This is a genomic window from Novosphingobium sp. PhB57 (assembly GCF_004342985.1).
In the GTDB taxonomy this organism is placed as follows: domain Bacteria; phylum Pseudomonadota; class Alphaproteobacteria; order Sphingomonadales; family Sphingomonadaceae; genus Novosphingobium.
Map to the genome: position 1 here is coordinate 519042 of NZ_SMBO01000004.1, position 54000 is coordinate 573041.

At 65.4% G+C, this 54000-nt stretch carries 39 protein-coding genes and 1 tRNA gene (1 of these 40 cut by a window edge); 26 read left to right on the forward strand and 14 right to left on the reverse strand.

The features are described 5' to 3' along the window. On the reverse strand, nt 1-422 hold the start of the coding sequence (locus EDF58_RS15335) for a hypothetical protein (protein ID WP_243654278.1). It extends 1849 nt beyond the left edge of the window; 422 of the gene's 2271 nt are visible here — the first part of the coding sequence; it begins with the start codon at nt 420-422; its stop codon lies off the left edge, out of view. A 246-nt stretch (nt 423-668) separates the two neighbouring features. Further along, complete coding sequence (locus EDF58_RS15340) at nt 669-1769, reverse strand: LacI family DNA-binding transcriptional regulator (RefSeq protein WP_132267109.1); 1101 nt, start codon at nt 1767-1769, stop codon at nt 669-671. Between the two features lie 359 nt (nt 1770-2128). Here EDF58_RS15340 and EDF58_RS15345 point away from each other — a divergent pair, with 359 nt between their 5' ends. From EDF58_RS15345 to EDF58_RS15360, 4 genes are all read left to right on the forward strand, one after another. Then, the gene (locus tag EDF58_RS15345; RefSeq protein WP_132267111.1) at nt 2129-5026 is read left to right on the forward strand and encodes a TonB-dependent receptor; all 2898 of its coding nucleotides are present in this window, start codon (nt 2129-2131) and stop codon (nt 5024-5026) included. A 59-nt stretch (nt 5027-5085) separates the two neighbouring features. Beyond that, nucleotides 5086-6666 carry a tryptophan halogenase family protein gene (locus tag EDF58_RS15350; protein WP_132267113.1) on the forward strand — a complete coding sequence of 527 codons (1581 nt, stop codon included), beginning with the start codon at nt 5086-5088 and terminating at the stop codon, nt 6664-6666. A gap of 111 nt (nt 6667-6777) precedes the next feature. Beyond that, the gene (locus EDF58_RS15355) at nt 6778-8340 is read left to right on the forward strand and encodes a beta-xylosidase (protein ID WP_132267115.1); all 1563 of its coding nucleotides are present in this window, start codon (nt 6778-6780) and stop codon (nt 8338-8340) included. A gap of 50 nt (nt 8341-8390) precedes the next feature. Next, a complete protein-coding gene (locus EDF58_RS15360; RefSeq protein ID WP_132267117.1) occupies nt 8391-10013 on the forward strand; it encodes a family 43 glycosylhydrolase in 1623 nt (540 codons plus the stop codon). Between the two features lie 120 nt (nt 10014-10133). Here the strand turns inward: EDF58_RS15360 and EDF58_RS15365 are convergent, their stop codons facing one another. Further along, entirely contained in the window at nt 10134-10970 is an 837-nt protein-coding gene (locus EDF58_RS15365) for a LytTR family DNA-binding domain-containing protein (RefSeq protein ID WP_243654279.1), read from the reverse strand. Between the two features lie 274 nt (nt 10971-11244). Between EDF58_RS15365 and EDF58_RS15370 the strand changes: the two genes are divergently transcribed. The 10 genes from EDF58_RS15370 (at nt 11245) to EDF58_RS15415 (ending at nt 19724) form a co-directional block, all read left to right on the forward strand. Then, nucleotides 11245-12042, forward strand: coding sequence for a sterol desaturase family protein (locus EDF58_RS15370; protein ID WP_132267119.1), 798 nt, complete (start codon nt 11245-11247; stop codon nt 12040-12042). 70 nt (nt 12043-12112) lie between these two features. Next, nucleotides 12113-12571: a cytochrome c gene (locus EDF58_RS15375; protein WP_132267121.1), complete on the forward strand. Its 459-nt coding sequence runs from the start codon at nt 12113-12115 to the stop codon at nt 12569-12571. A gap of 19 nt (nt 12572-12590) precedes the next feature. After that, nucleotides 12591-13421, forward strand: a complete 831-nt coding sequence (locus tag EDF58_RS15380; RefSeq protein ID WP_165921436.1) for a hypothetical protein — start codon at nt 12591-12593, stop codon at nt 13419-13421. A 27-nt stretch (nt 13422-13448) separates the two neighbouring features. Next, nucleotides 13449-14675 (forward strand): hypothetical protein, encoded by a 1227-nt coding sequence (locus tag EDF58_RS15385; protein ID WP_243654280.1) that lies wholly within the window; start codon nt 13449-13451, stop codon nt 14673-14675. Continuing rightward, nucleotides 14672-16363, forward strand: coding sequence for a DUF1592 domain-containing protein (locus EDF58_RS15390; protein ID WP_132267125.1), 1692 nt, complete (start codon nt 14672-14674; stop codon nt 16361-16363). Before EDF58_RS15385 ends, EDF58_RS15390 begins: the two co-directional genes overlap by 4 nt. Before the next feature lie 14 nt (nt 16364-16377). Continuing rightward, the gene (locus EDF58_RS15395; protein ID WP_132267127.1) at nt 16378-17718 is read left to right on the forward strand and encodes a DUF1552 domain-containing protein; all 1341 of its coding nucleotides are present in this window, start codon (nt 16378-16380) and stop codon (nt 17716-17718) included. Then, entirely contained in the window at nt 17715-18212 is a 498-nt protein-coding gene (locus tag EDF58_RS15400; protein WP_165921437.1) for a VOC family protein, read from the forward strand. Before EDF58_RS15395 ends, EDF58_RS15400 begins: the two co-directional genes overlap by 4 nt. Beyond that, nucleotides 18209-18541 (forward strand): high-potential iron-sulfur protein, encoded by a 333-nt coding sequence (locus EDF58_RS15405; protein ID WP_132267131.1) that lies wholly within the window; start codon nt 18209-18211, stop codon nt 18539-18541. The genes EDF58_RS15400 and EDF58_RS15405 overlap by 4 nt, the downstream gene beginning before the upstream one ends. Then, on the forward strand, nt 18538-19197 hold the full coding sequence (locus EDF58_RS15410; RefSeq protein ID WP_132267133.1) for a cytochrome b/b6 domain-containing protein: 660 nt from the start codon (nt 18538-18540) through the stop codon (nt 19195-19197). Before EDF58_RS15405 ends, EDF58_RS15410 begins: the two co-directional genes overlap by 4 nt. Nucleotides 19198-19343: 146 nt before the next feature. Beyond that, nucleotides 19344-19724, forward strand: coding sequence for a response regulator (locus EDF58_RS15415; protein WP_132267135.1), 381 nt, complete (start codon nt 19344-19346; stop codon nt 19722-19724). On the opposite strand, the gene EDF58_RS15420 is transcribed toward EDF58_RS15415, so the two are convergent. Then, the gene (locus EDF58_RS15420; RefSeq protein WP_132267137.1) at nt 19721-21604 is read right to left on the reverse strand and encodes an ATP-binding protein; all 1884 of its coding nucleotides are present in this window, start codon (nt 21602-21604) and stop codon (nt 19721-19723) included. The two genes, EDF58_RS15415 and EDF58_RS15420, sit on opposite strands and share 4 nt — an antisense overlap. Before the next feature lie 643 nt (nt 21605-22247). Between EDF58_RS15420 and EDF58_RS26645 the strand changes: the two genes are divergently transcribed. The 4 genes from EDF58_RS26645 (at nt 22248) to EDF58_RS15440 (ending at nt 28549) form a co-directional block, all read left to right on the forward strand. After that, nucleotides 22248-22937, forward strand: a complete 690-nt coding sequence (locus EDF58_RS26645; protein ID WP_132267139.1) for a cold-shock protein — start codon at nt 22248-22250, stop codon at nt 22935-22937. Between the two features lie 288 nt (nt 22938-23225). Further along, nucleotides 23226-25256: an RNA polymerase sigma factor RpoD gene (gene rpoD / locus EDF58_RS15430; RefSeq protein ID WP_132267141.1), complete on the forward strand. Its 2031-nt coding sequence runs from the start codon at nt 23226-23228 to the stop codon at nt 25254-25256. Between the two features lie 390 nt (nt 25257-25646). Further along, nucleotides 25647-27797 carry a TonB-dependent siderophore receptor gene (locus EDF58_RS15435; protein WP_132267143.1) on the forward strand — a complete coding sequence of 717 codons (2151 nt, stop codon included), beginning with the start codon at nt 25647-25649 and terminating at the stop codon, nt 27795-27797. Between the two features lie 2 nt (nt 27798-27799). Next, nucleotides 27800-28549 (forward strand): hypothetical protein, encoded by a 750-nt coding sequence (locus EDF58_RS15440; protein WP_132267145.1) that lies wholly within the window; start codon nt 27800-27802, stop codon nt 28547-28549. Nucleotides 28550-28699: 150 nt separating this feature from the next. Here the strand turns inward: EDF58_RS15440 and EDF58_RS15445 are convergent, their stop codons facing one another. The 3 genes from EDF58_RS15445 to EDF58_RS15455 all read right to left on the reverse strand — a co-directional run bounded on the left by EDF58_RS15445 (nt 28700) and on the right by EDF58_RS15455 (nt 32993). Continuing rightward, entirely contained in the window at nt 28700-29326 is a 627-nt protein-coding gene (locus EDF58_RS15445; RefSeq protein WP_132267147.1) for a carbonic anhydrase, read from the reverse strand. A 436-nt stretch (nt 29327-29762) separates the two neighbouring features. Continuing rightward, nucleotides 29763-32672: a PAS domain-containing protein gene (locus EDF58_RS15450; protein WP_132267149.1), complete on the reverse strand. Its 2910-nt coding sequence runs from the start codon at nt 32670-32672 to the stop codon at nt 29763-29765. Between the two features lie 135 nt (nt 32673-32807). After that, complete coding sequence (locus EDF58_RS15455; protein WP_132267151.1) at nt 32808-32993, reverse strand: DUF1289 domain-containing protein; 186 nt, start codon at nt 32991-32993, stop codon at nt 32808-32810. 425 nt (nt 32994-33418) lie between these two features. Here EDF58_RS15455 and EDF58_RS15460 point away from each other — a divergent pair, with 425 nt between their 5' ends. From EDF58_RS15460 to EDF58_RS15470, 3 genes are all read left to right on the forward strand, one after another. Beyond that, a complete protein-coding gene (locus EDF58_RS15460; protein WP_207913007.1) occupies nt 33419-35995 on the forward strand; it encodes a TonB-dependent receptor in 2577 nt (858 codons plus the stop codon). Between the two features lie 218 nt (nt 35996-36213). Further along, nucleotides 36214-36528: a hypothetical protein gene (locus EDF58_RS15465; protein ID WP_132267153.1), complete on the forward strand. Its 315-nt coding sequence runs from the start codon at nt 36214-36216 to the stop codon at nt 36526-36528. A gap of 113 nt (nt 36529-36641) precedes the next feature. After that, entirely contained in the window at nt 36642-36899 is a 258-nt protein-coding gene (locus EDF58_RS15470) for a hypothetical protein (protein WP_132267155.1), read from the forward strand. A gap of 74 nt (nt 36900-36973) precedes the next feature. Here the strand turns inward: EDF58_RS15470 and EDF58_RS15475 are convergent, their stop codons facing one another. Then, a complete protein-coding gene (locus tag EDF58_RS15475; protein WP_165921438.1) occupies nt 36974-37885 on the reverse strand; it encodes a S1/P1 nuclease in 912 nt (303 codons plus the stop codon). Between the two features lie 185 nt (nt 37886-38070). On the opposite strand from EDF58_RS15475, the gene EDF58_RS15480 reads away from it, so the two are divergent. The 5 genes from EDF58_RS15480 to EDF58_RS15500 all read left to right on the forward strand — a co-directional run bounded on the left by EDF58_RS15480 (nt 38071) and on the right by EDF58_RS15500 (nt 45987). Next, nucleotides 38071-38676 (forward strand): sigma-70 family RNA polymerase sigma factor, encoded by a 606-nt coding sequence (locus tag EDF58_RS15480; protein WP_132267159.1) that lies wholly within the window; start codon nt 38071-38073, stop codon nt 38674-38676. Then, the gene (locus EDF58_RS15485) at nt 38645-39646 is read left to right on the forward strand and encodes a FecR domain-containing protein (protein WP_165921439.1); all 1002 of its coding nucleotides are present in this window, start codon (nt 38645-38647) and stop codon (nt 39644-39646) included. The genes EDF58_RS15480 and EDF58_RS15485 overlap by 32 nt, the downstream gene beginning before the upstream one ends. Before the next feature lie 85 nt (nt 39647-39731). After that, a complete protein-coding gene (locus tag EDF58_RS15490) occupies nt 39732-42647 on the forward strand; it encodes a TonB-dependent receptor (protein ID WP_165921440.1) in 2916 nt (971 codons plus the stop codon). 11 nt (nt 42648-42658) lie between these two features. Next, nucleotides 42659-43888, forward strand: a complete 1230-nt coding sequence (locus EDF58_RS15495) for an SGNH/GDSL hydrolase family protein (RefSeq protein WP_132267165.1) — start codon at nt 42659-42661, stop codon at nt 43886-43888. Nucleotides 43889-43890: 2 nt separating this feature from the next. Further along, nucleotides 43891-45987, forward strand: coding sequence for a glycoside hydrolase domain-containing protein (locus EDF58_RS15500; protein ID WP_243654290.1), 2097 nt, complete (start codon nt 43891-43893; stop codon nt 45985-45987). A gap of 36 nt (nt 45988-46023) precedes the next feature. Here the strand turns inward: EDF58_RS15500 and EDF58_RS15505 are convergent, their stop codons facing one another. From EDF58_RS15505 to EDF58_RS15530, 6 genes are all read right to left on the reverse strand, one after another. Next, nucleotides 46024-47355, reverse strand: coding sequence for a hypothetical protein (locus tag EDF58_RS15505; RefSeq protein ID WP_243654281.1), 1332 nt, complete (start codon nt 47353-47355; stop codon nt 46024-46026). 344 nt (nt 47356-47699) lie between these two features. Continuing rightward, the gene (locus tag EDF58_RS15510; protein WP_132267167.1) at nt 47700-50930 is read right to left on the reverse strand and encodes a CusA/CzcA family heavy metal efflux RND transporter; all 3231 of its coding nucleotides are present in this window, start codon (nt 50928-50930) and stop codon (nt 47700-47702) included. Nucleotides 50931-50934: 4 nt separating this feature from the next. Next, nucleotides 50935-52092, reverse strand: a complete 1158-nt coding sequence (locus EDF58_RS15515) for an efflux RND transporter periplasmic adaptor subunit (RefSeq protein ID WP_207913009.1) — start codon at nt 52090-52092, stop codon at nt 50935-50937. Continuing rightward, a complete protein-coding gene (locus EDF58_RS15520) occupies nt 52089-53375 on the reverse strand; it encodes a TolC family protein (protein ID WP_132267169.1) in 1287 nt (428 codons plus the stop codon). The genes EDF58_RS15515 and EDF58_RS15520 overlap by 4 nt, the downstream gene beginning before the upstream one ends. A 70-nt stretch (nt 53376-53445) precedes the next feature. Then, nucleotides 53446-53775 carry a hypothetical protein gene (locus tag EDF58_RS15525; protein ID WP_132267170.1) on the reverse strand — a complete coding sequence of 110 codons (330 nt, stop codon included), beginning with the start codon at nt 53773-53775 and terminating at the stop codon, nt 53446-53448. Between the two features lie 135 nt (nt 53776-53910). Then, nucleotides 53911-53987 (reverse strand) — tRNA-Met (locus EDF58_RS15530). Between the last annotated feature and the right edge of the window lie 13 nt (nt 53988-54000).

Below are 54000 nucleotides of genomic sequence, written 5' to 3' on the forward strand. Positions count from 1 at the left end.
TCGCGCCAGGTCTTGCCATAGTCGGCCGAGCGGAAGATCGCAGCCGGCGCGGACCAGTTCATGCCCGCGGCAAGATAGACCGTTCCGGCATCGACAGGATCGGCGGCGATACTCTCGATTCCCATGAAGCTGCCTTCGGCAACGCCGTCCTGAAGCGGAATCCACGTCCCGGCGCGCGCATCCCACCGATAGGCGCCGCCCATGTCGCTGCGCAGCCATGCAAGGCCCCGCTCCACCGGGCTGAACACCAGGCCGGGGGTAAAACCGCCGCCGCCCACGCGCACGCTGCGCCAGTCGTAAGGAACAGCGTCGGAGGACGCCGACGAGAGATGGGTGCCGGCGTCCCTTGCAACGACCGGTCCGCACGCTGCCGCTACTGCGCCAACCGCTGCGATTGCGAACGAAATCGATCGCGCGCTCATTGCCCTACGGATGCCCACGCCCCCATTCATCCTCTCGCTTGAAGAAGCCGACGCGCTCGTTGACGCGCCTTAACATCCATCAGCTCATATCGATAACGCTAACATAACAGAAGAAAAATGACGGTCACGCAAATAGTTCGGCGGCTATTACGGGGGCAGGCCACGACAAGATAAGGAATTTAGATGGCTGGCAGGCCATGCTGAACCAAGTTAAAACCCGTAGCTGAACCGACGCTTTCGCTGCGTTCAGCCCCAGCTAGGCACTGGCGGGCGCATCGCCGGCCGGCGCCTTGGCGCGGCATCGGACTGGCGACGTACCAGCTTGTAATCCACCTCGATCCGCAAGTCGCCGATCTGGTCCTTGCGGTCGTTGCGCAGCAATGTCACCAGCAGTTCCACCGCGCGGCGGCTCATCTCCATGATCGGCTGCTGGATCGTGGTAAGCTCTGGCCAAATCGTCGTCGCCAGTGCCACGTCGTCGAAACCGCAGACGGTAAGATCGCCCGGCACGTCCAGACCGCGCCGATGCGCGATTGCCACCGTTGCCGCCGCCATGTCATCGTTGCTGGCAAAGATCGCCGAAGGCTGATCCTCAAGCGAAAGCAGCTCCTCGGCTGCATCCAGCCCGGATCGGTACGTAAAATAACCCTGGGCCACCAGAGCCTCGTCAAAAGGTATCGACGCTTCGGCCAGCGCCTCGCGATAGCCTTCCAGCCGCGCGCCGCTGGCGGAAAGTTCGGGATGGCCGACGATGAAGCCGATCCTGCGGTGACCCAGTTCGATCAGGTGCGCGGTCATCTCGCGCGCCGCGCTGCGATCGTCGATCATGATCGTGGCGATGCCTTCATGCGGCACCGCCGTCGTCACCGCCACGGTGGGCGTGTCCGTCTGGCGCAGGACCCGGAGCACCTCGTTCGCCTCGTTCAGCGGCGGCGGCAGTATCACGCCGTGAATGCCGCCGGCCACCATGCGCTTCGCGGCGAGACCCAGGTCCTCCCCGTCCTCCACTTTCTGGACGATGATCTGCACATCCGAGCGCCCCGCCTCCTCCAGACTGCCCACGACAAAGGCGCTCAAGAAGGCCTCCGATGGGTTCGAATAGAGCAGGCCCAGCCGCAGTTGCGACGCACCGGCCAGGCTGCGCGCGGCCCGGTTCGGCGCATAGTTGAGCTTCGCGATCGCGGCATTCACGGCATCGCGCGTGGACTGCCGCACCTTCTGCTCGGAGTTGATCACCCGCGAGACGGTCATCATCGACACCCCGGCAAGCGCGGCAACGTCGACGATCGTCGGCGCCTTGGCCTGACGGGGCTTAGAGCTGCGGCGTTTGCGCTCACTTTCGGACATGGTCACCGTCTAGCACGTCTGCTGCCGGTGGAAAGCGGATGCTTGATCGGGGCCGAAAAATCGCATTCACCGCTTAATGGTAGCGCAATCATCGTCAACGGCTCCGGAGCCGATTTCCAGTTTCCTGTACGGCGACGCCAGCGCGCTGCTCTCCCGATTCTGCGGATACAGCTTCGGGAACGATCCCGAAAGCGGACCAGAGACAACGTGCAAACCATTGCTATAGCGTAAATGGTAACGCTCCCAATTTTGTTGCCCGCGTTTCAAATCTATTCTATCGAATCACATCGAAGATCGCTTGGGGCGACGAGTCTGCAGGAGGGGGCACATTCTCCACTGCAGAGTTCAGGAGGGGAATTATGCGTAAATTGAGCTTTCGCACGCACGCCAGCGTCATCTGCCTTGGCCTTTCGACCGCCGGCATCGTGCCTTGCGCCATGGCGCAGGATGGCACCGCCCAGGAAACGCCGGTCGCCGATACGGACGCCATCGTCGTCACCGGTCGCCGCGCAGCGCTTCAGTCCGCGGATGACCGCAAGAAGAACGCCATATCGATCGTCGACTCGGTGGTTGCTGACGATGCGGGCAAATTGCCCGACAACTCCATTACCGAAGTCCTTCAGCGCGTTCCGGGCGTCACCATCGTCCGCTTCCAGTCGCTGAACGATCCCGATCACTATTCCGCCGAGGGTTCGGGCATCCAGATCCGCGGCCTCTCCGGCGTCGCCTCGCGACTCAACGGCCGCGACATCTTCAGCGCCAATGGCGGGCGTTCGCTGCAGTTCAGCGACGTCACGCCCGAACTGATGCAGGCTGTCGACGTCTACAAGTCGTCCACGGCCGACCAGATCGAAGGCGGCACCGGCGGTTCGGTCGATCTGCGCACCAAACTGCCCTTCGACTACGGCTACGGCCTGCACTTTGCCGGCACGGCCGACGTCAGCATGGGCGATCTGTCGCAGAAGACGGACTACTCCGCTTCGGGCCTGGTTGCCGGCAAGTTCGACACCGGCATCGGCGATCTCGGCTTCGTATTCGACTACGCGCACAGCCAGTTGTCCACGAAATCGCAGTTCGTCCGCATGGAAGAGTTCTATCGGACGAACATCCAAGGCAATGACTACTTCATCCCCGGCGGCTACACTTACGGCGAGGAAAACTACCAGCGCAAGCGTGACGGCATCTACGGCGCGGTCCAGTGGGCGCCGACACCCGAACTGACGCTGACCGGCATCTACTTCCAGTCCAAGTACAGCAACACGGACTCCGAATACGGCTCGTTCGTCACCTCGCAGAACCTTGCCGTCGATCCTTCGCAGAGCGTGTTCGACGACAACGGCGGGCTGATTTCGTCACCCGCGGTATTCCAGCGTGACGCCGCAACGGGCCTGCCTACCGGCGCCGCGATTTCAAGCGGCGGCACTTCCGCTTACTGGGAGGGCAAGAACAAGACCGAGGACATCTCGGGATCGCTGACCTGGGCCCCCACGAGCCTGCCGATCGTCGTGCAGGCTTCCTACCAGCACACCAAGTCCACCGCGACGGTCGATCGCATTTCGGTGTTCCGCACCGTCGACTTCCCCACCAGTTACGGGCTGGACCTGAGCGGCAGCCTGCCGCAGATTTCCGTGCCGGCGGGCACTCAGGCCGCGTTGCTCGACCCTGCCAACTATGCCTGGCAGGCGGTCATGCCGCATAACAATGACAACTCGGGCAAGATGGATACCGCCCAGGGCGACCTGACATGGGACGTCGGCGAAGGCTTCTTCAAGTCGGTGAAAGTCGGTGGTCGGTGGTCGAAGCGCACCGAGCGCGACCTGGACAACGGCTACGCCTGGTCCGCGCTGGGCCAAGGCTGGAACGGGTCTCCCGTGGTTTCCTTTGCCGATGGCCGCGCGGGCGACTACGAAACCCACGTTTTCAAGAATTTCTTCCGTGGAGACGTTCAGCTACCCGGAACCCAGTATTTCCCCGCCCAGGATTTCATCCGCAACACCAGCGTCCAGGGCTTCTTCGACCTGTACGGCGGCGCGCCGGGACGCACGCCGGGCTTCATTCTGCCCAACGATCAGACCGACTTCAGCACCAAGACGTTGGCTGGCTACGCGATGGTCAATTTCGGCACCAATTGGGGAGAATCCGAGCTGTCGGGTAACGCCGGTGTGCGTGTCGTAAACGTCAAGAATGACAGCACGGGCTATTTCCAGCAGACTTCCACGCAATTTTCGCGCAACGGGGCGATCTTTACGCTCGCCAATGCCGCCGAAATTCGCGACGACGGGGCGGAATATACCCGCGTCCTGCCCGCGGTTAACCTGACTTATGCCCCGGCCGACGCCATCAAGATCCGTGCAGCGTACAACATCACGATGGACAACGCCTCGTTCTACGACTTGCGCGCATCGGGAACCTTGGGCGTGAACACCCTGTCCGGCTCCGGCAACGGAGCGCCCGACACTTTCGCGAACTACACGACGACCAGTGGCGATCCGACCCTCAAGCCCACCATGTCGAACAATTTCGACCTCTCGCTGGAGTGGTATCCCAAGCCCGGCACGACGCTGCACGTCGCCGGCTTCTACAAGCGAATCAAGGACCTTGTCGTATTCGGCGCCGCCCAGCGCCAGGTCACGGTGCAATTCGCCGACGGCACTTCGGAACAGGCCCTCGCCACGACGAACGACGCGCACACCTCCGATGAGACGGCCACGGTCAAGGGCATCGAACTTGGCGGCCGAACGTTCCTCGATCAGCTTCCGGGCTGGCTCGCCGGGATCGGCGTGGAGGCGAACTACACCTTCATCGACAGCAAGAATCCGGGCGACCTCTACTTCGATATCGACGGCGTCCAGCGTAACAACGTTCCGTTGAAGGGGCTTTCGAAGCACAATCTCAACGCCGCCTTCCTCTACGAAAAGGATCCGTTCTCGCTGCGCATCGCCTATAGCTGGCGTTCGAAATATCTGCAGTCGACCACGGCAAGCGGCACGAACAATACTTATACTTATGTGGACGCATCCGGCACATCCAAGAGCGTGGCGACCAACCTTCCGGTTTATGGCGCCAGCTACGGGACGTTGGACGCGGGCCTGACGTTGCGCGTCAACGAGCACTTCAACGTCCAGCTCCAGGCGCAGAACATCCTGAATGCAACCCAGAAGACGCTCATGGGCGGAAACCCCGGAGGCGAACTTTACGGGCGCAGCTGGTTCCAGAGCGATCGTCGCTACCGAATGGGTATCAACGTCACGTTCTGATAAGTACAAGTCGGGCGGACCAGGCGGTCCGCCCGATCTGCGTTGGGGAGATTGGCGCGATGCGTGCCGAGGCGAAGCAGGTTCTCATAGTCGGAGGCGGCACGGCCGGTTGGCTGACCGCCGGCTACCTTGCCAGGACACTGGGTGCAGACCTGCCCGGCGGCGCCCGCATCACACTCGTCGAATCTCCGGAAATCGGCATCATCGGCGTGGGGGAAGGCACCTTCCCCACCATCCGGCGTACCCTGGCGCGGATCGGCGTCCCCGAAAAGGAACTGCTCCGCCGCTGCGAAGCGACATTCAAGCAAGGCGTGAAATTCGTTGACTGGCTGCACCCGGCGGGACAAGGCACTCAGGCCAATTACCTCCACGGATTTCAGGAAGCGGACGACCGCAAGGGCGGGCCGGAGTATCTCCCCTACTGGCTGCTGGGCGAGGCCGGCGACACGCCTTGGGACGAGGCCAGCACCCCCCAGAAGCGCACGGTGGACGCCCTGCGCGGGCCTAAACTGGCGTCTCATCCCGAATATGCCGGCGTGATGAACTACGCATTCCATTTCGATGCCGGCGCTCTGGCAGAGCTACTGCGCGATCAAAGTGTCGCCAATGGCGTGCGGCACATATCCGACACCGTGGTGGACGTTTTCTGCACCGAGGAAGGCGCCATCTCCGGCGTCCTCACGCAGAACCACGGCGTGCAGGAGGCTGACCTCTACATCGATTGCACCGGCTTTCGCGCGGAACTGATCGGCAAGGCGCTGGGCCAGAAGTGGAAAAGCTGCACGGACGTGCTGTTCTGCGACAGCGCGATCGCCGCACAAGTCCCTTATGGCGCGCCGGACACGCCGATCCAGTCCGCGACGCTGTCCACCGCCCGCGATGCGGGCTGGATCTGGGATATCGGTCTCCAGACGCGCCGTGGCACCGGCTACGTTTATTCCTCCGCCCACTGCGAGCCCGAGGAAGCGGAGCGCACCTTGCGCAGCTATCTCGGTGCACAAGGCGAGGCGGTCACGACACGCCGCTTGCGGTTCGACGCCGGCTACCGCGAAGTGAACTGGCACAAGAACTGCGTGGCCGTGGGTCTTTCCAGCGGCTTCTTCGAACCGCTGGAAGCTACCGGGATCGTCTTCTCGGAAATTGCCGCCGGCGCCATTGCCAATCTCTTCCCCTGGGCCGGCGACTATGAGACCTCCGCCCGTCAGTTCAACGCCATCATGCTGCAGCGGTACGAGCGCGCGCGGGACTTTCTGAAACTGCACTACAGCCTGACGAGGCGCGTCGACTCCGATTTCTGGATCGACAACGTGCGCCAGGAAACCATTCCGGACAGCCTTCTCGAACTGCTGGACAGGTGGCGCCATCGTCCTCCCAACGAGAAGGACTTCAATCCCAACATAGACGTGTTTCCGGCCACCAGCTGGCAATGCGTGTTGTACGGCATGGGCTGGAAAACGGACTTGTCGGCCCAGGCCGGGGTCATGCGTCTTCGCGCCGAGGCGCGGGAGGCGTTCGAGCAGGTGCGACGGCAGAGTGGCTTCGCCGTAGAGAACCTGCCGGATAACCGTGCGCTTCTGCGCCAGATGCTCGCGGAGCCGGCGGGATCGACGGTGCAGGCCTTTGCCGGCGCGGCGGGATAGGTCTGCATCCCCACATTGACCGGCGAAGGCCCACGCGGCGCCGCTGTGCCTGAAATTGTTTGCGCTACCATTCCGTTCGATAGCGGATCGGGATCTGCTGGAAGAGGATTTATGAAAGCCACTGCCCTGTCACTCTCCGCTCTCGTTTGTGTTCTGGCAGGTCCGGCGCTTGCCGAGGGGAACGGCCCCCAGCGCTCGGTTCGTATCGATGCCGCCGCAGACGCGGGGCCGGTCGACCGCTTTTTCGATCTCTCGGTCGGTTCCGACTACCCCGGCACGCTGAAGCGTCCCGACAGCCAGGCACAGCTGCAAGTGGTGTCGAAGGAACTCGGCTTTCGTTACATCCGCTTCCACGACATCTTCCATGATGTGCTGGGCACCGTGCGCAAGGTGGACGGGCGGATCGTCTATGACTGGACCGAGATCGACGCGCTTTACGATGCGCTGCTGGCGAAGAACATCCGGCCATTCGTCGAACTGGGATGGACCCCGGCAGCGATGCGCACCTCGGACCTTCAGCTGTTCTACTGGAAGGGCAATACCTCGCACCCCGACCCGGCGATGTGGCGCGATCTGATCCGGACGTTCGTGACTCACATGCGCGAACGATACGGCGCTGACGAAGTGCGCAGCTGGTACTTCGAGCTGTGGAACGAGCCGAACCTGGACGGTTTCTGGGAAGGCGCCGACCAGCGCGCCTATCTTGACCTCTATCGCGATACCGCCAGAACCATCAAGGCGATCGACCCCCGGCTTCGGGTGGGCGGCCCTGCCACCGCAGGGGCGGCCTGGGTGCCCGAATTCCTCGACTACGCCCGGCAGAACCAGCTTCCGGTCGATTTCGTGACGACCCACAGCTACGGCGTCGAAGGCGGGTTTCTGGACGAGCAGGGCAAGCAGGATACCAAACTTTCGCCCTCACCCGATGCCGTCATCGGCGATGTACGCCGTGTGCGTGCGCAGATCGAAGCCTCCGCCTTCCCCGGCATTCCGCTCTATTTCACCGAGTGGAGCACCAGCTACACCCCGCGCGACTTCGTGCATGACAGTTACGTCAGCGCGCCCTACATTCTCACCAAGCTCAAGAAATCGGCCGGCCTGGCCCAGGGCATGAGCTACTGGACCTACACCGACCTTTTCGAGGAACCCGGCCCGCCGCCCACCCCGTTCCACGGCGGCTTCGGGCTGATGAACCGAGAAGGCATCCGCAAGCCGGCCTGGTTCGCCTACAAGTACCTCCATGCCCTGCGCGGCCGATCGATTCCGGTGGCCGACGAATATGCACTGGCATCGCGCAGCGGCAGGGCCATTGCCGCCGTGGTGTGGGATTGGCATCAGCCGGTCCAGGCACTCAGCAACAAGCCATTCTACACCCGCCTGCAACCATCGCAGCCCAGCGAACCGGTGGAATTCCGCGTCGACCATCTCGCGCCCGGCAGATACCGGATCGTCACCCGCCGCACCGGCTACCGTCACAACGATCCGCTCTCGCGCTACATCGACATGGGCATGCCCGGCTCCATCGACGCCGCCCAGATCGCGCTGTTCCAGAAGGACACGGCCGATCTTCCGGAAACGGAAAAAACCATCTCGGTCGGCCGTGACGGCACAGCGCGGATTGCCCTGCCCATGCAGACCAACGACGTCGTGCTGGTCACGATCGACCCCGCCTGAACCGCCATGTTCCGCGGCAGACCTCATTTCGCAACGACCAGGGAATTCTCGTGAGCTTCACGCGACGCACCATCTTCAAGGGCGCCCTCGCCGGCGCCGCGCTTCCCGCATTGCCGCACGCGCTTGCCGCCGGGGAAACCGCCCATGCCGCCCAGACTCCTCCGACATGGGGATCGGGAGCCGAAGGCCAGCGCAAGGCCGACCTCGGCAATGGAACCTATCGCAATCCGATCCTTTCGGGCGACCATCCCGATCCCACGATCCTGAAGGATGGGGACGTCTATTACATGACGTTCTCTTCCTTCGACTACTACCCCGGCCTGGTAATCTGGGAATCGCGCGACCTGGTGAACTGGTCGCCGATCGGCCCGGCGCTTCGCAACAACCTGGGCAGTGTCTGGGCGGTCGATCTGATCAGGCACAAGGGCCGTTACTTCATCTACCTGCCCGCCGCTCCGGACGGCAAACCCTGGTCGATCTACGTGATCTGGGCGGATGACATTCGCGGGCCCTGGAGCGAACCCATCGATCTCGACATTCCCGGCTGCATCGATCCCGGGCACGTCGTGGGCGAGGACGGCAGGCGCTACCTTTTCACCAACGGCATTCGCAAGGTGCGCCTCACCGACGATGGCCTGGCCACTGACGGCCCGCTCGAGAAGGCCTACGATCCCTGGCGCTATCCCGATGACTGGATCGTCGAGAACTTCGCGCCCGAAGGCCCCAAGCTCATGCGGCACAACGGCTGGTTCTACCTGGTCACCGCCATTGGCGGCACGGCCGGTCCGGTAACCGGACACATGGTCATCGTGGCACGGTCGCGGTCCGTCCATGGACCCTGGGAGCATTGCCCGCACAATCCGATCGTACGCACGCAGAGCACGGCGGAGCCCTGGTGGTCGCGCGGCCATGCCACTTTGGTCGAAGGCCCGGCGGGCGACTGGTGGATGGTCTACCACGGCTACGAAAACGGCATGCGGACTCTCGGCCGGCAAACCCTGCTGGAGCCGATAGAATGGACGCCTGATGGCTGGTTCAGAGCAAAGGGCGGCGATCTGTCGCAGCCGCTGGCCAAGCCAGCCGGCGGAAAGCTGTCGCCTTCCACGCCCGCGCTCTCGGACGATTTCTCGCAGGACCGCATGGGCCGGCAATGGACGTTCTTCGCGCCGACCGGCAACGAAACCCGCGCCGCCTATCGGGAAGGCGGCATGGTAATCACCGCCAGCGGCACGTCGCCCGATGACTCGCCGCCGCTGACCTGCATTGCCGGCGACCGTCGCTATCAGGCCGAAGTGACACTGGACCTGCTGGGGGAGGAGGCCGAGGCGGGCCTTTTGCTATTCTACAACCACAAGGCCTATGCCGGCCTGGGCTTCACATCCAAGGTATTGAAGCTCTTCGAATATTCCCAAGAACTGACCTGGGCCGGGATTGCCCATAACGCGCAGAGCATCCGTTTGCGGGTGACCAGCGACGAGAACGTGGTCACCTGGCACTATTCGCACGACGAAGGCCGCACCTGGAAGCGCCACGATACGCGCATGGAAGTCTCCGGCCTCCATCACAACACCTTCGGCGGCTTCCTCAGCCTGCGCTTGGGGATCTACGTGGCGGGCAAAGGCTCCGCCCGGCTGCGCGACTTCCGCTACCGCGCCAACAACGCGGTGGCATGACGGCAATCCATGGTGGCTGGGCCCTGTTCCTGATTTGCGCTTGATCGGCTGACGCGAGACGGCCGCGTCGCAGCTCTTGCGGAAATGCGATGCGCCGAGCTCGTGCCCGCGTTCCGGGCCTCACGTCAGTCGGGCATCGTTTTCCGCGAAGAACTGCTTGCGTTCGAGCCGCGAGACCGAATCGCGGGCCACGGGTGCCTTGGCGCCGTTGAGCAAAGTGACGGTGCGATTGCGGCCCTCGGCCTCGACAGAGGCGATGGCGCCGCGGGCCATCCACCAGCTGCGATGGACTTGCTCGCCAGGGCAATCGTCCATCTCGCTGATGGCATCGCGAAGCCGCATGAAGACCAGCTCCGAGCCGCGAACGCCATGGACGCGGACGTAGTGGTCCTCGCTTTGCAAGGCGATGACGGGGCCATGGAAGCCGGGCGAAAGACGGCGGAGAAGGCGCGGCTCGGCCTTTTCATCGGGCGTCGACGCGCTCCCAGGTGCTGCCCGAGCGACGGGCGCCACCTCGGGAGCCAGGGCGACCGGCCGATCCTTCGGCGCGAGGGCCGCCGCCAGGTGCAGGTCCACGGCGCGCGCCCAGATGGCAACCCCCAGAACGCCGATCGCGCTCAGCATCGCGAAAGGCAAAATGCCGCCGAACCCGTCCAGCCCGTGGAAAAAGGCCCCGGCGCTCCAGGACCACAGCATGGCGAGCGGGAAGCTGGACAGGAACACGCCCGAATAGACCAGCATCCTCTTCGGCAGCGCGGTGGCATCGGCGATGCTGGTCCAGAGCAGGATGGAGGGGCGCACCAGCACGTAGGCGCCCATGAGGTGCATCCACCAGCGCCAGACCCGACCCATGAAGTCGTCCTCCAGATAGGTACCGAAGGGGCCGAGGAAACCGATTATCGCCGCGACGATCGCCATGGCCCAGAATTCGATCAGGATTCGCCGCAACCAGTTCACGCCAACTCTCCCTGCCTGCGACGCGCCAATTGGAAAACCGCCGTGTTTCTGCCGGCTTGGCGTCGTATCCCCCTGCGTAACGTAAAAGCGATTGTCCGCCAATCGCCGCCTGTCACCTGAGCTTCGACAACGCCGCCGGCAAGTGGCTCGCGGCATCGCAGCACAGGATACTATCATGGTCACCGAACACTATCGCCCCCTTGTCCTTGCCGGAGCGCTTGCCGTCCTGGCGCATGTCGTCGCCTTCGCCGTGGCGCTTGCCTGAACAGCAACGATGATCGGCACATTCTTCACCGGCGAGCAGGCCCTGACGGTCTGGCTCTGGGCGTTCATGGCGACCGGCGTGATCGCCGGGATCGTCAGCGGCTTCTTCAAGGCCCGGAAAATCCAGCCGCGCGGCTTCAAGTGGAAGATCCTGCGCAACGAGGCCATCGTGGCGGTGATCACGCTTGCCATCTCGGGCAAGATCATCGGCTCGACCTCGGCCTGGCTCAAGACGCACGGCTGGATCACGTTCCAGAGCGGAGCAGCGCCCTGGTGGATGATCGCGCTGGAATTCGGCGCCTACTTCTTCCTGTTCGACACCTACTTCTACTGGCTCCACCGCTGGATGCACAAGGAGCCGGTCTATAGCTGGGTCCACAAGCTCCACCACAAGTCGACATCGCCGAACCTGCTGACCACCCTGTCGGTCAATCCGCTGGAGTCGATGATCAACGGCGGCTTCGTCCCGCTGTTCCTGGCCGTCTTCACGGTCCACCCGGCCACGATGGCGCTGATCCTGCCGACCAATATCATCATGGGCCTCTACGTCCATTCGGGCTACGAATTCCTGCCGCGCTGGTGGAACCGCACATGGGCCACGAAGTGGTTCATCACGGCCACCTTCCATGACCAGCACCACCGCTACTTCACGGGCAACTTCGGCGGCTACACCACGATCTGGGACCGCCTCTGCGGCACCATGCGCAAGAAGTACGAAGCCGATTTCGATGCGGTCAAGGCCCGCTCCGCTCGGCGTCCGGCCGGCCCCGCACTCGCGGAGCTGAGCGCCGAGCGCGCAGAAGCCTGACCAACCCAAGACCACGCGAAAAGACACAACGATCGGCCGGAAAACGGCCACGAAGACGGGAGAGTGACAGATGAACGTTCGGGCAAGAACGAGCGCCATGGTCTTGGCGGCAGCGCTGGCGGCTACCCCGCTGCTGGCTGCACCGGCCGACACCGTCCGCGCCCGCGTGGACAACTACCGGGAACTAGGCGCCGCCTTCAAGGGTGTCAACGACGGCCTGCGCGGCAGCGAAGTGCAGACCGTGCTGATCGCGCAGTCCGTCCGGCAGATCCGCAACGCCTCGCGGGGGCAATACGAGTGGTTTCCGGCAGGATCCGGCCCGCAGTCCGGCGCCAAGACCCGCGCGAAGGCCGAGATCTGGTCCCAGCCCGCGAAGTTCAAGGGCGCGCAGGACGCTTTCGCGAAAGCCGCCGACGATCTGCAACGCGCCGTGACCGCCAAGGATGTGGCCGCAATCCGCCTCAGCGCGCAGAAGCTCGGCGGGACCTGCAAGGCCTGCCATGACGCCTTCCGCGCGCCCGAGCACTGAGATGCGGCTGGACACCGGCATGACCCGGAACGCTTCCCTGGCCGCTCTTGCAGCGCTGGCGGGACTGGGCGCGGCATCGCTGCCCGCTTCGGCCCAGCCCGCGGATCTCCCGATCGCCGCGGCGGACGGATCCCCCTTTCCCCCGGGCGTGCGCGTCCGCAAGCTCGGGAATGCCAGCGTCTATACCGATGCGAAAGGCAAAGTGCTTTACGGCCTGGACATGCGCACGCTCCTGCGCTGGGCGCCTGATCCGGCGCGGTTCTGCAATGCGGATTGCGCGCAAAGCTGGACGGCGCTGGCTGCCCCCGCGGGCTCCACCGCGAATATCCGCTATCCCGCCGGCTTCGAGAAGACCGCCGATGACCGCTTCATGGACCCGCGCAAGGCTCCGGACTGGACCGTGATCGATGGGGCGCAGGGCAAGCAATGGGTCTACAAGGGCTGGCACCTCGTGTTCACGCGCGCCGGCGCGAAGGCGCGCCCTGCCGACAGGGATGGCGCCGACGGGAACGACGCCGACGCCGACGCCAACGAAAGGCGCTGGAACACGCTGAAATACGTGCCGCCGCCGCCGAAACCGGCCGCTCCCGGCGTCGTCACCACGGCCTTCGTCGACGGCGCCTATGCCTTTGCCGACCGGGAGGGCCGCGTGCTGTTCACGGGCAAGTGCGAGAGGGACTGCGCCTGGCGGCCGCTTCCGGCGCCCATGGCGAGCAGCGGCCTCGGCGAATGGAAAGTCAGTCTCACCGGCGACGAGCCCGAATGGACCTTCAAGGGCAAGCGCGTCTTCGTCGGCACCGCCGGCGATTCGAGCACTGTCCCGTCCGGAGGCCAGATACTGCGACCCTGACAACGACGACAAACGGGGAGAGGCAAATTGGACAGAGGAAAAACAGGGCTGGGCCTGATGTGCGGCGGGGCTGCCATTGGCGTGGCAGCGCTCATGGCGCTGACCGGCTCACTCTCTATGGAGGCCCCGGCGCGCGCCGAGGCGCCGCCGCGCACGCTGCCCGCCCCGCCGCCGGGCGGGGTCATGGGCTTCGTGGTCCAGGACTTCGTGCCGCCGGTGATCCAGGGCATGGACGCCTGCCCCAAGGGCACCAGCCCCAAGGTTCGCGACATCTATCTGGCCTCGCTTCCCGCCGACGAACGGGCGCGGCTGGAGCGCAAGGAAAACGAACCCGAACTCACCAAACGCTGGCAGGCCACCGTGTTCGGCGCCGATGGCACCAACATCTGTTCGCAGCCCGACAAGTTCGACCGGCCGCTGCTCACGACCGTGCAAAGCGCTCATGCGGGCGGGCTGGACCTGGACGGGGATGCGCCCGGCGAAAGCTGCTCTCATGAAGAGTTCACCGCACCCGACGGGCGCACCGGGATCGACAACCAGGAATACCGCGTGATGGGCTGCACGCTCGAATGGCGCGGCAAGGACGGGATCGGCGGCGACCTCCTCACCGGCATGCGGCAGTTCCACGCCTCGGGCGAGTGGACGCAGGTCATCCTCCTGCGCGGCGTCGACAGTCTGGAAAACGACGACGATGTGGAAGTGATCTACGCCAACACGCCCGATCGTCCGCAACTGGACAGTCACGGCAACTTCCTGCCCGGCTACAGCTTCACGATCTCCGACAAGCCGCCGCGCCATCGCAATGCCCTGCACGGCCACATCGTGGGCGGCGTGCTGGTCACGGATGCGCAGGACATCAAGCTGGCGCAGACCTGGGGCCAGGGAGGCGCCCGTGACATCCGGGGTGCGCGGACCGCCTACGATTTCCGGCATGCCAAGCTCAGACTCGCCTTCCAGCCGGATGGATCGCTGCGCGGCCTTGTCGGTGGCTACCGGCCGGTGTTCGACGTGATCCAGAGCCCCGCGATCGGCGGTGCCGGTGCGGCTCTGGCTGCCGGCATCGACTGCGCCGGCACCCTGGCGACCTTGCGCAAGTATGCCGATGGCATTAGCGATCCGAAAACCGGCACATGCTCCGGCGTATCCAGCGCCATGAACCTCTACGCCGTCCCCGCCTTCATCAACGACGTGCCGGCTCCATCTGCCAGGATCGCGCCCGCCGGGACCGCACATGCCGGGAACAAGACCCTATGAGCCCGTTTCGCACAGTGCCGCTCGGAATCGCGGCGGTCACGCTTGCCGCCACGCTCTGGTTGGCAGGCACCGCATCGACTTCCGCGCCCGTCCATGCCGAGGCCAATGGCTCTCCGGCGCTGCTCACGGATCCCCAGGTCGTCGGAATGCGGCGCCTGACCGAGGCGCAATACCGCAACAGCATTGCCGACATCTTCGGCAGCGACATCCGCGTGGCGGGCCGGTTCGAGCCGATCGTGCGCCCCGCGCACCAGCTCATCGCCTCCGGCGCCCGCAGCGCGGCCATTACGCCGTCCGGGCTGGAGCAGTTCGACGCCATGGCCCGTGAGATCGCCCGGCAAGTCTTCGACGAAAATCACCGCGCGCAGTTCACCGCCTGTGCCCCGCCCGATCCCGCGGGCGCCGATGCGTCATGCGCGGGCCGCACCTTGGCGCCGCTCGGCCGCCTGCTGTTCCGCCGCCCCCTCAGCGAACAGGAACTGGCGCTTTACGTCCGCATCGCCGGGGAAGGGGCCGGTCCCACCAGGTCCTTCGCGAAAGGGCTGGAACTGGCGCTGGGCGCGATGCTCGTCTCGCCCTTGTTCCTCTACGTCGTGGAGACGGCCCAGCCCGATCCGGTGCGCCCCGGCGTGATGCGTCTGGACGACAATTCTCGCGCCGCCCGGCTCAGTTTCATGCTGTGGAATTCGGCGCCGAATGCCGCCCTGCTCGATGCGGCGGCCGCGGGCAGGCTGACCGATCAGCCGCACCTTGCCGCCACCGTCCGGCGCATGGTCGCCTCGCCCCGCTTCGAGCAGGGTTTGCGGGCCTTCTTCTCGGACATGCTGCTGTTCGAGAAGTTCGACGAGCTGGCCAAGGACCCGGTGATCTATCCCTATTTCAACCAGGACGTGCTCCAGGCCCTGCCCGAGCAGATGCTGCGCACGATCACCACGCAATTGCTGGACGGCGACGGCGATTACCGGGAGCTGTTCACCACCCGCAAGACCTGGATGAACCGGGCGCTGGGCGCGCTCTACCGGGTGCCGGTCAGCCAGTCTCAGGGCTGGGTGCCTTACGAATTCACGGCCGAATCCGATCGTTCGGGATTGCTGGGCCTCGCCGGGTTCCTGGCGATGTATTCGCACTCCGGACGCAGCTCTCCGACATTGCGGGGCCGGGCGATCCGCGAACTCCTGCTCTGCCAGCCGGTGCCCAATCCCCCCGGAAACGTGAACTTCACCGCCGTGCAGGACACGGGCAACAAGGCGATGCCCACGGCCCGCATCCGCCTGGATGCCCATACCACCGATCCGGTCTGCGCCGGGTGCCACAAGATCACCGACCCCATCGGCCTCCCGCTGGAACGCTTCGACGGGATCGGCGGCTTCCGCACCTTCGAGAACGAGGCCGCGATCGACGTCTCGGGCGAAATGGACGACACCCGCTTCACCGGAGGCGACGGGCTGGGCAAGGCCATTGCCGCCAGCAAGGACGCCACGCTCTGCGTCACGTCCCGCGCACTCGAATATGCGACCGGGCGCCCCAGCGAGGACGGCGAACTGATCGAACGGCTCGAAGGCGGCTTTGCGGCCCAGGGCTACCGGTTGCGCCAGTTGATCGAGACGATCGCAAGCCTGCCGCAGACTTACGAAGTCCCCACCGACAGCATCAAGGCCGGCACCACCCTGGTGGCGACGCGGCGCTAGAGAGGAAACCATCCATGGCATTCGACATCTCGCGGCGCCTGGCGCTGAAAGGCATGATGAACGGCGCGGCCATCACGGTGGGCGTGCCGCTGCTGGACATCTTCCTCGACGGTAACGGTGAGGCGATGGCTGCAACCGGCGCTCCCGTGCCGGTCCGGTTCGGCACCTGGTTCTGGGGGCTGGGCGTCAACCCCAGCCGCTGGTTCCCGGACAATCCCGGACCCGGCTACGACCTCAAGCCGGAACTGGAAGTGATCAGGGACCATGCCCACAAGATCAATATCCTGGGCAACTTCAACGTCATGCTCGACGGCGCCCCCAACCTGCCCCACACGTCCGGAGGCCCCGCGATCCGCACCGGCCGCGCCCTCACGGCCGAGGGCGGCCTGCCGGGCGAGAGCTTCGACGTCACCATCGGCGACCGCATCGGCACCCGCACCCGGTTCCGCAGTCTCGAAACATCTGCCTCCGGCGATCCCCGCAACTCGCTGAGCGGGCGCGGCGGCGGCAATCTCAATCCATCCGAAGGCTCTGCGGCCGGGCTGTACAAGCGGCTGTTCGGCACCGGCTTCAAGGACCCGAACAGCGCCGATTTCACGCCCGACCCCGAAGTCATGGCGCGGCGCAGCGTGCTCTCCGCCGTCACCGATCAGCGCAAGGCGCTGGAGGGCGCGGTGGGCGCGGCCGACCGGCAGAAGCTGGACCAGTACTTCACCTCGGTGCGCCAGCTCGAAAACCAGCTCGATGTCGAACTCACCCGGCCGCAGCCCCTCCAGGCCTGCCTGGTGCCGCAGCCTGTCGCCGACCGCGCGGTCAATGCCGAGATCGAGAACGTCGTCGCCAACCATGCGCTGATGACCGATCTGCTCGTCATGGCGCTGGCCTGCGACCAGACCCGGGTGTTCAACATGATGTTCAACAACGGCGCCTCCTCGCTCACGCGGATCGGCAGCACGATCACGCACCACCAGCTCACCCATGAGGAAGCGCTCGACAATCGGCTCGGCTACCAGCCCGAGGCGACTTACTTCCTCAACCGCATCTTCGAAGCCTGGACCTATTTCGTCGCCGCGCTCGACAAAGTGCAGGAGGGCGACCGGACCTTGCTCGACAATACGCTGGTCTTCGCCCACTCCGAGACCGAATTCGCCAAGTTCCACACGATCGACAACATTCCCATGATGACCGCCGGCAGCGCCGGAGGGCGGATCAAGACCGGCATCTATGTCGACGGATTGGGCACGCCGATCAGCCGCGTGGGCCTGACGCTCCAGCAGGTCATGGGCGTACCCATCGACAAATGGGGCGCGAAGAGCATGGAGACCGGGAAGTCGATCGGGGAGTTGGTCGCATGAAGGCGCGTGCATGGCTGGCGGCGCTGGCCGCGATCCCGCTGCTGCCCGTCCCGGCCGCGGCTGAGGGACAGGCTGCGCCCCGGGAGGCGCCGGCGCGTCTGGTCGGCACGGTGCTCAAGTCCGCCTCGATCGACCGGGAACTCGCCTTCTACCGGACGGCTTTCGGCATGACGCTGGCCATGACGCTCGATCACGGCCAGCGCCGCGAATACATACTGCGGTTTTCCGCCGATCCGGGCGAGGCCGGGCTGATCCTTGTCCACGACAGCGCGCCCGGCGCCCCGGCAAGGCTCACGCATGGCGACGCCTTCGATCGCATCGTCCTGCGCGTCACCGACATGGACGGCCTGCTGGCCCGCCTCGACGCCGCCGGGATCGCCCATCCCCCGGCTCGCGAAGTCGCTCAGGGCTACCGCGTCCTGCAGCTTGAGGACCCCGAAGGCTATTCCCTCGAAGTGATCCAGAGCACGCACGCCGCAGGAGCACCGCGATGAGCATTTCGCGCAGACAGATCCTCGCGCAGGCCTGCGGGCTCGGCATGGCGCTGGGCGGCAGCGCATTCGCGGGCCGCCTGAATGCCCAGGCGAACGACGCGGCCGCCAGGCCCGCCTGCTACGACCCGGCCACGCTGCCTTATATGCAGAAGAGCCGAAGGCGGGCGCTCGGCTATGTCGACGCCTCGACGAACCCCGCCCGGCGCTGCGGACTCTGCGCGTTCTTCACCGGCACGTCGGCCGCCTGCGGGAATTGCCAGATGCTGTCCGGTGGCCCCGTGGCGGCCGGCGGCCTGTGCCAATCCTTCGCGCCGAAAGCCGCCAAGTGAGCGCGGCGGCCGGCATCCGGGTGTGGGACCTGCCCACCCGTCTCTTCCACTGGCTGCTCGTGCTGCTGTTCGCGTTCTCCTGGTGGAGCGCGGAGAATCGCCACATGGACTGGCACTATCTCTCCGGGATCACCCTGCTCGGCCTCCTGGCGTTTCGGCTGCTGTGGGGGCTGTTCGGATCGAGCACCGCGCGGCTGGCCGCGCTGTTCGCTTCCCCGCGCGCCGTCGGAAGGTATCTCGGCGGGCAAGGCACGCCCCGGGCGGGGCATAACCCGCTCGGCGGTTACAGCGTGCTCGCCATGCTCGCGTTCCTGTCCCTGCAAGTGAGCACCGGTCTCTTCGCCACCGATGTCGACGGGCTGGACTCCGGTCCGCTGTCCTTCCTGGTGTCGTTCGATCAGGGCCGTCTCGCCGCCGAGATCCATGCCTTCAGTTTCGACGCATTGCTGGTCCTGATCGGGCTCCATCTGGCGGCGATCGCCTTCTACGCCCTGTTCCGCCGGCGCAATCTGCTTGTCCCGATGCTGACCGGGCGCGATCGCGGCGCTGGAGCGGAAATCGTTCCCATGAAACCGGCCCGGTTCGGCGCTTTCGTCATCGCCGCCGGACTGGCCGCCCTCCTGGCCTGGCAGGCGAGCAAGGGCTTCGGGCTTTAGGCGCCCACCACCGATCCGGCAGGCCCCACCCCTGTCGACGCTTCACCCCATGCGCGCGAGACCTTGCCGATCAATTCGCAAGGCCCGGGAACGAGGCGGCCCCACGGTTCGTATAGTTGGTTCATGACCATGGACCGCCACTCGATATGACATTGGAAAAGAAAGTGCTTTTGGTCGAGGACGAGGCGCTGATCCGCGTGATCGGCACTGACGCGCTCGAAGAAGCCGGGTACGACGTCCTGGAAGCAGGCAGCGCCGACGAGGCGCTCGAGATCCTGGAAGCCTACAACGAGGTCCTGGTACTGTTCACGGATATCCGCATGCCGGGAAGCCTGAACGGACTGGAACTGGCCCGCATCGTCCACGAGCGATGGCCCAAGATGAAGCTCCTGCTGACTTCCGGCGACACCTGGCCGTCGGAAAATGAAATCCCCGACGACGGCCGCTTCCTTCCCAAGCCCTATCGCGTGGAAACGCTGCGCCGTGAAATCGACGAGATGACCAGAAACTGCAGCCCGACGACTTAGGAGAGCACTGAAGGCGCGCGCTTCCCGACCCCGGCGTCGGACAAGGCCAGGGACAGTTCTTCCACCGAATATGGTTTGTGAAGCAGCCCGAAACCGTGCTGGTTGTTATTGGCAAGAACGTGGCTGTACCCGCTGGTGAGCACGACGGTAACGCCGGGCCACCGGTCCCGAACGCGCTGCCCCAACTCCACCCCGTCGATGCCCGGCATCACGACGTCGGAAAACACGGCGTCGATTCGCTCGCTCGCCGTCTCCAGGATGGCGATGGCCGAAGCGGCATCGTTGGCGACGAGGGTCTCGTATCCCAGGTCCCGAAGCAGGTCCGACGCGAACTCGCCCACTTGCTCGTTGTCTTCGACAATGAGAATCCGGCCTTCCGCAAGCCATGATCCCTGCTCGGCGTCGCCCCCCTGCGACGAAGCCGGGGCCTCGACTTGCGGCAGGTACATGATGAAAGTGGAGCCCTGCCCCAGCATGCTCCGGACCTCGATCTCGCCGCCCGATTGCTTGGTGAACCCATAGACCTGGCTCAGCCCCAGGCCGGTTCCCTTGCCCACCGCCTTGGTGGTGAAGAACGGCTCGAAGATGCTGTCGATCTGATCGAGGGCAATTCCCGAACCCTCGTCGGTGACCGAAATGCGCACGAAAGATCCCCGCGGATCCGTCATGCCCTGGATCGGCAGCACGCCGTCGAACGTGTCGATCTCCACGACCAGACGCCCTTCGCCGTTCATCGCGTCGCGCGCATTGACGGCCATGTTCACGAAGGCCGTCTCGAACTGGCTGGCGTCCACTTCCACGAAACAGGGCGAGCGCAAGGACGTGACGTCCACCGACACCCGCGAGCCGACCACCGTGCGCAACATATCCGAAATGGCGCCGATCTTGTCGCCGACCTCGAACACTTCAGGCGTCAGCGCCTGGCGGCGCGCGAAAGCCAGCAGTTGTCCAGTGAGCTTGGCGGCCCTGTCCGCGGTGTCCGAAATCGCCTTCACGTATTTCTGGCGCTTTTCCGGCGTCAGCTCGCGGCGGCTGAGCAGATCGGCAGAGGACCGGATGATCGTCAGCAGATTGTTGAAATCGTGCGCCACGCCGCCCGTCAACTGGCCGATCGCGTCCATCTTCTGCATGTGCCGAAGCTGGCTTTCGGATTCCGCTAGCTCCCGCGTCCGGGCCTCCACCCGCTCTTCCAGAGTCTCGTTGAGCTGGCGCAGGGCGATCTGGACCTGGTCCTGCTGCTGCTCGGCCGCTCGCAGCGCCGCGCAAGTATCGCGAAGCTCCGCCTCGCGGGCGCGCAGCGCCTCTTCGGCAATCGTGCGTTCCAGCAAGTCGGCCGCCTGCCGGGCAAGAATGTCCAGGAGCCTGAGGTCGCGCTCGGATGGGCGATGGGGCTTCGTCCAGTGAGTCGAGATCATCCCGAGCAGCGTGCCCGAACGCGACAGGAGCGGCGTGGTCTGCGCCGAGCGGATACCGGCACGGCGGAAAGCCATGAGGTCATCTGTGCCGGCGATCTCGTTCCATTCCTCGAAATCGGGAATGATGGCCCTCTGCCCGAACCGCAGCGCCATCGTGCAACTGCTCAGCGCGCTCGGGCTGACCCATTGCCAGAAGGCGATCGCCTCTTCTGGCAAGCCGCGGTGGCACAGCAATTGCAGTTTTCCGCCGTTGCCGGAAGGGTCGCCGTAAGGGCACAGCAGCTGCATGGTCCCGAACTGCGAGCCGGTGATGGCCACCGCCGCATCCACGATCTTGCCGTAGAGTTCCGCCAGGTCATGCTCGGCGATCAGCTCCACGCTGATCCGCTGGAGCAGGTCGATGTCCGACAGATCGGCGTTTTCCTCGGCCGGCGCCGACAGGGGGGAGCGGAGCAGATCGGTCATTTTCTCGGCACTCAAGAGCGTTCCCGCGCGATGGCGTGGCAGATCGACGTTAGAACGATATGCCCCGGGAGTCTGCCCACTTCTGTCCATAAACGACGGGCCACATGGAAGTTTCCTGCTGGCCGGCCACAGCACGGTTTTCGCCCCGGGGGCCGGGGGCAGACAGCGCGGGGATCGGCCTTCGGAAGGCCGCTCTGCCGGAAAGATCCAACCTCGTCGTAAAAAATGCTACGGGTATCGGCTCCCCGATGGCCTGCCGGATAATTCGGTGCTATGGGCCGGCGGATCAGGGATTCCGGTCCCAAGAGGTGCTCCGGATATAAAGTGCGCCTTTGATACCATTAATACAATCAATGAAGGCGATTTCCGTGTTCATAACGGCAAAACGCTCGATTTGGGGACAGGTTTTTCAGAACGCCCAAAAGCGCAAATTGGCATTTTTGAATTTCAGAGTATGGGTTACTAGAATAGTTCGCTTAGATTTTGATTTTCAATGCCCCTTGCATCTTACGATCAGTCCCCGGCCATCGTGTTCCCGACAGGGAAACCGCGTATTCAAAGCTGATTGTTCTTCCGTCCGGCGTGCCGCGTTCAAGCGCACGGGCGAATTCTCACCGAACGCAGTGAAGGTACGTATTTAGTCATGTCGTTTGACAGAGGAAATCGCGGTAACGGTCGCGACAGGTTCGGCGGTGGTAACGACCGTTTCGGTGGTGGCAACGACCGTTTCGGCGGAAACGATCGCTTCGGCGGCGGTAATGATCGCTTCGGCGGTGGAAACGACCGCTTCGGCGGCGGCGGACAGCGCGGCGGCGGCTTCGGCGGCCCGCGCGGCGGCGGCGCACCTGCACAGGTAATCGGCCAGGGCAGCGGCGTGGTGAAGTTCTTCAACACGGATAAGGGCTTCGGCTTCATCCAGCGCGACGAAGGCGGCGACGACGCTTTCGTGCACATCAGTGCCGTGCAGGACGCCGGCCTGACGACGCTTGCCGAAGGCCAGACGCTGGAATTCCAGCTGGTGGAGCGCGGCGGCAAGGTCTCCGCAACCAATCTCTCGATCGTGGGCGAAGTGATCACCGCCTCGCGCCGCGAATCGGCACCGGCCCAGCGCCAGTCGACCGGTGAACGCGCCAGCGGCACGGTCAAATTCTTCAATGCTGCCAAGGGCTTCGGCTTCGTCAGCCGCGAAGATGGCCAGCCCGACGCATTCGTGCACATCAGCGCCGTCGAGCGTTCGGGCCTGTCGGGCCTGCACGAAGGCGATCAGCTCGAGTTCGAAATCGAGATCGATCGTCGCGGCAAGTCCTCGGCCGTCAATCTGGTCCTTCGCTGAGTTGCAGGCCTTGGCCCGTTTTACGGGCCAAGGCCTTGACAGCACGTCGAATATTGACTGGACCCGCTTCTGCCTGGTTTGACCGAGGAAACTCGGCAACCAGGCGAACGGTTGTAGGTGCATCGCTGCGTTATTATCTGTAGCCTGCCGGCTTCAGGTAATGACCCCTGTAGCGCGACAGCCCCATGGCGTTTTGCAGGCATGTCAGGCAAGGCATTTACAGACCCCTGTGTCTGTCCTGGCGGAGCAACCGCCACGGATGGGACATATGGGATATAAGGCGAACGAATGAGTAACGAAGATTTTGGCGCGGAGAACGACGCTCCGCTGATCGATTCCAGCCGAGGCTCGGTCGAGCGATTGATCGCGCGCGCCAAGCGCCTTGGGGTCATTTCGGTCAGCGAGTTGAACGCTGCCCTGCCCCAGGACGAGATGTCTTCCGAGCAGATCGAAGACGTCATGGCCGCCATCTCGGAGATGGGGGTCAAGATCGTCGAGAACGAAGACGATGATGATTCGTCCGATTCGGAGGCGGATCAGGAAGCCGACGACGATCGCGATGGCGACGGCGCGTTTGCAGAAAGCGGCGAAGGCACCCGCCGCCGCACCGCCGACAGCAAGAGCACCGAATCGCTCGGCCGCAGCGACGACCCCGTACGCCTCTACTTGCGCGAAATGGGCGCCGCGGAAATGCTCAGCCGCGAAGGCGAAGCTGCGATTTCCAAGCGGATCGAAGCCGGTCGCGACATGATGATCCTGGGCCTCTGCGAGAGCCCGATCACGTTCCACGCCATCATCCAGTGGTCCGAAGCGCTCAACAACGGCGAGATGCAGCTGCGCGAGATCCTCGATCTCGACGCCATGCTCTCGAAGGAGCCCGCGCCGGAAAGCCTGTCCGAGGACGGCGAAGGCGACGACGACGGCGAGATCAGCGAAAAGACCGCCGGCCCCTCGTTCAAGGACGAGGACGAAGTCGAGGAAGAGTCCGGCGACGAAGTCGACGAGGACGGCAACCCGATCCCCAAGCGCGAAGCCGAGGAAGAGGAAGAGGACAACACCCTCAGCCTCGCCCAGATGGAAGCGGCCCTCAAGCCCGAAGCGCTTGAGAAGTTCATGCTCATCACCGAGCTGTTCCAGGCCTTCGAGCGCCTCCAGTCGGAGCGTCTCGATGCGCTGGCGCTGGGCATCGACTTCCCGGCCGCCAAGGAAGACCAGTACCAGCAGCTGCGCGAAGACCTGACCGCGCAGGTCGAATCGGTGAAGTTCCACGCGACGAAGATCGAATATCTCGTCGACAACCTCTACGCCTTCAACCGCCGCCTCACCACGCTGGGCGGCCAGATGCTGCGCCTGGCGGAGCGTCACAAGGTGAAGCGCGCCGACTTCCTGGAAACCTACGTCGGCCGCGAGTTGGACGACACCTGGCTCACCGACATGGCCAAGAAGGACAAGAAGTGGGCGGCCTTCGCCGAGGCCGAAGTCGATCCGGTCGAGCGCATCCGCGCGGAAGTCTCGGACATCGCCGCCGCCACCGGCATGGCGCTTCCCGAGTTCCGCCGCATCGTCAACATGGTCCAGAAGGGCGAGCGCGAAGCGCGCATCGCCAAGAAGGAAATGGTCGAGGCGAACCTGCGCCTGGTGATCTCGATCGCCAAGAAGTACACGAACCGCGGCCTTCAGTTCCTGGATCTCATCCAGGAGGGCAACATCGGCCTGATGAAGGCGGTCGACAAGTTCGAGTACCGCCGCGGCTACAAATTCTCGACCTACGCCACCTGGTGGATCCGTCAGGCGATCACGCGCTCGATCGCGGATCAGGCCCGCACGATCCGTATCCCGGTGCACATGATCGAGACGATCAACAAGCTGGTCCGCACCAGCCGCCAGTTCCTTCACGAGCAGGGCCGCGAGCCCACGCCCGAAGAAATGGCCGAGCGCCTGTCCATGCCGCTCGAAAAGGTGAAGCGCGTTCTCAAGATCGCCAAGGAGCCGATCTCCCTTGAAACGCCGATCGGCGACGAGGAAGACAGCAGCCTCGGCGATTTCATCCAGGATGCCAATGCGGTCATCCCGGTCGATGCGGCGATCCAGGCGAACCTCAAGGAAATGATCACCCGCACCTTGTCGTCCCTCACCCCGCGTGAGGAACGCGTGCTGCGCATGCGCTTCGGCATTGGCATGCACACCGATCACACCCTTGAGGAAGTCGGCCAGCAGTTCTCGGTCACCCGCGAACGTATCCGCCAGATCGAGGCCAAGGCGCTGCGCAAGCTCAAGCACCCGAGCCGCTCACGCATCATGCGCGCGTTCCTGGACTAAACACCGAATCCGAGCATGGATCGGCGGAGGTGCATTGCCATGGCAATTCACCTCCGCCGATCCTGCCCGCGCCGATAGACCGATCCCTACGATCGGCAGCCGCGCACCTAACCTCCGGCACCATGCCGTCCCCGTGCAGGGGATAGCGGCATTTCGTTGACGACCGAGCTTCTCGATACGCTCCGCGTCGACACCACTTGCCCCCATCCGCATCTCCCCGTCACCGGAACCCCCAGGCCGTTCGATCGCTCGTCGCTTTCGAGCGCACTTGCTCGTGGGGAACCCAGTTCCGACCGCTCACCTCCAAACATATGCCAACGGTTGTCTTGCAACTGACTCGCATATTCAATAACGGGGGCCAAAACCAGGGTCGAACAGGGAATCCTTCGAATGTCGAATCTCTTCCGGGGCCGCCGCGCTCCGCTGCTTGCGCTCGTATGGTCTCTCGGGATCGCCGCCGCCTCTCCGCAAATGGCCCAGGCGGAAGAGGCCGAGGCCGCCGCCGATGCCGGATCCGACCAGATCCGCTCTTCCGAAATCACCGTGCTCGGCCAGCGCAGCGAAGACTACAAGGTCGAACAGCTGACGACGGCCACCCGCACCGGCACCGACATCATGGATGTGCCGCAGTCGATCCAGTTCGTGCCGCGCGATGTGATCGACGACCAGCAGATCCTCGATCTCACCAGCGCCTTGCGCAACGTCAGCGGCATCCAGGCCGGGACCAATGCCGGCAACCGCTCTGAAAGCTTCACGATCCGCGGCTTCCGTTCATCGTACTACGCCGTCGATTCGATCATGCTGAGCCCGGCGATCGAAACCAACGACAGCTACCGCGACATGGCCAATATCGAGCGCATCGAAGTGCTTAAAGGCCCCGCTTCCGTGCTCTACGGTCGCGGCGATCCGGGCGGCCTCATCAACATCGTCACCAAGCAGCCGCGCTTCGAGCGCGCGATGAACTTCTCGGTCCAGGCCGGCAGCAACGATTTCGCACGCGGCCAGATCGACGTGACCGGCCCGGTCGATGCCGCCAAGACCCTGGCCGTGCGCTTCATCGGCGCGGCCCAGACCGGAGACACATTCCGCGACATACTGGTGCCCTACCGCCGCCAGTTCCTCTCGGGATCGGTGCTGTGGGAACCGGACGACCGCACCCGCGTGATCGCCAGCCTCACTTATGCGCATCAGCACAACCAGACGGACCGCGGCATCATCGCCACGACCGACGCCGATGGCGACCTGGTGGTCGACCTTCCGCGCACCCGTTTCCTTGGCGAGCGCTGGGCAACCACCGAATCCGAGCGCTACGAATTCAACTACCGCATCGAGCACGAGCTGACCGACTGGCTGACGATCCGCCAGATCGGCCACTACGACGAAGGCAAGCTCGACCTGTTCGGCATCAACTACGGCAACACCGTGGCCGTCAACGCCGCGACCGGCGCGCGCACCATCACCCGCACCGCCGTCGAGCAGCATGAGAACAACCACAACTACGACGCGCAGGCCGACATGGTCGCCCGCTTCAAGACCGGCGGCATCGGCCATACCGTCGTGTTCGGCGGCGAATATGTGAAGTCCTACCGCTTCCGCACGTTCGCCCGTGCCACGCTGGCCCGGATCGACATCGACAACCCGGTCTACGGCGCCGAGCCCGGTACTTTCGTTCCCGCCGCCGACCGCAAGGTCCAGGCCAAATCCTGGTCCGGCTACCTGCAGGACCAGATCGACATCGGCGATCAGATCCATCTGCTGGCCGGTGTGCGCTACGACCATGCACGGCAGTCCGACCACGGCACGACCCAGTACGAATCCGATGACAAGGCCTGGTCGCCCCGCGTGGGACTGGTCTTCAAGCCGGTGCCCAATATCTCGCTCTTTGCCGACTTCACCCGCTCGTTCCAGTCGAAGCCCGAACCGACCATCGACGGCAAGCCCATCGATCCCGAAAAGGGCAAGCAGTACGAGGCCGGCGTCAAGGCGGAGCTGTTCGGCGGCCGACTGGGCGGCACCCTGGCCGTGTACCAGCTCACCCGTGAAAACGTGACGCAGCAGGACCCCAACAACGTCGGCTACAATATCAACGCCGGCGTGCAGCGGTCGCGCGGCGTGGAACTCGATCTCTCGGGCTCGATCAGCCCCAGCGTGAAAGTGATCGCCAACGGCGCCTATACCGACGCGACCGTGCGGGAATCGACAGACTACGCGCGCGGCAACCAGTTGATCGGCGTGCCCAAATGGAGCGGCAGCTTCTGGCTGACCTGGGAACCGGTCGACGGGGCGCTTCGCAATTTTGGGCTTGGCGGCGGCGTCTTCGCGGCCAGCAACCGCCAGGGCGACCTGGAGAACAGCTTCAGCATCGGCGGCTATACGCGCCTGGACAGCAGTGTCTGGTACAAGCTGGCAGACAAGGTCCGCCTTTCGCTCAACGTCAAGAACATCACCAACGACTACTACATGGAATCCTCGGTTTCGCGCTCGCAAGTCGTGCCGGGCGAAGGTCGCAGCTTCCTTGTCGGCCTGAGCGGGAGCTTCTGAGGATGGGCAAGGCGTTCGCGGCCATCGTCGTCCTGCTGCTGGCGAGCGCCGCGGCGCCCCTTCCCGCGCCCGCGGGGGATGCGGGCCGCATCCTGTTCCTGATGCGCGCCGATCCGCCGGGAGGTTCGGCCGATCCGCAAGTCAAGGCGCGGCTCGAACAGCTGGGCTACAGCGTGACCGTCAGCGAAGGGCTGGCGGGTCAAGGTGGTGCCGGCATGCCGGATCCTTGCGGGTTCGATCTGGTGGTGATGTCCTCCACGGTCCGCTCCAACCAGTTCACCGCCGAACGCTCGGTCATCACGCGCCTTCGCGACATGGGCATCCCGCTGGTGACCTGGGAGAATGACCTGCTCGACGACTTGTGGATGACCGGCCTGCGCCGCGACAGTGACTTCGGCGAGCTGGAAACGGGGCACTATTTCTGGCTGGTCCGCGCGCCTCATCCGCTGGCGGCGGGAATCCCTGCAGGGCTCGGGACCTGGACCGAAGCCCGAACGCCGGCCGGCTGGGGCAAGCCGGGGCTGGGCGCCGATGTCATCATGACCTGGCCGGGCGAGCCGGAGAAATCGACCCTTTTCGGCTACGAGGCCGGGGCGACGATGGATCACGACCACCTCGCCCCGGCCCGCCGGGTGTTCATCGGCATGGAAAACAACAGCTTCACCCGCATGACCGATACCGGGCGCAAGCTGTTCGACAGCGCCATTGCCTGGGCCAGGGCCGGCCGCAAGTCCTGCGGCGCGAAACGGTGACGGCCGCTTGGAGGTAGACCTTGCCGGGGGCCGGAAGCTGCCGGAAGGCCGCTGATCGGCCTCAACCGGCAACCTGCCGTATCTCACTTTGATGCCGGCGAGAGCCCGACTTTCGCGGTCGGGCTCTCGTCTGCCGGGGTGGACGGCGGCTTAGAGCCAGCGCACCCGGCCGGTGGCGAGTTCGTACACCGCGCCCACGACCTTGAGTTCGCCCCGCTCCTGCGGCTCGATCAGCATCGGTTCGGAGAACGTCTGGAGCCGCTCGACCATGCGGCGGACATTTTCCTCGACGGCCACGTCCACCAGCTTTTCCTCACCGACATTGCGCTGGGCTGCCAGCACCGCCGGAATGATCGGCTCGATCATGCGGCCTATGCTGCCGGGGAAGCGCACGTCCTTGGTCACGACGTCCGCGGCAGCCGCGACGGCGCCGCATTTCTCGTGGCCGAGCACCACGATGAGCGGCACTTTCAGGACGCTGACCGAATACTCCACGGAACCCATTCCCGCCGCATCGACGTTGTTTCCGGCCGTTCGCACGATGAACAGCTCGCCAAGACCCGCTCCGAACAGCTGCTCGGGGCCGACGCGCGAATCCGAGCATCCCACCAGGGTCGCGAAGGGCTGCTGCCCCTCGGCCAGCGCGAGACGGCGCTCGCGCGAGATGTCCGACTGCGACGGCTGGTCGGCAACGAATGCGCGGTTCCCGTCCACCAGGCGCTGCAGAGCCTCGTCCGGTGTCGGCTGCGCGGTAGCCAGGGTGTTGGATGTCGCCACTAATCAATCTCCTTCGAACATGCGGATGAGGCAGGAAATGGCCTTCGCAAGTCTCAGGCGCTTAGCTCGCCGGTTACGTATCGTTTCCGGGCATGCGGCATGAGGTGCCGCCTGCCCGCGCAGGCATCGGCAGGGGCTGCGGCGAAATGCGCAGGGGAAGCAGCGCCGCAAGGATCGCGCGCCCGATGGTCCTGACTATTCCGAGAGGCCGAGGAACATCGCGTCCTTACAAACGCTTGGCTCTCACTTCGGGCGATTGCGACCCACGCCCTCTGATGAAGGCGCGTCCGGATCGGCCTGGTGGATTGCTATGTGGCCGTCAGTCTGTGTCGGTCAGACGCACCAGGCTGAAACTGAGGCCCCGTAGCCGAATGCATCTCTACGGGGCCTCTATTCATGGTGTGGCGGGCAGGTCCGTTCACCGCCCGCGCGCAGGTCATTCCGCGGTGATGTCGCGCACGCGGGATATCAGGGTGTCCACGGCGAAAGGTTTGGTCAGCACTTGCATGCCCGGCTCGAGATGACCGTTGCCGATCACCGAGTTCTCCGCATAGCCGGTGATGAACAGCACCTTCAGGTCCGGGCGGCTCTGCCGGCCGGCATCGGCCATCTGGCGGCCGTTCATGCCGCCGGGCAGACCGACATCGCTGATCAGCAGGTCGATCCGAACGTCTGACTGCAGCACATGCAGGCCGGAAACGCTGTCCGCCGCTTCGATCACGGCATAGCCCAGGTCTTCGAGGACATCGGTGACGAGCATCCGCACGCTCGGCTCGTCGTCGACGACCAGTACCGTTTCCCCCACTTCGGCGCCGAGATCGGCCGTGTGCGTGGCAAGTTCGAGGTCGCTGCCGACCTCGCCGTAATGGCGCGGCAGGTAGATGCAGACCGTCGTGCCTTCGCCCAGTTCGGAATAGATGCGGACCTGCCCGCCCGACTGCTTGGCAAAGCCATAGATCATCGACAACCCCAGCCCGGTGCCCTGCCCGATGGGCTTGGTCGTGAAAAAGGGATCGAAGGCCTTGGCGATCACGTCGGCGGTCATGCCGGTTCCGGTATCCGTGACGCAGAGCGAGAGGTATTGCCCTTCGGGAACGTCATGCGTGCGCGCGCCCGTGCGGTCGAGCCATTTGTTCGCAGTCTCGATGGTGATGCGCCCGCCCTGCGGCATCGCGTCGCGCGCATTGATGCAGAGGTTGAGCAGCGCGTTCTCCAGCTGGCCGGGATCGACCAGCGTGGGCCAGAGGCTGGCCGCGCCCACGGTCTCGACCTGGATCGCCGGCCCGACCGTGCGCTGGATCAGCTCCGCCATGCCGTTGACCAGCGCATTCACGTTGGTCGGCCGCGGATCGAGCGTCTGCCGCCGCGAGAACGCCAGCAGTCGGTGCGTCAGGGCGGCGGCGCGGCGCGATGCGCCCTGTGCCGCGACCAGATACTTGTCGACATCGGTCAGCCGCCCTTGCTTGAGCCGGGTGCCCACCATTTCCAGGGCGCCGGATATGCCGGCAAGCAAATTGTTGAAATCGTGCGCCAGGCCGCCCGTCAGCTGCCCCACGGCTTCCATCTTCTGGGCCTGGCGCAATTGCGCTTCGGCATGCATCAGTTCGGCGGTACGCTCGGCGACGCGCTGTTCCAGCGTCTCGTTGAGCGCACGCAGCGCGCTGGCCGCGCTGTCGCGTTCCGCCTCGATCATGCGCCGCTGCTCGATATCCAGAAGCACGCCCGGCGAACTCACCGCCGTCCCGTCCGGCCCCATTTCGACGCGGCCGTTCGCCTCGATCCAGTAATAGCGGCCATCGGCGCGCAGCACCCGGTACTGATGCGCATAGGCCCCGCCTTCCGCCATGGCCTTGTTCATGGCCTCGGAAAGCCGCGCCTGATCGTCGGGATGCACCGAGCGCACGATCTGCGCGAGGTTCAATCCCACGCGGTCCTGCCCCGGATCGAAGCCGAAAGTCTGGGCGAAACCTTCATCGACCGTGAAGCTGTCCGTCGGGATGTCCCAGAACCAGGTGCCGATGATCGCGCCTGCGGACAGGGCGAGATTCACCCGATCGATGTTCTCTCGGGCGATCGCCTCACTGGCCCGCAGGGCGTCTTCGGCCCGGCGCCGTGCCTCGATGTCGCGGAACATGACCGAGACCTGGCGCAGCGATGCCGGTTCGACCCGGGAGGCGGACACTTCGATGTGCCGCCCGGCGGCCAGGAAATAGCGCTCGAAACGGATCGGCTTGCCGGTGCGCAGCACTTCGCCGTAAAGTTCGGCCCAGCCTTCCGCATCTTCGGGCTCCAGATCCCGCAAGCTGCGCCCGACGATATTGGCAATGCCGGATTGGCGCTCGTAGCCCGAATTCGCCTCGATATGGACGTAGTCGCTCAGGGGACCGTGCGGGCCGTCGAAGAATTCGATAATGCAGAAACCGTCGTCGAGCGCCTCGAACAAGGCCCGGTAGCGTTCCTCGCTCCGCGCCAGGGCGGCCACGATTTCCCGGTGTCCGCTAATGTCGCGCACGGCGCCCACGAAGCCGACCGGCGTGCCGGAGGGATCCCGTTCGTATTCGGCGGTACGCGACAGCCAGCGTATTTCTCCCGTCGCCGCATCCTTCACGCGGTAGTCGACCGAGAGTTCGCCGGTCCCCGCAGAGCGGGCGTGCAGGCTCGATACCCGCGCCCGGTCTTCGGGAACGACGCATTGCTCGAAGTCCGAGGTCTGGTAGCTCGCCTTGACCGGAAGCCCGTAGAGCCGGCAAAGCTCGGGCGTCGGATAGACCCTGTCCTGCGCGATCTCTACCGTGAACAGGCCCACTTTGCCCGCTTCCTGCGCGTGCCGGAGGCGCTTCTTCTCCATCTCGGCCACGGCGGCCGCGCGGCGCAGGTCCAGCGCCGTCAGCGCCTGCCGGGCAAGGACCCGCAGGGCCTTTTCCTGCACGGCATCCAGTTCGCGCGGGACATAGTCCAGTACGCAGAGAGTGCCGACCGGGTAGCCGTCCTCCGTCTTGAGCAGCGCGCCCGCATAGAACCGCAGGCCCGGTTCGGCCGTGACCAGCGGATTGTCCGAAAACCGCGCGTCCTGCGTGGCGTCGGTCACGAGGAGGAAGTCTTCTTCCAGCAGGGCCTTGATGCAGAACGAGGTCTCTATGGGCGTTTCACGAAGGCCAAGGCCCACTTCCGCCTTGAAGAACTGGCGCCCTTCACCCACGAAATTGACGACGGCGATAGGCGTGCCGCAAATCGCAGCTGCCAGCTCCGCGATTTCGTCGAAGGCCTTTTCGCGCGGCGAATCCAGGACGTCGTAACGCGCCAGGGCCTCGAGACGGGCAGCTTCGAAATCACAAGGTTCGGTCATCAAAAAGGCTCTTCATCCGTTCCGCAGGCTGCCCGGCGCTGCACGGTTGCAAATCGCGGCGCGTGACGGGGAAGCGCTCCGGCGAAGAGGCCGTTCCCTGTCCTCTGCGAAAAACCGCCGCGCCGAAGCACGCCTTCACCCACTGTCGCGCGCCGCAAGGCGTTGCAACCGGCGCGGAAGTTCGCGCTCGATCGACTGGCGGCCATGGGGCTGCAGCTTGCGCCACTTGCGCACTTCTTCGAGGGTACGGGCGCATCCACGGCACCAACCCGACTTACCGTCGAACTGGCACACCGATATGCAGGGATCCTTGGCACTCACAGACGCATTTCCATGCGCCGCCTTTAGCGCCGCTTCCCTGTTCCTGCGAGGTATAATCCCGAAGTCGCGGCAGCGGCCCCCGCGCGCAAGGGCCGAGCGAGACGAAACAGAGGTCAACTTAATTGCGACAGGAAAGTCGCGTACTACCTATTAAAGGGCCGTTCGTTCTGGAACAATTTTTCCTTCATTTTTGAACAGATCAGGCCATTTACACACCAGCCCGGCGCATGGGCCCACTGGCTTAAGGCGGCTTTTCTGATCCGAATCCGCCATTCCCACCATTCGCCTTGCCTTCACCGGATATCGCCGCCCCCGGTACTGAAACCTTACTGTCACCAAAGGTAAGTCAAACCGCCACGTCGCTTGGCTAACCGACCTGTCGCTCGGTGAACGCACCGGCAGCAAGGTTTGGGGAAGACAATCAGATGACGGCAATTCCATCGGCCTCCAGGGCCGTGCGCTGCGCAATGCTCGCCGGTACCGCGCTCGCTCTGTGCTCCGCGGCGCAAGCGATGGCGCGTGACGAGGCCCCTTCGGCAAGCGCAGACGTCGACGCGGGCGAGAGCAACGGCGCGATCATCGTCACCGGCGCCAAGACCACCCGCTCCGCCACGGCGATCTCCGAAGTCGAAATCCAGAAGATTCTGCCCGGCGTCTCGCCTCTGAAGGCGATCCAGACCCTGCCCGGCGTCCTCTACATCACTGCCGATCCCTGGGGGAACAACGAGCAGAACGCGCAGATCTTCGTCCACGGATTTGCCGGCAACCAGCTCGGCTACACCATGGACGGCATTCCGCTGGGCGACCAGAGCTACGGCAACTACAACGGCCTTTCCCCGCAGCGCGCGGTCATTTCCGAGAACGTCGGCCGCGTGGTCGTGGCCACCGGCGCGGGCGACCTGGCAACGCCCTCGAACAGCAACCTCGGCGGTACGGTCGAGACCTTCTCCTCCGATCCCCAGGGCGAATTCGGCATTCGCGGCGCGCAGACCGTAGGCAGCTACGGCACCTCGCGCACCTATCTGCGGGTCGACAGCGGCGACATCGGCGGCGGGAATTCGGGCTATATCTCGGGCGTCCGCCAGAGGGCGCGGGCCTGGGACTTCGACGGCATCCAGAAAGGCTGGCAAGCCAATGCGAAGTTCGTGCACGACAGCGATGCCGGCAAGCTGACGCTCTATTTCGACTACAACGACATGACGCAGCCGAACGAGGATGCGACCGTGTTCTTCAAGCCTTCGGCAGGCGGCACGGCCACCCCGGTCCAGCTCTATACCCCCTATACCAAGCCCTTCTTCTATCCCGATTTCGACGGTTATCGGACAAGCTACCTGACCCCGCTTGGAAACTCTCCGGCGTCCGAGGGCAGCAATTACCGCAATTACTATTCGGACGCCCAGCGCACCGACTATCTCGGCTATGTGCGCTACGATGCCCGCCTTTCCGACAAGATCACCTGGTCGACCACGGGTTACTATCACCACAACGACGGCGCCGGCGTGGTGGCCGGCCCGCTCGGCCAGTCGATCACCACGGCGCAGGCCTATCTCGATCCGAACTATGCCAGCCTGCCCACCAATTGCCGCTTCGGCGCCAATGGCAACGGCATCCGCCCCACCGCCTGCACCGCGCTGACCACCGCCCAGGCGGCTGCATCCGGCGCCGCACTGCTGGCCGCGACCGGCGGCTCCGGCATGATTACCCGCACGACCGAATACCGCATCGACCGCTTCGGTGTGATCTCTGCAGCGAGTGTCGAACTCGGCAGCCACAAGATCGAATTCGGCGGCTGGTTCGAGCACAACAGCACCACCCAGTGGCGCCGCTGGTACGCCGTGCCGGTTTCCGATCCCTCGCTGAGCACGCCCTATGTCCGCCCCCGCGATGTCATGGACCCGCTGTTCACCCAGTATCAGGGCGAGGCGCGGATCAAGCAGTTGCAGCTCCACCTCCAGGACACCTGGCAGGTGACCGACGCGCTGCTCGTCCAGGGCGGCGTCAAGACCAGCGCGCAGTGGGCCAGCGGCCGCTTCCCGGTGCAGCCGCGCCTCGGCTCGCTGGGCGGGACCACCGCCCTGCCCGAAGGCAAGATCAACACGAAGAACTGGTTCCTGCCGGCCTTCGGCGCGACTTATGACTTCAACGGACACGAACAGGTCTACTTCAACGTCCAGAAGAACCTGCGCCAGTATCAGGCCTATCTCGCCGGCGGCGGCGGCCCCTGGTTCACCGGCAGCCAGGCCGCGTTCGACGCCTTCGCCGACGAGGGCAAGCCCGAGACCAGCTGGACGTACGAAGCGGGCCTGCGCACCAGCCGCAGCTTCTCCAACGGCTGGGCGCTTCAGGCGCAGATCAACTACTATCACGTCGATTTCAGCAATCGCCTGCTCGCCATCCCGACCAATCCGGGCGGGATCGCCGGCAGCGGCATCACCGGCGGCACCTCCACCCTGGTGAATGTCGGCGACGTGAAGACCGACGGCGTCGACGCGGCCGTCACGCTGCGGATCGGGAACGTGTTCTCGCTCTACAATGCGATCTCGTACAACCTGTCCAAGTACCAGAACGACTACACTTCCACCGCGCAGGGGATCGGTGCAGCCACTGACACCTGCATCGGCGGCTACATCGTCACGGGCGGGATCGTGCCGACTTGCGGCAAGCAGCTGCCCGGCACGCCCAAGTGGATGAACAAGACGGTGGCGACGCTGAATGTCGGTCCGTTCGAGGTGCAGGCGATCGGGGACTTTGTCGGCCGCCGCTTCGCCACCTTCACCAACGACGCCAGCGTTTCCTCCTACTTCCTGACCTCGCTGCGCGTCGCCGGGCGGGTTCCGGACGGTGTCCTGCCGCTCAAGAAGGTGGAACTCGCGCTCAACGTCACCAACCTGACGGACAAGGAGGGCGTGTCGACGCTCTCGATCGGATCGGCCACGAACAGCTATTCCGCCTATCCCATCGCACCGCGCCAGTGGTTCCTGACCTTGTCGGCGGCCTATTGAGCCCAGGCGCCTCGTCCGGGCGGAAGCGGCGATGATACGATGTCCGCGAGAGCCTGACCGGGCTTTCGCGGACATTGCGCGCCGCGCCCCCTCGGCCGCGCACTCCCGCAGGCGAGCGGCCCGGACCTTGCGGCGAATAGCGGCCTCGTCCGGAAATGTTGTTCGCCACCGCCGATCGGCAGGTGGTTTGCGGGCCGAGACCTGCTAGGCGTACCGGCATGACCAACAAGCTAGCCGGTATCGTCGAGGTCGATGGACTTCAATATGAATGGGAGCTGCGCAGCGAGCCGCAGTGGGACGACTTCGACGGCTGGCGAGGCATGACCGTTGCGTTGCAGCGCAAGAACACCCAGCGCGGCGCCTTGCTGGAGTTCCCCCCGCCGAAACGCCTGATGAAGGGCATGCAGCGCGGACGCCTCCAGATCGGCGACGCGATCGTCTCGCGGGGCATCCGCGCCGCGCTTGAGGCCGGCTGGGAACCCACGTCTCGCGGTAAGCCCATGGTGTTCACCGTCGATGCGGACGGCAACTGAAAGGGCTGCCATGCCCGCCCCCGAGAGTGCGGTGACATCCGCACGAGCAGGCGCCATTTGCCTCGCGCGCAAGATCGCCTATGGCAAGACCAGCGAACCAACAGGCAGGTAAAATGGCAGAATCTTCGATCGACGAGCAACGTGAACACTTTGCTTATTGCGTCCAGCTGTTCGGCGGCACCACCGCTTTCTCCCGCCGCCTCGGCATAGACGAGCGCGCGATCCGGCGGTTTGTGAACGGGGAGCGCCCGCTTGGCGCGGGTCTTCTGGAAGACACCGCCAAGGCCCTGCGCCAGCTCATCGCCGAAGCGACCGCGGCCGAGCAGGAAATCGCGGCAAGCCTGGGTTCGGGCCCGAACTCCGCTTCCTGAGGCGACGGGCCGCTCCAGGCGGAGCATAGACCTCCGGCCCCATCGGGAGGCCGAAGGTCTTTCGCGCCAGCCGGTCAGGTCCCCATCAAGTTCACCAGATATTCGGCCAGCCGCAGCCCTGCCTGCTTGAGCCGATAGGAGACGAGGTAATAGTTCTTCGTCTCGTAGTCGGCAGGCATCGTCCTGGCCGCTGCCGGGCACGCGATCCCCGTGCGGCCGCCGCATGCCGGGACCTTGTAGGCGTCGTTGGCACTGGGCGTCACGGGATCGAGGAAGATGTACTTCTTCGCCAGGTTCCGGCTTTCCACGGCCCAGTCGCGCGGGGTCAGGCCGGTGGGCGGCGCCAGCGTGGCATCGTCCCACAATTGCCGGCCCAGTTGCACCGCGGTCAGGCCATGTCGCTTGATGATCGCGTAGTCCCAAACCGCATGAACGTCGCTGGCCAGAGCCGCGCCATTGGCATCCACGTTGAGTATTCCTCCGGGTATCAGCACTTTGTCCTGCGCGCCGCCGGGCTCCGACCCATGGAGCGGCTGATGCAGGTCTCCCACCAGGTGCAGGATGAACTTGAGCGCCTCCAGCCGCTGCTGCCGGGGGTTGTTCGCATCCTTCAGAACGGCGGCGTAATGGGCGATGGCCTTGTCGGCGCAGCTGACCTCGGGCTGGTCGGCGATGCAGGCCGGGTCCGAGGCCGAGGGCACGGCGCCCAGCACGGGAATGCGCACGGTATGGATAAGCTCGGGGTGCGCGGTACGGACATCGTCCGCCCAGCCCGCGACCGCCTCATCGTAAAATTCGGCGCCGTCCAGAATCTCGGCCAGCTTGTTCCAGACCTCGCGGTTGTCGGTCTTGAGCTTGGCTTCCGCGACGAAGCCGATCGCGGCGTGGCCGGTCCGTGTCCAGGCATGGGCAGGGCTCGTGGTCGCCACAAGCGAAGCAGACGCCATGCCCAGCGCCGCTTGCAGCCATATTCTGAATTTCGCCATTGGTCCTCCGGTGTCCCGACCGAACGGTGTCAGCATCGGCCTTTCGCTGCAGGGATCGGGGCTGCGAGCGCCTGGGCCGCCTGCTAGATGCGGCGCGCGCACCTATCCGCCATGCCGGAGAGAACTTTCGTCCTTCGGCGCCGCTGTATCCAAATTGTCATGCAGCCCGGATAGTCGCGGCGTCGATGTCCTTTTCCCGTGAACGCGCCGTCTGGCTGGGACGCAATGTCTTCCCGCATGAAGCTGCCCTGCGGCAGTGGCTGTCCGCGCGCACGGCGTCCGCGGGGCTGGAAGTGGACGATGTCGTCCAGGAAACCTACGCGATCCTCGCCTCGATCGAGCGGGTGGACCACATTCGCAATGCGCGAACCTATATGTTCGAAGTGGCCAAGTCCGTCGTGCTGCAATCGCTGCGCCGCGCCAGGATCGTGACCATCGACGTGCAAGCCAACGCACAGTTCCTGGAGATCCCGGAAGACGCCCCGACGCCTGAAAGGGTCGCTGCGGACCGCCAGGAACTGTCGCAAGTCTCCGCGGCCATTGCCGCCCTGCCCGACCGCTGCCGCGAAGTCTTCACGATGCGCAAGATCCAGGGCCTGAGCCAGCGTCAGGTGGCCGAAGCGCTCGGCATCGCCGAGAGCACGGTCGAGAAACACATGGTGAAGGCGCTCGCGATCCTGACAAATGCAATCGGGCGTGGCGGAAATGTCCGCAATGCGTCATCTAGCGTGCGTGAACAGCGAGACGACAGCGAGACCAGTGACAGATCCCGACCGCGTGAACGCGCTTGACGAGCGCGCGGCGCAGTGGGCGCTGCGCGTCGATGCCGCCACGCTGAATCCCCAGGACCAGGCTGAACTCGACGCCTGGCTGGCCGCCGACCCGCGCCACGCCGGCGCCTTCGCACGGGCAATGGCGGCAAACGCCTATTTCGACCGCGCCGTGGCGCTCGGCGTCGACCGCGACATTCCCGAGGTGGCCACCGGCATTCCCGAAGTCTCGGCCGAAGCCCCGCGCGTTTCCGAGCGGCGCGTGATGAGCCGCAGGCTATGGCTGGGCGGCGCGGCCGGTGCCATGGCGGCATCGCTCCTCGTGGCCCTGGGCCTGGACCGACTGGCCGGAAGCACCAGCCTGACGGCAGACAAGGGCACCGTGCGCCGCACCGCGCTCGAGGATGGATCCGCCGTCACGCTCAATGCCGGAACCGAAGTTTCGGTGGCGATGAAGCCGCTGGAACGCCGGATCAGCATGCTGGCCGGGGAAGCGAATTTCGACGTGGCAAAGGACGCTTCCCGCCCCTTCATCGTCGAAGCGGGACCGGTGCGGATCCGGGTGGTCGGGACGAGCTTCCTGGTCCACCTTTCGGAGCTTGGCGAAGTGGCGGTCATCGTGCGCGAAGGCCGCGTGGAAGTGCAGGCGAAGGGCACGGCACCGGCCTTGCTGACGGCAGGCGACCGCATGACCGTACCTGCGCAAGGCGCGATCACGCGGGAGCAGCTTTCGGTGGGCGAAGTCGACCGCCTGGGCCTGTGGCAACGCGGCGAGATGGACCTTACCGGGCTGACGCTGGGCGATGCGGCGCGCCAATATGCCCGCTATTCGGACCGGCGGATCGTCATCGACGACCCCCAGGTGGCCGGCCTGAAAGTTGCAGGCGTCTTTTCCACGAGCGATCCCAAGGGCTTCGCGCAGGCAGCCGCCCTCGCCCACGGCCTGCGGCTGACCGAGCGCGACGATGCCGTCGTGCTCTCGCGAAAATAAAATCGCCTGGGGATGGAGGATCGTCGGCGGCCTCGCATCTAGCCCTCGAAAGCGGCAGACGCGCCGCTGGTGGGGATCGTTACTCATGCATTCGAGACTTCTTTCCGGCTGCGGCATGGCTGTCGTCGCCTGTGCCATTGCCACGCCTGCGCTTGCCCAGCAGCGCCAGTTCGACATTCCCGCCCAGCCGCTGGCGAGCGCCATAGCTTCGCTGGGCAGGCAGGCGCAGATCCAGATCGTGGCGCCGGGCGAGGGCCTGGAAGCGCTGCGCAGCCGCGCCGTGAAAGGCCCCATGGATGCCCGCGCCGCGCTGCGCCTGCTGATCGTGGGCACCGGCCTGGAAGTGGCCGCCGACGACGGTGCGCGGATCGTCCTGCGCCGCGTGAAGCTGAGCGAGGCGCGCGCGCCGGTTCCCAGCGATGCTGCCGCCGCGGATGACATCGTGGTCACCGGCTTTCGCGCCAGCCTGAGCACCGCGCGCGACATCAAGCGCAAGTCCGACGCGATCGTCGATGCCATCGCCGCCGAAGATATCGGCCAGTTGCCCGACAACAGCGCCACCGAAGCGCTCGCCCGCCTGCCCGGCGTGCAGGTGTTCCGCAACCGCGGCGAAGGCCAGGCCATCACCATTCGCGGGATCTCCAGCGTGGTGACGACCATCAACGGCCAGGAGGCCTACACGGGCGTTTCGCGGCGCACTCTGCTCAACAGCTATCCGGCCGGACTGATCCGCTCGATGGAAGTCTACAAGGCATTGACGCCCGACCTGATCGAGGGCGGCATCGGCGGCGCGGTGGACGTCCAGCTGCGCCAGCCCCTGGACTTCAGGAAGGGCATCAGCGTCGCGGCCACCCTGCGCGGCAGCTACGACGATCAGGCAGACAAGCTGATGTACAACGGCGACGTGCTCGTCGCGGGGAACTGGGATACCGGGGCGGGCGAAATCGGCGTGCTCGTCAATGCCAGCTACACGCGGCGGGACTACTACGAATCGTATCGCGAAAGCCTGGGCCCGCAGACTACCCCCGCCGGCTACAGCCTGCCGACCGGCATCCTCGCCAAGAACCCCAAGGGCCACTACGAGCGCCCGGTCCTGACCGGCGAGATCCAATGGCGCCCTGCCTACAACTTCGGCCTGCACTTGCGCGCCACCAATGTCACGGACGACAACACTTACACCGATACCGATTTCCAAACGAACATCGCGGCGAACACGGCTCTCGGCAATGTCGAGCTGGTAGAGGGCACCCAGATCGTCAAGAGCGCCCGCTTCACCGCAACGGCCAACTCGGGTGCCCGCTCCAACCACACGCGCCAGCTGCTGGACACGACCCAGATCGAATTCGGCGCCGACTTCAAGTCGGGCATCGCCGCGCTGACCACCAGCGCGGTCTATACCACATCGCGGATCGAGACGGACCAGCAGCTGTTCCTGCTCGGGTTCAACCAGGCGCCGGTCATCGACGCGACCTTCCAGAGCGACGGCAAATGGGGCGGGCTGTCCTATGCTTACCCGACTGCCGATCTGGGCGATATCGACCAGTTCCATGTCCGCGCCTATTCGGACACGCGCCAGCGGGAAAAGGGCAAGGGCCTGCAATGGCGCACGGACCTGGAACTCGATACCGGCACCGGCTTCTTTCGCGCGTTCAAGACGGGCTTTCGCTATGCCCGCCGCACCGCCGAATATCGTTCGGGCACCGGGCTGGTGGACCTGAACGCGCTCAAGCTGCCGATGTCCGCCTTTCCGGGCGGAGAGACGCCCGCCGTGCTGTCGCGCCGCCCGGGCGGGGACGATGCGGCCATTCCCACGGGCTGGGTCGGCTATGACGCCACTTATCTCAACAGCGAAGCGAACGTGATCGCGCTCAACAATTACGTGAGCACGCTCAAGCCCGGCTACTTCACCGACGACGGCCGCCCGGCTTACGATCCACTTGCCGCCTTCGACGGCAAGGAGCAGAGCTTCGCGGCCTATGGGCAGTTCAAGTACGGCTTCGAACTGGCGGGCATGCCGGTCGATGGCGTGGCGGGCCTGCGCGTGGTGAACACCTGGCTCTCCATCGACGGCACCCAGAGCATTCGCGAAAACACCCCGACCACCGGCGGCACCATTACCCGATACACGCCGATCCACGGCCGGCAGAACTACGTGGACGTGGACCCCGCGATCACGGCGATCGTGCATTTCACGCCCGAACTGCAGCTTCGAGGCGCCTGGACGCGCACATTCAGCCGGCCAGACTTCGCCAACCTCAATCCCACCGTGGCACTCGTGCAGGTCCAGAGCGCGTCGGGCGACTACACCGGCATCGCCACTTCGGGGAATCCGGACCTGAAACCGGTGCGCTCGACCAATTGGGACTTGTCGCTGGAATACTACTTCGGCCGCACGGGCTCGATCTCGCTTGCCGGATTCTACCGGGACGTGACGGGCTACATCGTCAAGACGACGGTGGAAGACGATGCGATTCCCGGCGCCTTGGGAACCGTCGACGTGACCAAGTACGTCAATGCGGGCGACGGATATATCAAGGGCGTGGAAGTGGGCGCGAACACCTTCTTCGACTTCGCACCGGGCCTGTTGCGGCACTTCGGCGCCTCGGCGAACTACACATATATCGATTCCGCGCAGAACCTGCCGGCAACGGAGGTGACTGCCGCCTTCAAGGGGCAGACGGCCGGCATCTCGAAGCACAGCTACAATGCCAGCCTGTTCTACGATGACGGCCGGTTCCGCGCGAAAGTCGCCTGGTCCTGGCGCAGCGACTTCACGCTCAGCTACAATCTGACCGATCCCTCCAAGAACCTGAACTGGTACCCGATCTCACGCCTGGCGGCTTCGGCAACCTACAACTTCAACCGCAACCTCTCGCTGACGGTGGACGGCACCAACCTGCTTAATCGCCCGCAGCGGGCCTATTGGGGCACCAAGGCCTTCACCGACCGCGTCTATTTCGAAGGCCGCGTCTATTCCGCCGCCCTGCGGTTCAAGTTCTGAAGGGGCCGAACATGAAGCGCCTGATTGCCGCCGCCTGGCTCGTCCCGGCTCTTGCCGCTCCTCTCGCCGCGCCTGCCGCGGCGGCCACGAGCCAGGAGCACGCCCGGCCCGCCGACGAAGGCTGGGCGGGGGCCTGGGGCTATGCCACCTCTCCTGCGACAGGCAGCGTCAAGACCGAGAACCAGGAAGGCACTTATCGCTATCGCATCCGCGCCAGCCAGACGGGGGACGCGGTGCGACTGATGCTGAGCAACCCGCAAGGCGCTCGAAGCCTGCACATCGCAGCGATCTCGATTGCCCGTGCAGCCGGAGCGGAAGGCTTCGCGCTTGCGGCCGCGAGCCGCAGGCCCCTGGCCTTTGCCGCGGGGGTCGGCGCGCTCATAGCGGGCGGCCAGGTGACAGAGACGCTCTCCAGCGACTTCCCCGTGACGGCGGGCGAGGACCTGCTGGTGGAAATCGTGACATCCGGCCCCAGCACCGCGGTGGCCGGCAATGCGGCATTCCCGGCGGCGTTCGCTCCCGGCACCGTCGATGCGCAAGGCACCGCGCTGCAACCCGCCAAGCTGCGCCCGCTGGTTACCCAGCTGGCCGTCCATAACCCCGCCGCGGCCTGCACGATCGTCACGCTGGGCGATTCCATAACCGAAGGCGCGCGCGGCACCCGTCCGGACTGGCGGGGCTGGCCCGGCGTGCTGTCCAGAAGGTTGATCGAAAGTCGCTCGGGGCCGCGGTGCGGCGTGGTCAACATGGGGATCAGTGGCAATCGCCTGCTGCGCGAAGGCCGCGGGACCGCCGCGGTGGACCGCTTCATGCGCGACGTCGCCTCGGTGCCCAGTGTCAGCCACCTGATCGTGCTGGAAGGCGTGAACGACATCTGGCGCGCCACTCTGCCCGGCGAACCGGCGCTCGGAGCGTCCGACCTCATCGCCGGGTACAGGAGGCTGATCGCGGCTGCCCACGCGAAAGGCATCCGCATCTACGGCGGCACGATCACGCCGGGCTTCGGCTGGAAGGCTTTCACCCGCGAGATGGAAGAAACCCGCCAGAGCGCCAATGCCTGGATCCGCGGCGCGGGCGAATTCGATGCCGTGATCGACTTCGACGCGGCCTTGCGCGACACGTCCAGCCCGCCCATGGTCCAGCGGCGTTACGATTCCGGGGATCACCTCCATCCCGGCAACGGCGGCTATGAAGCCATGGGCCGCGCGATCCCGCTTTCCCTGTTCAGGAACACACCTTGACGATGATGAAGACCGGCAGGCTTGCCGTGCAGCTACGCTTCTGGATCTGCCCCCTCGGGATCGGGCTGCTCTGCCCGCCGGCCTGGGCCGATGAAGCGCCCGCTCCGGTGGACCTGGTCGATCCTTTCGTCGGGACGTCAGGCGATCACGGCCAGTTGACGCCCGCCGCGACCGGCCCGTTCGGCATGGTGCAGCTGTCTCCCGATACGGTGCCGGCGCAGCATGCCGGTTACGACTACCAGGCGGATCATCTCCTCGGCTTCTCCCATACCCGCGCCGTCGGGGTGGGGTGCGGCGGCGGCGGGGGCGATCTGCTCGTCTCGGTCGGCTACGCGGGGGACACGGCGCCCTGGGCCATGGACAAGGCGTCCGAACAGGCAGGACCAGGCTGGTACAGCGTGCGCTATGGCGGCGGCATTCGCGCCGATCTGGCCGCCGCAGGCGCGGTGGGCATCTCGCGCTTCACCATGCCGCGTTCCGGAACCATCCGCGTCGTGCTCGATCCGCGGCACAGCTATACCAAGCGCCACAGCGCGCAATGGCAGAAGCGCAAGGCCGGCGACATGCGCGGCAGCATGTCCGCCGGAACCGTGTGCGACCAGGGCGTCTATCACTTGTCCTTCGCCGGTACGCTCAGCCGTAACGGCCAGACGGTAAAGGCCGCCCCGATTTCACTCGGTGACGAGCGGCAGGCCTACGATTTTGCCGTCAGGGCCGGCGATCGCGTCGAAATGCGCACCGGGCTTTCGGTCGTGGACTCGCGCTCCGCACGGCGCGTGCTCGAAAGAGGCGCGGCGCATCGGTCCCTCGAACACGTCAGGCGCGAGGCGCGGACGGAGTGGGCGCGCGAACTCGCCCGGGTGCAAGTGCCGGGCAGCGGCGAGCGCGCACGCCTGTTCTACACTCACCTTTTCCGCGTCCTTCAGACCCCCGCGAGGATCGACGACACGGACGGCCGCTACCGGCAATCGGACGGCACCCTGCACCGTGCACCGCGCGGCCATCATCGCTATTCGGGCTGGGCGATCTGGGACAACTATCGCACGCAATTGCCGCTGATCGCGCTTCTCGATCCGGTCAGGTCCGAGGACATCGCCGCGTCGCTCGCGGAACTCTACCTGGCGGGCAAGGCACAGTGGAGCACGCAGAACGAACCGTTCATCACCGTGCGTACCGAACACGCCGGTGTCGCCCTGCTCGATTTCCGCCGCAAGGGAATCGGCGGCTTCGACGCGGCGGAAATCCTTCCGCTGATGATAAAGGAACTCAACGCGCTTCCGAACGAGGCGCCCGACCAGCAGATCGAGACGGCTTACGACATCTGGGCCGCCGCCGAACTGGCAAGCGACATCGGCAACCGCCCGCTCGCGGCCAGCCTGCACGAACGGGCGCTGCGCTACCGGACCATGTGGCAGCGCGTATTCAAGGAAGTCGCGCCCGATTTCGATGTGGTGAAAGCGCGAGGGCTCTATCAGGGCACCTTGTGGCAATATCGCTGGGCCCCCGTGTTCGATCTCGACTGGATGATCGACCAGGAACTGGGGCGCGCCCGTTTCGGCCGCGAACTCGGCCGCTTCTTCGACCAGGGGCTGTTCAACATGACCAACCAGCCCGACATCCAGGCGCCGTTCCTGTTCTCCGCCGCGGGCCAGCCCGCCCGGACCGCATCGCTGGTCCGCGAGATCCTCGATAGCCCCATCGACCACTGGTACACCAATGCCGGCAAACGCCCCCGGCCCTGGCATGGACGCAGCTTCGCACTCGATCCCGTCGGCTATGCCGACGGCATGGACGACGATGCCGGCGGCATGGCGGCCTGGTATGTCTGGGCGTCCCTGGGGCTCTACCCTCTGACACCCGGCAAGCCGGAGTACGTCGTCACCACCCCCGCGTTTCCGGTGGCGACAGTGCATCCCCAAGGCGGCGCTCCTTTCAGGATCGAGCAAAGGCATCGCACCGGGGAGGGCCAGACCGCGACGTGGAACGGTGCTTCTCTGCCGGCGATGAAGATCGACCACCGTGCCCTCACCGAAGGCGGCCGCCTGCAGGTGGCCTCCGATCAGGCAGGCGGCGGCGCACTTCCGCCGGTGCAACGATAGGGAGATGGCTGAGGCCGGAGGGACTGCCTCGCCCGATCAGAAATAATACCCCGCCATGATCAGCAGGGAAGTCTTCCAGCGGTCGTCCCCGCCTTGCGCGCCGCCGGACACGAACTGCCCGGCGCCGACATAGGGATCGTTGCGGCCGACCAGCATTTCCGTCCAGACGCGAATGCGTCCGCTCGCCTTGTCGGTCCAGAACGCGCCCAGATTGAAGCGCTGGGTATCGGCGAAGCCCTTCGCATCCTTGAAGACGCGGGCATAGCTGCCGTAGAGATTGATCTTGAACGGGAAGCGCCCCGTCTCGATTGGATGGCTCAGTTCGCCAAAGGCCATCGTGCTCCTGGCGGCGATATTGTACGAGGAATCGTAGTCGCCCACCGCGATCAGGTCGCTGCGGCCGGCATTGGCGGGATTGATGGCTTGCCGGGCCACCAGCAGTTTCTTGCGCAGCGCCGTGGTTTCGTCGGTCAGGCTGAGGGCATAGGCGCGCCGCGAGCCTTCCTTGCCCGTGTCGAAGTTGTGCACGTCGGAAAGCCACGCCGACCCTGTCAGCGTCAGCTTCCCGTGATCCGAGGCGGCAAGGGCATATTGCACCCTGCCTGCAACGATGTTGCGCTCAGCATTGTCCGAGGAATCGGGCAGATAGGAATCGCCGCGCACGATGTTGACGCTGTAGCGGGCACTGTCCCGGCTCTGGCCCATCACCGCCGGTCCCGTCGTGGGGAAGAGGCCGGCGGCAAACGAGAGCGTCTCGCCCGAATGGCCGTAGCTGATCCCGACATCGTAGACTTCCTCAAGCCCGTAGACGAAGCCCAGGCTGTTGTACCAGGAATTGCCCCAGTAGCGGTCGTCGAACGGCACCGGTTGCAGGCCCAGGGTCACTTTGTCCGACGCGGAGAGCTTCGCGCCGATGTAGGCGTAGGCGGGAAAGTTCACTTCGCCGGGATAACCGTCATAGCCGTTCTTGCGGCTGTAGATGAAACTGCCGCCGTAGAAACGATATTCGGCGGCCCCGAAGAACGTAGACGAATCGTAGTCGAGCTTCAGGATCACCGTGTCGAACGACAAGTGAGTCGACGTCCGCCGGGCGCCCGACCCGTCGACATCGTTGAACCGCACGTCCACCCGCCCGCGAATGCCCACGCCGAACTTGAGAACCCCGTCCTTCGCCGGGGGCTTTGCGTCCTCTTCAGGCAAGGCCACGGGGGCGGCGGGCGCGGGCGGATCGGCCGGCAAGGCCGCACTATCGCCATGCGCGGCCGAGACTTCCGCGCCGGACGGTTCCGGCTGCCCGTCCGCGGGAAGTGCGGGCATGACAGCCGCCAGCGCCGCCGCCTGAACAAGCGCATGGCCCAGGATCAGCATAGCTGCGGTTCCCGGACCGGGATCATGCCTGCGAACGCTTTCGAGCCTCCAACGAAGATGACTTCGTACATCGTTCAGGTTCCTTGTCCCGAGCCGGTGAGCTTGCGCGGCTCCCGCGCCCCGGCAAGGGCGCGCGGGAACTTCTGGATGCCTGGTCGCCCGGCGGGTTGTCCTAGCGCAAGGCCTCCCGCAGCAGCACATCGGGAAAATCCTGAGGGCTGACGCGGCGCTGGAATCGGCGGATCGCCAGGCTTCCTACCGACGTCCTACGACCATCGGAAGTCGCCGGATAGGTCCGCCATGCCCCGTGGCATCGCCGGCTGCGACACTGGCGCCGAAACCGTTCACGAGAATGTGGCCGATCCGTCCGAACCGGACGGATCGGCGCGACCTTCCTCGGCCGGCAGGTCGTTGCGACCGTAGCGGGCGTAGAGCGTGGGCAGCACGAAAAGCGTCAGCAGGGTTGCCGAGAGCAACCCGCCGATCACGACCGTGGCCAGCGGCTTCTGCACTTCCGCCCCCGCTCCGCTGCCCAGCGCCATCGGCACGAAGCCGAGACTGGCGACGAGCGCGGTCATGACCACGGGTCGCAGGCGCTGGAGCGCGCCGAGGCGCGCGGCCGCGGCGCGCTCCGTGCCCTGGCGCATCAGGTCCTGGATCGACGAGACCATGACCAGGCCGTTGAGCACCGCGATCCCCGACAGCGCGATGAAGCCCACGGCCGCGGCTATGGAGAAATCCATACCCCGTGCAAACAGGAGCAATACGCCCCCGACCAATGCCATCGGCACCCCGGTAAACACGATCGCCGCGTCCCGGATCGAGCCAAGCGCCCCGTAGAGCAGCAGCAGGATCAGGGCGAAGCAGGCGGGGATCACCAGTTGCAGACGCTCCCTGGCGGAGGCGAGATTCTCGAACTGGCCGCCCCATTCCAGATAGCTGCCCGGGGGAAGACGGACCTCGCCGGCAATCGCCGCCCGGGCATCTTCCACCACGCTGCCGACGTCGCGGCCACGCACATTGGCCTGGACCACCACGCGGCGCTTGCCGTTCTCTCGGCTGATCTGGTTCGGGCCTTCCGCGATCCCGATATCGGCAACGCTGGCAAGCGGCACGAACCGCCCGCCAGGCACCGGCACCGGCACCTGCCGCAGCAGGCCGATATCGGCGCGCTGGGCTTCGGACAGGCGGATCACCACCGGGAAACGGCGATCACCCTCGAAGATCATGCCAGCCTCGCGGCCGCCCAGCGTGGCGGTGACAATGTCCTGCACGTCCTGCGCGGTCACGCCGAGACGGGACATGGCATCGCGATCGACGCGAATGTCGAGCATGGGCAGACCCGTGGTCTGCTCGACCTTGACGTCGGTGGCGCCCCGGGTCCGGCGCAGCACCCCGGCGATCTTCTCGGCCGTGGCATTCATGGCGCCGAAGTCTTCACCGAAGACCTTGACCGCGATGTCCCCGCGCACGCCTGCGATCAGTTCGTTGAAGCGCATCTGGATGGGCTGCGTGACTTCGTAGGCATTGCCGGGGAATTCGTTCAGCGCCTTTTCGAGACGAGCGACGAGTTCGTCCTTGGCAAGGCGCTTGTCCGGCCACTGATCGCGCGGTTTCAGGATCACGAACATGTCGGTGGCATTGGGCGGCATCGGATCGGATGCGAGTTCGGCCGTGCCCGTCTTCGAAAAGACGAACTGCACTTCCGGCTGCCGCGACATCATCCGCTCGATCGGCACCTGCATCGCCTGGCTCTGCTGCACCGAGGTGGCCGGAATGCGCAGCGCCTGGATCAGCAGGTTGCCCTCATCGAGCTGCGGCAGGAACACTTGTCCCAGCCCCATGAACGCGGCGATGGCCACGGCGAAGCCGGCCACGCCGACACCCACCGTCATCGTCGGCCGCTTCATCGCCTTGTCGAGGCCCGGCTCGTAGCGCGCCTTGAGCCAGGTCATGATCCGGCCTTCCTTTTCCTCCACGCGGCGGGAGAGCCAGATCGCGATCGCCGCCGGCACCGCCGTCAGCGAGAGCACGAAGGCAAAGGCCAGCGCCATGATGACCGTCAGCGCCATCGGCACGAACGTCTTGCCCTCGACACCGGTGAGCGTGAGCAGCGGAACGTAGACGAGAATGATGATCGCCTGCCCATAGACCGAGGGCCGGATCATCTCGCGCGCAGCCGTGGCGACCGTGGCCAGGCGTTCCTCTACAGTGAGCAGGCGGCGGCCATGATGCTGCGCCTCGGCAATGCGCCGCAGCGCGTTCTCGACGATGATGACCGCCCCGTCGACGATCAGGCCGAAGTCCAGCGCGCCAAGGCTCATCAGGTTCGCCGAAACGCCGGTCCTGAGCATGCCGAAGCTGGTCAGCAGCATGGAAACCGGGATCACCATGGCAGCGATCAGCGCGGCGCGGAAGTTTCCGAGCAACGCGAACAGCACGACGATGACCAGCAAGGCGCCTTCGCCCAGGTTCCTGGCGACAGTCCTGATGGTCGCATTGACGAGTTCGGTGCGGTCCAGGACCGGCTGCACGATCACGTCGGGTGGCAGCGAGGCATTGATCTCCCGAAGGCGATCGCCGACCGCCGTGGCGACCGTGCGGCTGTTCTCGCCGATCCGCATGATCGCGGTGCCGACCACGACCTCAGTACCGTTTTCGGACGCCGAACCCATGCGGACCGCCTGTCCGGTCCTGACGGCGGCAACCTGACCCAGAGTGACAGGAACCCCCTCTCGCGTGGCAATGACGACTTTCGCAAGCTCGCTGGCGTTCTGGATCAGCGCGTCGGAACGCACGGCCAGACCTTCGCCGTTACGGTCGACGAAGCCGCCGCCGACGCTGGTATTGTTGCGCTCCAGAGCCGTGGCCAGATCGGTGAGCGTGATGTTCATCGCCGCCAGGCGCTGGACGTCCGGCACGACCAGGAACTGCTTGGCATAGCCGCCGATGGAATCGACCCCGGCCAGCCCCCTGGTGTTCTTCAGCAAGGGCGCGACGATCCAGTCCTGCGCCGTGCGCAGATAAGTCGCCTTGTCGGTATCGTTTGTCAGGCGCTCGCCTTCCGGCGTGATGTAGCTGCCATCCGGCTGCATGCCCGGCTCACCGGGCAAGTGCTTGTCGTCGCTGCGGTGTTCGAGGCGGACGGTCCACATATAGACCTCGCCAAGGCCCGTGGCGATCGGGCCCATCTCGGGGTTGACGCCAGGGGGAAGGTCTTGCTTCACCCCGCTGAGGCGTTCGCCCACCTGCTGGCGCGCGAAGTAGATGTCGGTGCTCTCGTCGAACACCGCCGTGATCTGCGAGAAACCGTTGCGGCTGAGCGAGCGGGTGTGGTCGAGGCCGGGAATGCCGGCCAGCGCGGTCTCGATCGGGAAGGATACCTGCTTTTCGACCAGTTCGGGTGAGAGGGCCGGGGCGCGGATATTGATCTGCACCTGGTTGTTGGTGATGTCCGGCACCGCGTCGATGGGAAGACGGTACAGGGCGGCCGCGCCGATGGCGGCGGCAAGGGCGGTGAGCAGCAGGACGAGCCAGCGCTTGTCGACCGCCCAATTGACGATGGAGGCGATCATCGGCTCAGTCCTCGTGCGCCGCTTCGCCCTTGCCGAGTTCGGCCTTGAGCGTGAAGCTGTTGGTGGTGGCGATCTGCTCGGTGCCCGTCAGGCCCGAACGGACGATCACGGTGCCCCCGGCATTGTCGCCCGGCGTCACCGGCACCGCCCTAAAGCCCGCTCCGGTGCGCACGAAGACCACACTCTTGCCCTCCACCGTCTGCACGGCAGTGCTCGGAACGCGCACGGCGCCGTCCCCGCTTTCGCCGCCAAGCTGGACGGAAGCCGTCACGGGTTCGCCCACGCGCCATTCTCCGCCGCGGTTGTCCAGCGCGGCGATGACCGGCACGAGGCGCGTCTGCCCGTCGAGCGCGGGGGATACGAACGTCACTTTGCCAGTGGCCCTGCGGCCGGAAGCCGTGACGGTCACCGGGCTACCCGGTTTCACCCGGCCGGCGTCGGCAGGTTGCAGGTTCAGTGCGAGCGAGACGCTCGAAAGATCGGCGATCCGGTACAATTCGGCATTGGCGTCGACCGTCTGGCCCAGGATGACGCTACGGGCGATCACCTGCCCGGAGATCGGCGCGGTAATGCCAAGGCGGTTGAGCCCGCCGCCTCCGGCACCGGCGGCGGATACCTGTCCCTGCGCCTGCCGGTAGCCAATCCGCGCTTCGGTTGCTGCGGTGCGCGCGGCAATCAGATCCTGCTCCGGCGTGACGCGCTGGCTGAACAGACGCTGCTCGCGGGCAAGATTCGCGTTGGCCAGGGCCAGACGCGCGCGGCTGGCTTCGACTTCGCCCTTGAGGACGGCCGCTTCCCGGCTCTCGATCACGGCCATGATCCCACCGCGACCGACCGACTGACCGAGATTCTGGCCCAGCGCCACGATACGGCCGCCGATCGCGGCGGAAACGACCTGCATGCCTTGCGGGTTGGCCTCGATGGTCGCGGGCAGTTCGAGAGTGCCGGAGCCTCCCACCATCGGACGGCCGATCTGGATGCCTGCCGAAGCGATCTGCGCCGGTGTCAGCGTGATCTCGCCTTCCTCGGCGTGAGCGGCTTCAACCTTTTCCCGCGTGGGCGCAGCGTCCTGGGAACCGCCACCACCGCAGGCAGCGAGTGCGAGCGGCAAGGCCAAGGTCAAGGGAAATGCTGCGTAGGCGTATCTGTTGAAGGTCTTCACAATCCGTTCCCCACTTGCGGTGCGACGGCAGGCGCGGTCAGGCGCTCCAGCTGCGCGCGGGCATTCTGATAGGCGGCAAGCGCGTCGATCGCAGCGACGCGGGTTTCGGCAAGCGTGCGTTCGGCATCGAGCAGATCGAGCTGGCCGAACTTGCCCTCGCGGTATCCGATGCGCGCGATGCGGGCCGCTTCCTGTGCTGCGACCAGCGCCGGTCCCGATGCGGTTCGTGCCAGCGTGGCGGCATTGTCCGCCTCGGCCTGGGCATTGGTGATGGCCTGTTCGATATCGAGCGCGCCGGCCCGGCGCTGGGCTTCCGCCTGGCTGCGCTGGGCATTGGCCTGGTCGAACGCGGCACGGCCATTGTTGAAGACCTGCAAGGGGATCGAAACGGTGAACACGGCCGCGACGTCATTGGTCGCCTCAAGGCGCCGGACCGAAGGCCCGACATCCACGTCCGGCACCCGGTTCGCACGCGCAAGGCGGAGGTTGGCATCGGCTATGGCCAGATTGGCGTCCGCCGCCGCGAGCGCGAGCGTGCCCTGTGGGTCCACCGGAACATCTGGGCCGTACCCATCGGGCGGCAAACGGTCGAGAAGGCCGCCGTCGAGTTCGCCATCGATCGATCGCCCCATGCGCCGCTCCAGATTGGTGCGGGCTGCAAGGGCAAGGCGATCCTGCCGTTCGACATTCGCCTCTGCCGACAACCGCGTCACATCGGCCCGCTGCCGTTCGAGCGGAGAGGCTCGACCGGCCTGGACGCGCAGGCTGGCCGCGCGAAGGGCATCCCCGGCAATCCGCGCCTGATCGCGTGCCGTCTCCCGGCGGCGCATGGCCGAGATCGCCTCGATATAGAGCCGGGTCGCCTGAAGCCGCACATCCGCGGCCATGATCGCGGCCTGCAGCTCCGTCCTGGAAAGTTCGGCCGAGGCGACCGCCACGCGGGCACGGCGCTTGCCGCCCCGTTCGAGCGTTTGCAGGAAGCCAGCGGTCGTTTCGGAATTGCGGAGGCCGCTATAGGCGCCCGTTCCGGCGACATTCTCGACTTGCGCCTGCGCCACGGGGTTGGGGCGAAAGCCCGCTATCCGCCGGTTTGCTTCCGCCGCCCGGATACCGGCATCGGCGGCCTCGATGGCAGGGGCGCTGCCGCCCGCCGCCGCAACGGCATCCTCGAGTGTGAATAGAGGCGTCGGCACCTGGGCCGCGCGCATCGCGGCAAAGTCCTGCGCTTGTGCGGCAGCGACGCACGACGTGGCGGCCAGCAGAGCCGCTATGAACCTGTACATGAAGATATTCCCGATTGAAGAATGACAGACCGCCGGCGCGCGCGGGCGCGCCAGGGCCGTTCGGATTCAATCAGGCAATGGGAGGACGCAGATCCGGGCCGGCGATCCACCGGCCAAGGGCATGAGAGCGGGTTGCGGGAACGCGCTGCTTCAAAACGCTCTGAAGAAGGGGATTCTGGTCTCGGGATGGCAGGAAGGATGCGCCGCCGTGGCAGCTGGCATGGTGATGCGGTACGCCCTTGTCGGCGTCCCCCTGCGACTGGTCATTGTCCCCCTCATCGTGGACATAACCAGAGCATTCCATCGTGACCGGGCCCGACATCTCCGCAGCATGCAAGGCAGAAGTCGCCAGGAACGACGACAAGAGCATCAGCAGCAGAGAAAGGCCCCAGCGCGACATGCCCCGCCCATAAGGGATTTTGCCGCGCTTGTCATGTCGAAGCCTCTATCGTTACCGGTGGCGCGTGCGGCGCCAAGGCGCGCGCATACGAGCGCGCATGCCTGAGCCGTTGTGTATGGGGGGAAGGTAAGTTCATGGTTGCGGGGGCAGGATTTGAACCTGCGACCTTCAGGTTATGAGCCTGACGAGCTACCGGGCTGCTCCACCCCGCGTCACCATTGAGGG

Coding starts and splice junctions, on each gene's coding strand:
- EDF58_RS15340 (WP_132267109.1), bottom strand. CDS start 1,769: ATGTCCGAAAGTGAGCGCAAACGCCGCAGCTCTAAGCCCCGTCAGGCC.
- EDF58_RS15345 (WP_132267111.1), top strand. CDS start 2,129: ATGCGTAAATTGAGCTTTCGCACGCACGCCAGCGTCATCTGCCTTGGC.
- EDF58_RS15350 (WP_132267113.1), top strand. CDS start 5,086: ATGCGTGCCGAGGCGAAGCAGGTTCTCATAGTCGGAGGCGGCACGGCC.
- EDF58_RS15355 (WP_132267115.1), top strand. CDS start 6,778: ATGAAAGCCACTGCCCTGTCACTCTCCGCTCTCGTTTGTGTTCTGGCA.
- EDF58_RS15370 (WP_132267119.1), top strand. CDS start 11,245: ATGATCGGCACATTCTTCACCGGCGAGCAGGCCCTGACGGTCTGGCTC.
- EDF58_RS15375 (WP_132267121.1), top strand. CDS start 12,113: ATGAACGTTCGGGCAAGAACGAGCGCCATGGTCTTGGCGGCAGCGCTG.
- EDF58_RS15380 (WP_165921436.1), top strand. CDS start 12,591: ATGACCCGGAACGCTTCCCTGGCCGCTCTTGCAGCGCTGGCGGGACTG.
- EDF58_RS15390 (WP_132267125.1), top strand. CDS start 14,672: ATGAGCCCGTTTCGCACAGTGCCGCTCGGAATCGCGGCGGTCACGCTT.
- EDF58_RS15395 (WP_132267127.1), top strand. CDS start 16,378: ATGGCATTCGACATCTCGCGGCGCCTGGCGCTGAAAGGCATGATGAAC.
- EDF58_RS15400 (WP_165921437.1), top strand. CDS start 17,715: ATGAAGGCGCGTGCATGGCTGGCGGCGCTGGCCGCGATCCCGCTGCTG.
- EDF58_RS15405 (WP_132267131.1), top strand. CDS start 18,209: ATGAGCATTTCGCGCAGACAGATCCTCGCGCAGGCCTGCGGGCTCGGC.
- EDF58_RS15415 (WP_132267135.1), top strand. CDS start 19,344: ATGACATTGGAAAAGAAAGTGCTTTTGGTCGAGGACGAGGCGCTGATC.
- EDF58_RS15420 (WP_132267137.1), bottom strand. CDS start 21,604: ATGACCGATCTGCTCCGCTCCCCCCTGTCGGCGCCGGCCGAGGAAAAC.
- EDF58_RS26645 (WP_132267139.1), top strand. CDS start 22,248: ATGTCGTTTGACAGAGGAAATCGCGGTAACGGTCGCGACAGGTTCGGC.
- rpoD (WP_132267141.1), top strand. CDS start 23,226: ATGAGTAACGAAGATTTTGGCGCGGAGAACGACGCTCCGCTGATCGAT.
- EDF58_RS15435 (WP_132267143.1), top strand. CDS start 25,647: ATGTCGAATCTCTTCCGGGGCCGCCGCGCTCCGCTGCTTGCGCTCGTA.
- EDF58_RS15440 (WP_132267145.1), top strand. CDS start 27,800: ATGGGCAAGGCGTTCGCGGCCATCGTCGTCCTGCTGCTGGCGAGCGCC.
- EDF58_RS15450 (WP_132267149.1), bottom strand. CDS start 32,672: ATGACCGAACCTTGTGATTTCGAAGCTGCCCGTCTCGAGGCCCTGGCG.
- EDF58_RS15460 (WP_207913007.1), top strand. CDS start 33,419: ATGACGGCAATTCCATCGGCCTCCAGGGCCGTGCGCTGCGCAATGCTC.
- EDF58_RS15465 (WP_132267153.1), top strand. CDS start 36,214: ATGACCAACAAGCTAGCCGGTATCGTCGAGGTCGATGGACTTCAATAT.
- EDF58_RS15470 (WP_132267155.1), top strand. CDS start 36,642: ATGGCAGAATCTTCGATCGACGAGCAACGTGAACACTTTGCTTATTGC.
- EDF58_RS15475 (WP_165921438.1), bottom strand. CDS start 37,885: ATGGCGAAATTCAGAATATGGCTGCAAGCGGCGCTGGGCATGGCGTCT.
- EDF58_RS15480 (WP_132267159.1), top strand. CDS start 38,071: ATGTCCTTTTCCCGTGAACGCGCCGTCTGGCTGGGACGCAATGTCTTC.
- EDF58_RS15490 (WP_165921440.1), top strand. CDS start 39,732: ATGCATTCGAGACTTCTTTCCGGCTGCGGCATGGCTGTCGTCGCCTGT.
- EDF58_RS15495 (WP_132267165.1), top strand. CDS start 42,659: ATGAAGCGCCTGATTGCCGCCGCCTGGCTCGTCCCGGCTCTTGCCGCT.
- EDF58_RS15500 (WP_243654290.1), top strand. CDS start 43,891: ATGATGAAGACCGGCAGGCTTGCCGTGCAGCTACGCTTCTGGATCTGC.
- EDF58_RS15505 (WP_243654281.1), bottom strand. CDS start 47,355: ATGCTGATCCTGGGCCATGCGCTTGTTCAGGCGGCGGCGCTGGCGGCT.
- EDF58_RS15510 (WP_132267167.1), bottom strand. CDS start 50,930: ATGATCGCCTCCATCGTCAATTGGGCGGTCGACAAGCGCTGGCTCGTC.
- EDF58_RS15520 (WP_132267169.1), bottom strand. CDS start 53,375: ATGTACAGGTTCATAGCGGCTCTGCTGGCCGCCACGTCGTGCGTCGCT.
- EDF58_RS15525 (WP_132267170.1), bottom strand. CDS start 53,775: ATGTCGCGCTGGGGCCTTTCTCTGCTGCTGATGCTCTTGTCGTCGTTC.